General features: G+C 46.5%; 45 protein-coding genes and 1 rRNA gene. 16 read left to right on the top strand and 30 right to left on the bottom strand.

Annotated elements, in window-relative coordinates:
- Positions 1–197, bottom strand: a 16S ribosomal RNA gene (locus tag MH144_RS25465); the annotation flags it as partial.
- A gap of 480 nt (positions 198–677) precedes the next feature.
- Positions 678–1,154: a hypothetical protein gene (locus MH144_RS25460; protein ID WP_239305098.1), complete on the bottom strand. Its 477-nt coding sequence runs from the start codon at positions 1,152–1,154 to the stop codon at positions 678–680.
- A 105-nt stretch (positions 1,155–1,259) separates the two neighbouring features.
- Here MH144_RS25460 and MH144_RS25455 point away from each other — a divergent pair, with 105 nt between their 5' ends.
- Positions 1,260–1,583: a hypothetical protein gene (locus MH144_RS25455; protein ID WP_239305097.1), complete on the top strand. Its 324-nt coding sequence runs from the start codon at positions 1,260–1,262 to the stop codon at positions 1,581–1,583.
- 74 nt (positions 1,584–1,657) lie between these two features.
- On the opposite strand, the gene MH144_RS25450 is transcribed toward MH144_RS25455, so the two are convergent.
- From MH144_RS25450 to MH144_RS25420, 7 genes are read right to left on the bottom strand one after another with little or no spacing between them, the layout of a single operon-like run.
- Entirely contained in the window at positions 1,658–2,269 is a 612-nt protein-coding gene (locus MH144_RS25450; RefSeq protein WP_343226118.1) for an SMI1/KNR4 family protein, read from the bottom strand.
- Entirely contained in the window at positions 2,266–2,706 is a 441-nt protein-coding gene (locus MH144_RS25445; protein ID WP_343226117.1) for a hypothetical protein, read from the bottom strand. The genes MH144_RS25450 and MH144_RS25445 overlap by 4 nt, the downstream gene beginning before the upstream one ends.
- A 48-nt stretch (positions 2,707–2,754) precedes the next feature.
- Positions 2,755–4,056: a hypothetical protein gene (locus tag MH144_RS25440; protein ID WP_239305095.1), complete on the bottom strand. Its 1,302-nt coding sequence runs from the start codon at positions 4,054–4,056 to the stop codon at positions 2,755–2,757.
- A gap of 21 nt (positions 4,057–4,077) precedes the next feature.
- Positions 4,078–4,812, bottom strand: coding sequence for an SMI1/KNR4 family protein (locus MH144_RS25435; protein WP_239305094.1), 735 nt, complete (start codon positions 4,810–4,812; stop codon positions 4,078–4,080).
- Between the two features lie 55 nt (positions 4,813–4,867).
- On the bottom strand, positions 4,868–5,425 hold the full coding sequence (locus MH144_RS25430; protein WP_239305093.1) for a hypothetical protein: 558 nt from the start codon (positions 5,423–5,425) through the stop codon (positions 4,868–4,870).
- Positions 5,422–6,075: a hypothetical protein gene (locus MH144_RS25425; protein ID WP_239305092.1), complete on the bottom strand. Its 654-nt coding sequence runs from the start codon at positions 6,073–6,075 to the stop codon at positions 5,422–5,424. Before MH144_RS25425 ends, MH144_RS25430 begins: the two co-directional genes overlap by 4 nt.
- Positions 6,076–6,109: 34 nt before the next feature.
- Complete coding sequence (locus MH144_RS25420) at positions 6,110–6,718, bottom strand: hypothetical protein (protein WP_239305091.1); 609 nt, start codon at positions 6,716–6,718, stop codon at positions 6,110–6,112.
- 281 nt (positions 6,719–6,999) lie between these two features.
- Here MH144_RS25420 and MH144_RS25415 point away from each other — a divergent pair, with 281 nt between their 5' ends.
- From MH144_RS25415 to MH144_RS25405, 3 genes are all read left to right on the top strand, one after another.
- Complete coding sequence (locus MH144_RS25415) at positions 7,000–7,989, top strand: multicopper oxidase domain-containing protein (protein ID WP_239305090.1); 990 nt, start codon at positions 7,000–7,002, stop codon at positions 7,987–7,989.
- A gap of 57 nt (positions 7,990–8,046) precedes the next feature.
- Positions 8,047–8,730, top strand: a complete 684-nt coding sequence (locus MH144_RS25410) for a Crp/Fnr family transcriptional regulator (RefSeq protein WP_239305089.1) — start codon at positions 8,047–8,049, stop codon at positions 8,728–8,730.
- 129 nt (positions 8,731–8,859) lie between these two features.
- Positions 8,860–9,285: a YlbF/YmcA family competence regulator gene (locus MH144_RS25405; protein WP_239305088.1), complete on the top strand. Its 426-nt coding sequence runs from the start codon at positions 8,860–8,862 to the stop codon at positions 9,283–9,285.
- Between the two features lie 114 nt (positions 9,286–9,399).
- On the opposite strand, the gene MH144_RS25400 is transcribed toward MH144_RS25405, so the two are convergent.
- Positions 9,400–10,131, bottom strand: coding sequence for a ZIP family metal transporter (locus tag MH144_RS25400; RefSeq protein ID WP_239305105.1), 732 nt, complete (start codon positions 10,129–10,131; stop codon positions 9,400–9,402).
- A gap of 192 nt (positions 10,132–10,323) precedes the next feature.
- Positions 10,324–11,046 carry a YwiC-like family protein gene (locus MH144_RS25395; protein ID WP_239305087.1) on the bottom strand — a complete coding sequence of 241 codons (723 nt, stop codon included), beginning with the start codon at positions 11,044–11,046 and terminating at the stop codon, positions 10,324–10,326.
- Between the two features lie 49 nt (positions 11,047–11,095).
- Between MH144_RS25395 and MH144_RS25390 the strand changes: the two genes are divergently transcribed.
- From MH144_RS25390 to MH144_RS25370, 5 genes are all read left to right on the top strand, one after another.
- A complete protein-coding gene (locus MH144_RS25390) occupies positions 11,096–11,797 on the top strand; it encodes a Crp/Fnr family transcriptional regulator (protein WP_239305086.1) in 702 nt (233 codons plus the stop codon).
- 389 nt (positions 11,798–12,186) lie between these two features.
- The gene (locus MH144_RS25385) at positions 12,187–12,420 is read left to right on the top strand and encodes a DUF2249 domain-containing protein (RefSeq protein ID WP_239305085.1); all 234 of its coding nucleotides are present in this window, start codon (positions 12,187–12,189) and stop codon (positions 12,418–12,420) included.
- Between the two features lie 48 nt (positions 12,421–12,468).
- On the top strand, positions 12,469–13,056 hold the full coding sequence (locus tag MH144_RS25380; RefSeq protein WP_239305084.1) for a DUF2249 domain-containing protein: 588 nt from the start codon (positions 12,469–12,471) through the stop codon (positions 13,054–13,056).
- 14 nt (positions 13,057–13,070) lie between these two features.
- Positions 13,071–14,303, top strand: coding sequence for a cbb3-type cytochrome c oxidase subunit I (locus MH144_RS25375; protein ID WP_239305083.1), 1,233 nt, complete (start codon positions 13,071–13,073; stop codon positions 14,301–14,303).
- 25 nt (positions 14,304–14,328) lie between these two features.
- On the top strand, positions 14,329–14,637 hold the full coding sequence (locus tag MH144_RS25370; protein WP_239305082.1) for a metal-sulfur cluster assembly factor: 309 nt from the start codon (positions 14,329–14,331) through the stop codon (positions 14,635–14,637).
- A 152-nt stretch (positions 14,638–14,789) separates the two neighbouring features.
- On the opposite strand, the gene MH144_RS31120 is transcribed toward MH144_RS25370, so the two are convergent.
- From MH144_RS31120 to MH144_RS25345, 6 genes are all read right to left on the bottom strand, one after another.
- Positions 14,790–14,981: a hypothetical protein gene (locus MH144_RS31120; protein ID WP_481857395.1), complete on the bottom strand. Its 192-nt coding sequence runs from the start codon at positions 14,979–14,981 to the stop codon at positions 14,790–14,792.
- Positions 14,966–15,133, bottom strand: coding sequence for a hypothetical protein (locus MH144_RS25365; protein WP_239305081.1), 168 nt, complete (start codon positions 15,131–15,133; stop codon positions 14,966–14,968). The genes MH144_RS31120 and MH144_RS25365 overlap by 16 nt, the downstream gene beginning before the upstream one ends.
- A 102-nt stretch (positions 15,134–15,235) precedes the next feature.
- A complete protein-coding gene (locus MH144_RS25360; RefSeq protein ID WP_239305080.1) occupies positions 15,236–16,261 on the bottom strand; it encodes a diacylglycerol kinase catalytic domain-containing protein in 1,026 nt (341 codons plus the stop codon).
- Positions 16,258–17,298, bottom strand: a complete 1,041-nt coding sequence (locus MH144_RS25355; protein ID WP_239305079.1) for an SPFH domain-containing protein — start codon at positions 17,296–17,298, stop codon at positions 16,258–16,260. The genes MH144_RS25360 and MH144_RS25355 overlap by 4 nt, the downstream gene beginning before the upstream one ends.
- 157 nt (positions 17,299–17,455) lie before the next feature.
- Positions 17,456–21,787: a glycosyl hydrolase 53 family protein gene (locus MH144_RS25350; protein ID WP_239305078.1), complete on the bottom strand. Its 4,332-nt coding sequence runs from the start codon at positions 21,785–21,787 to the stop codon at positions 17,456–17,458.
- A 338-nt stretch (positions 21,788–22,125) separates the two neighbouring features.
- Complete coding sequence (locus MH144_RS25345; RefSeq protein ID WP_239305077.1) at positions 22,126–22,839, bottom strand: YceI family protein; 714 nt, start codon at positions 22,837–22,839, stop codon at positions 22,126–22,128.
- A gap of 188 nt (positions 22,840–23,027) precedes the next feature.
- Between MH144_RS25345 and MH144_RS25340 the strand changes: the two genes are divergently transcribed.
- Positions 23,028–23,714 carry a response regulator transcription factor gene (locus MH144_RS25340; protein ID WP_127540420.1) on the top strand — a complete coding sequence of 229 codons (687 nt, stop codon included), beginning with the start codon at positions 23,028–23,030 and terminating at the stop codon, positions 23,712–23,714.
- Positions 23,699–25,162 (top strand): HAMP domain-containing sensor histidine kinase, encoded by a 1,464-nt coding sequence (locus MH144_RS25335; RefSeq protein ID WP_239305076.1) that lies wholly within the window; start codon positions 23,699–23,701, stop codon positions 25,160–25,162. The genes MH144_RS25340 and MH144_RS25335 overlap by 16 nt, the downstream gene beginning before the upstream one ends.
- A 118-nt stretch (positions 25,163–25,280) precedes the next feature.
- Here MH144_RS25335 and MH144_RS25330 read toward each other — a convergent pair whose 3' ends face one another.
- Positions 25,281–26,093 carry an AAA family ATPase gene (locus MH144_RS25330; RefSeq protein WP_239305075.1) on the bottom strand — a complete coding sequence of 271 codons (813 nt, stop codon included), beginning with the start codon at positions 26,091–26,093 and terminating at the stop codon, positions 25,281–25,283.
- Between the two features lie 448 nt (positions 26,094–26,541).
- Here MH144_RS25330 and MH144_RS25325 point away from each other — a divergent pair, with 448 nt between their 5' ends.
- Together MH144_RS25325 and MH144_RS25320 are read left to right on the top strand one after the other, a co-directional pair.
- Positions 26,542–26,694 carry a DUF1540 domain-containing protein gene (locus MH144_RS25325; protein ID WP_239305074.1) on the top strand — a complete coding sequence of 51 codons (153 nt, stop codon included), beginning with the start codon at positions 26,542–26,544 and terminating at the stop codon, positions 26,692–26,694.
- A 203-nt stretch (positions 26,695–26,897) separates the two neighbouring features.
- Positions 26,898–28,355: a 4-hydroxyphenylacetate 3-hydroxylase family protein gene (locus MH144_RS25320; RefSeq protein ID WP_239305073.1), complete on the top strand. Its 1,458-nt coding sequence runs from the start codon at positions 26,898–26,900 to the stop codon at positions 28,353–28,355.
- Positions 28,356–28,381: 26 nt separating this feature from the next.
- Here MH144_RS25320 and MH144_RS25315 read toward each other — a convergent pair whose 3' ends face one another.
- Genes MH144_RS25315 through MH144_RS25305 form a run of 3 tightly spaced genes read right to left on the bottom strand, consistent with a single transcriptional unit; the run spans position 28,382 to position 30,259 of the window.
- The gene (locus MH144_RS25315; RefSeq protein ID WP_239305072.1) at positions 28,382–28,945 is read right to left on the bottom strand and encodes a nitroreductase family protein; all 564 of its coding nucleotides are present in this window, start codon (positions 28,943–28,945) and stop codon (positions 28,382–28,384) included.
- A 52-nt stretch (positions 28,946–28,997) separates the two neighbouring features.
- The gene (locus MH144_RS25310; RefSeq protein WP_239305071.1) at positions 28,998–29,801 is read right to left on the bottom strand and encodes a hypothetical protein; all 804 of its coding nucleotides are present in this window, start codon (positions 29,799–29,801) and stop codon (positions 28,998–29,000) included.
- Positions 29,802–29,806: 5 nt separating this feature from the next.
- Positions 29,807–30,259: a flavodoxin gene (locus MH144_RS25305; protein ID WP_095292679.1), complete on the bottom strand. Its 453-nt coding sequence runs from the start codon at positions 30,257–30,259 to the stop codon at positions 29,807–29,809.
- Positions 30,260–30,510: 251 nt separating this feature from the next.
- Between MH144_RS25305 and MH144_RS25300 the strand changes: the two genes are divergently transcribed.
- The 3 genes from MH144_RS25300 (at position 30,511) to MH144_RS25290 (ending at position 32,608) form a co-directional block, all read left to right on the top strand.
- The gene (locus tag MH144_RS25300; protein ID WP_095292682.1) at positions 30,511–31,374 is read left to right on the top strand and encodes a class I SAM-dependent methyltransferase; all 864 of its coding nucleotides are present in this window, start codon (positions 30,511–30,513) and stop codon (positions 31,372–31,374) included.
- On the top strand, positions 31,374–32,099 hold the full coding sequence (locus tag MH144_RS25295) for an RluA family pseudouridine synthase (protein ID WP_239305070.1): 726 nt from the start codon (positions 31,374–31,376) through the stop codon (positions 32,097–32,099). The genes MH144_RS25300 and MH144_RS25295 overlap by 1 nt, the downstream gene beginning before the upstream one ends.
- A gap of 164 nt (positions 32,100–32,263) precedes the next feature.
- A complete protein-coding gene (locus MH144_RS25290; protein WP_239305069.1) occupies positions 32,264–32,608 on the top strand; it encodes an MGMT family protein in 345 nt (114 codons plus the stop codon).
- Between the two features lie 127 nt (positions 32,609–32,735).
- Here the strand turns inward: MH144_RS25290 and MH144_RS25285 are convergent, their stop codons facing one another.
- From MH144_RS25285 to MH144_RS25245, 9 genes are all read right to left on the bottom strand, one after another.
- Positions 32,736–34,247: a DHA2 family efflux MFS transporter permease subunit gene (locus MH144_RS25285; RefSeq protein WP_239305068.1), complete on the bottom strand. Its 1,512-nt coding sequence runs from the start codon at positions 34,245–34,247 to the stop codon at positions 32,736–32,738.
- Positions 34,244–34,690, bottom strand: coding sequence for a MarR family winged helix-turn-helix transcriptional regulator (locus tag MH144_RS25280; protein WP_239305067.1), 447 nt, complete (start codon positions 34,688–34,690; stop codon positions 34,244–34,246). The genes MH144_RS25285 and MH144_RS25280 overlap by 4 nt, the downstream gene beginning before the upstream one ends.
- Before the next feature lie 269 nt (positions 34,691–34,959).
- Complete coding sequence (locus MH144_RS25275) at positions 34,960–35,400, bottom strand: MarR family winged helix-turn-helix transcriptional regulator (RefSeq protein WP_239305066.1); 441 nt, start codon at positions 35,398–35,400, stop codon at positions 34,960–34,962.
- 228 nt (positions 35,401–35,628) lie between these two features.
- A complete protein-coding gene (gene gyrA, locus MH144_RS25270; RefSeq protein ID WP_239305065.1) occupies positions 35,629–38,091 on the bottom strand; it encodes a DNA gyrase subunit A in 2,463 nt (820 codons plus the stop codon).
- A 12-nt stretch (positions 38,092–38,103) separates the two neighbouring features.
- Positions 38,104–40,083: a DNA topoisomerase IV subunit B gene (gene parE, locus MH144_RS25265; RefSeq protein ID WP_239305064.1), complete on the bottom strand. Its 1,980-nt coding sequence runs from the start codon at positions 40,081–40,083 to the stop codon at positions 38,104–38,106.
- Between the two features lie 76 nt (positions 40,084–40,159).
- Positions 40,160–41,149 (bottom strand): ABC transporter permease, encoded by a 990-nt coding sequence (locus tag MH144_RS25260; protein WP_239305063.1) that lies wholly within the window; start codon positions 41,147–41,149, stop codon positions 40,160–40,162.
- Positions 41,142–42,107, bottom strand: coding sequence for an ABC transporter ATP-binding protein (locus MH144_RS25255; RefSeq protein ID WP_239305062.1), 966 nt, complete (start codon positions 42,105–42,107; stop codon positions 41,142–41,144). Before MH144_RS25255 ends, MH144_RS25260 begins: the two co-directional genes overlap by 8 nt.
- The gene (locus tag MH144_RS25250) at positions 42,107–42,973 is read right to left on the bottom strand and encodes a GDSL-type esterase/lipase family protein (protein WP_239305061.1); all 867 of its coding nucleotides are present in this window, start codon (positions 42,971–42,973) and stop codon (positions 42,107–42,109) included. Before MH144_RS25250 ends, MH144_RS25255 begins: the two co-directional genes overlap by 1 nt.
- 234 nt (positions 42,974–43,207) lie before the next feature.
- Entirely contained in the window at positions 43,208–44,002 is a 795-nt protein-coding gene (locus MH144_RS25245) for a CAP domain-containing protein (protein ID WP_239305060.1), read from the bottom strand.
- Between the last annotated feature and the right edge of the window lie 148 nt (positions 44,003–44,150).

The raw sequence follows: 44,150 nt of genomic DNA, 5'->3' as shown, positions 1-44,150 counted from the left end.
GGCGAAGAAAGCAAGTATTCGGTATTAGCTACCGTTTCCGGTAGTTGTCCCAAGCTTGAGGGCAGGTTGCCTACGTGTTACTCACCCGTCCGCCGCTAACCATCAGAGAAGCAAGCTTCTCTTCAAGTCCGCTCGACTTGCATGTATTAGGCATGCCGCCAGCGTTCGTCCTGAGCCAGGATCAAACTCTCCAACAAAGATGTTGCAGAGCAACATCGTCCTGCATGACAATCGGTCCAACTCGGCTGAGTGGATGAATGTCTTGCAGCCAGTATTGAAAAGAGCGATTAGCTCATTTTGAATCTGACGAGATTAAAAATCTCAATTGTGTTCCAGTTTTCATACAGCCAAATGGCATGTACCAAAAACCTTCACGTTCATCCTGCAAGCAGGATGATTACTCACTCGTTGTTCAGTTTTCAAAGATCAAACTTCGTTTCCGACTCTATCAAAGCCGGAATTAGAATATACCATATATCATTATATCTTGTAAAGTTTTTTCTCGAAATATTTTTCGAGAGTTTTCCGTGCCTTTTGCGGCCGGAAGAATAATATATCATTTTGTTAGCAAGCTCGCTAGTTGTAAATTAATCCAATAGTTAAAGTAAGTTGAACTGCAAAGTTTTGCACTTTTTTAAAATTCGAATCTGCAGTTGGCTGTAGTCTCTAGCTAACCATTAGGAAGGAAAACTTTCTAGAACAAACATCAACCCAGGAATACGTTTCATAAGATCTCTCGCTTCTTGTTCTGTAATCCGCATTCCACATCCATCTTCATGTGCTTCCGTAAACAAATAGTCGCTTCCGTTTTCTCTCAGAAAGCACAGGTCTTCTGGCAAAGAAGGATACAGCCAATCGAGGAAACCATCAGCCTCTTCCTTCAGGATCTGTCCAGAGGCTGGCGTGCATTCATATATGTAATAGATTCCTTCTGCGTAAAATGCTTTTGTCTTCATCATCATTTCTTCCGTGGTACAACGCTCAATCATATACGGCTTCAATCTCTGGAAAACTCTGGCGACTTCCATAGGAGTGTCCCCTCTGCCGTGTCTTCTGTCCACAAGGAAAAAGCGACTCGTCTTATCGATCAATTCGTCAATTAAATGTCTGTATGCATCGCCACTTGGAGCCGTATGAAAAGATATTATTCTCATGCCAATTCCCCTTATGTTCAATATCTTTGACTATTTCAACAGTGTCATGTGATTGCATTATGGCATAGGCTGATATCATCTATTCGATAACAGGAGGCTGATCACATGGCATACGGACCTGGTGCAACTTCATCTCCGTCCTCTGCGGGATATCCTTATCCATATTACCCACCAACTCCGCCACCCCCTTATCCCTATCCTTATCCGTACCCCTATCCATACCCGCCATTTTACCCGCTGCCCTTGCCCATTCCCTTTGGCGGTCCTTGGTGGCATGGCGGGTATCCGGGAGGCGGTTACCCAGGCGGACATCACGGACCATTCCCTGGGGGCGGCTATCCCGGTGGTCCACATGGCGGAGGTCCTGGTGGTCATCCAGGTGGAGGTCCCGGAGGTTTTCACGGTCATCGCTTTTTCCAGCAGGGATAACATTTGGAATCGTGCAGGAGCTGCTACAGGCAGTTCCTGCAATTTATGATTGATTTTACGATTTCACTAGTTATCTAGTACTCAATCTCATCCATAATCTCCAGATTACGATTGGAGTCTTTCAGCAGGTTAGTGAACGTGTCTGTAATATAATAAACAAAGTCCGGATCATGTACATAAATAATAATTTGGCCATAACTCCCTTGGTCTGCCGGGTCAAAGTCCAGCATCAAATACAAGGAACCCCCGGCCATCGTCGCAAAGGGAATCCACGGTTTATGAAATAAATAAGGCTTGATCTCGGGATCAAGTTTGCTGATCTCCTCTGCGGAATAATACTCACTTAGCTCCTCATCACGCTCACAGAAATATTGCTTGGTTTCTTGAATCTCATCAAGAGACATCATGTAAAACGGGGTACATTCCTCTCCCTCGGCATTGCCGGGATACAGGACATGAAATGCATAACCGCTTCCATCTTTAGATTTGTAGAATTCGCGAAAATCTTCGGGTAGCCGGACATCCATCTCGGTTTCAAAAGCCGCCAAACGATCCTCGGAAGCTCCACTTTTCTCTTGATACTCGTTGTATAGCTGCCTAATCTCTTCATCCTTCACTTTAACATCCAATAATTCATTCAAATGATTCATCAGTTCATGCATTCTTTCGTGCATATCCGATTTCACAAGCTTCTCCCCTTCTCACCTTTTTCTGCCTGTTCCCGCAAATATTCGTTATATCCACAGAACGCTTCTTCTTCGCCACCATCTTCGATCAGAATCATTACGGCGTAAGATAGCAGGTTCAGCCATTCTTCCATTAAGGCAATCTGTTCATTCGAAAGGAGTTTGTTCCTGCGCAGCATGCCATCAGGCAATATTGCCCATGCACGCCCCAAATGGATGATACTCCATAAACAGGACATCACTTCCCGGTTTAGTGCTGGTTGCTTAAGTTCTGGTGCCAACGTGCGAACAATTTCCATTAACTCGTGAAAGTTTCCTTCTATTAATTGCCCGCGAAAAGGGCGTAGGCTTCCCAGAAAGCCGGTCTCCATCTTGGGATGATCCAGATCGCCATGAACAAAGGCATGACATTTCAACAAAAGGACAGCTTCTTCCATCCTCAACAGGCGTTCCCCATTTCTGTTTGCTTGTTATACGCCCCTACTCTACCAACGTAAAGGTTGCTCTCCACGCCACACAACAAAGCGCTCTATTTCACGAAGTGATCCCGTTCCAATACTATAGTCATCCATCTGGTCAGCATACAGATCAATAATATGGACCATGCCTCCAAACGTACCTACTGCAAGTCTGGATTGATCAGGCGAGATCGCCAGTGAATAGATCGTGCTGCCGACAAAATGTCTCCAAACTTCCTGACCCTTTTTATCTATACATTTGAGGTAGCCATAAGCATCACCAAGAACCATGCCTTCAGGTATTTCTACCGAAGCATAGACACGAGCAATTCCATCCATTATCGGCCAATCTTCTCTGGATTCTTTGCCTTCCACTTCACTCAATTCCACCTGCATCGTAACTCCATTGTAAAAATGGCATGCATTAAACCAGACCTTCCGGCTATCTCTGGTAAATAACGCATGATGCGGATAGCTGGATTCCGGATAGAGCGAATACGTATGATGACGTTCACGATCCAGAAGCATATGGTCACTGACCTGACTGCCGAACGCAATCCATCGACCATCTTGTGATACCGCAGCGTGACCCATGGAAATTTGTGTATCCTCTAATTCATGCTCCTCCACCTCTGCAAGATCAGGATGAATTGAAGATACCTTGCCATGTTCCACCAGATAAATTCCGTAAGTGGACAAAATAATGAGTGCCTGACCTTCATTGAATGGAATAAGGCCTTCAAGTGTGCGCTCCGGGTATTCACAGTCTGCAAGAGATTCAATTCGAGGCAGGGCCTGATGAATCGCTGATTGAATATCTTCCCAACGGAACGTTGCCACTTCTTTTCCTTCCAGATGACGATCCGGATGTGTTATCACGCGAATCCCTTCACCGCCTGCCAGAGCATACTGTGCCCCATCCGGGGACTGACCTGCAAATTGATATTGCGGAAAAGAACGTACGTGTTCTGAATCTGCAGTATACACACATCCTTGATCCGTATGAAAACCACTGTTTAGTACCCATGTATGGTTATCCAGGTATCCGGCTATGCGCACGGCCTGCATGGAAGACTGGAATGTTTCACTGAAAGGCCATGTCGCTGCAGGCAATTCCGTGCGTAGTCGCTGCACATCATTCTGCTCATTGGCCTTCTTCACCATGTCCCATACTTCCACACTAAACTCTGCTCTTCCGTCGTCCGTCAGTTCCGTTTCATCCGGCTCTTCTCCTGCCATACTTCTGCGTACAAAATCATTTACACTCTGGGCATAACGCTTCCCTTCATTTCTCCACTTCTGTGCAATCTGTTCTTTTAACCAACCCATTCATGATTCCTCCACTCCGTCTCAATTCATGATTTTACAGCTATGTGTGAGCAAAAATTGTTCGATGTCATAATCCGTCGTACCCCGGCTCCCGTCCGTTTCCTCATAGAAAAGCGCAATTTCACTGCCGTATGCATAATTAAAACGCAGGTATCCACCGATGGAAGCCATAAACAGCTTACAGGTATATTCATTTTCAATCACAACATCCCACTTGAACTGCATTTGGCATAACTTGGACAAATCGTGCAGGGAGACCCTTTCCACATTATCTTGCAAGTGGTAAAAGATATGATGCCTCAGTTCATTCCATGGTTCATAATACCTTAGCGTGACTGGGGCATTTTGACGGTAGTATCCACAATAGATCTTATCCAGCATATCTCCAAATTCCGATTCGTTGTGTTTCCATAACGTAATCTGTTCATCGTGGCGAGGGAGCCATAATAGCCCGTCAATGTCAGGATGAATGGCCAGAAAATCACCATCCACAGAACTCCCTATGCTAATGCACTCTTTCAATTGATCTTGACTGACAGGCGTATCTTCGGTATGCATCCAAAAATCATACTCTGCAAAAGGCTTCAATACCTCCTGATCGGGCCTCTGGATATTCATCCACCCCGAATAAGTCCCCTCCCCATACTGTTCTAGCCACTGGCGATAGGATGCAGGCAATGATACGGAATACTGCTGCTCAAAATGTCCAAGCTCTTCCGCTGATACCGGTTTAAGCGTATGACTTACCACGTACATGAACGACATCTCCTATCTTCAGATCAGATCCCTGTCTTGTAATTCTAATGAACAATCAGGCAAGCTCCTCCTGAACAATTTCCGTTGCTATGCCTTTACGATTCACGATACGAATGGAGAATGCATCATATCCATCCCGTTTAACCTGGTCAAAATCCATACGTTCGCCCGTGATCAATTCGTAGGTTCCTTCTTCATCCACATCTTCTCCAAATTCCTCATCCCAAGGAACGTTATAAAAGGCGGACAAGTGAACTTCAAATGTATCTTCTCCTTCAACGTCCAGATAAGGACGCAGCGACCTTTTGCTCAGCTCTTCCTCAGGATAAGTTTCACACAGCATTGCATCATAGCCATGTTTGGCAGCATCAATAAGCAGGTAACGCTCTCCAGTCACCGTGTGCTCAGCGTATACGATTAACGGTGTCGAATCCTGCCAGGTTATCAGATCATCTTCCATCAAGTCACCATAATAAAAGATATGGAACTTGTCATGACCGTCGCTCGTCTGCAGCTTGCCTTTCCACTCGACTTCCTGGTTCTCGCCATCCGTTACTTTCTTAATAATTCCTTCCAGATATACAGGTCCATTATGTACGCCAAACAAATTCATAATCTCGCCTCCGCTTTATTCATTCGTATCCATACGATTTTCTGTTCTTCATCCACTGTCAGGTTAACATCCACATTCAGCTTATCGCGAAATAGGGCTGTAATGTTCAAGTATGGGTCACGTACTGGTTCACTACCTCCATTATGGGAACGGGTCATCCCTTGGTGAATAATGGATTGTACCAGATTCCCATCGCCTTTGCCCGTAGATTCATAAGTATAAATCTCCTGTCCTTCTTTATTGAGAAAATGAAGGAAGGTGGTGTAATCCTTGGCATTGGAATATTCCATTTCCGATTTCACATACGTGGTTTCAAGGCTATGGTAGTCCACCTTCCCTGCCAAATAGGGATTCTCATTGTCGGGTGAAATGTCATACTCCTGATAAGCCAATTGAAAAAGGTAGTTAATATCGCTCATATCTACCCGGTAATACAACTGGCGATGATCTCCGCTCTTATCCATGGCAGCGAAACTGTTGATCAGCGGCCATGCATCATACGGTTTTCCATCCACATCGATCGCGAGCGCATAGTCTGATAAAACTTTTTCTTTTTGGAACACACCGAACGCCTGCAAAATAAAAAAGGCCGGGATCATCAGGATCCCTAAAATAATAGCCAACGTAAGCAGCTTGCCGCGCAATTTCATTACTTTCCTCCTTCAAACATGTACAGCATCAGCCTTAGCCCGTCTTGTGCTGAAGCTTGGTGAGCGTACGCACCATTTGATCCCTGTTTTTTGCTTCCTTCATATATACAGGTAGATAGTGTGATGCCGTTTTGAACGGCACATTTCCACGTCGTACCCGCAGATCAGCGGAAACATACGAAATCAGATAACTTAAATGCGCCCGATTAACAGCCCATACCAACTTGCCTCGAACATGGTCCAGGAAATATAACTCCATCCCAAAAACGGGGTCTCTCCCGTCCCGGGTGTCCATAATATATCTTCTGCAAACTGGCTTACTGTGCAGCTCAGCTAAATTGACTGCACCGCAGTAGGGACAATGAATGTGCGTTGATTTATGTGAAACTTTTTTCTCGTCTGCCACTTCAACATTGAACCAGCGTTCGCAGAGAGCACAGTTACCCTTGGCATGATATTGATACACTTGTTTCTCCACCCCATGCGCATAACATGCCGAGCATTTCCACGTTATTTCATCCTGACGTTCTTCAATATACGCATGACCACCGCAGGCTTGGCATGTAACATCCACACGCTCACCTCGGCGGAGTACCCAATAAAAATTATATTTATAGGCTCCTTCGTCCACAAATCGCTTCATTATTATATCGACTCCTTTCTTGACTGAAATTAATTCGGCTTTCATCAGCATGGCAGTACACAGAAATTTCAACCCTCAATATTTCCCATACAGCGCTACCTAAAATTATAAGTAACTCCATCGCGTAGTACAAGAAACGTGTCAATGTCTGCGGAAATTTTGAATATCGAGCCTTTGGGGAATGTGTCTCACGTCACACCTGTCCCCACTGAACTGTCGTACACTAGATATGGCTGCAGCAAGGTTTGTGAATGATATCACTTGAATAAGGTTGTGTTCCCATGTTCTCCTGGATGAGTCTCATCAAATTGTCTTTCGCATTGGCATTAAGTACGGCCGTCCTATCCCATTGCAATGCTGCAGAAAAAGATAAACCGGATCATCACGACACTGCTCCTGTGGAGTCAATCAGTCATCAACCTGTTGACCCCATCATCCGTAGAGAAGGCACAAACGTGTACATCGAGATGACAGCCCAAGTGACCGATATCGAGATCTCCGCAGGTGTCGTCTACAATGCCTGGACTTTTAACGGCACTGTACCTGGACCCGTTCTGCGCGTAATCGAGGGTGACACACTGATTTTCACTTTGAAAAATAAGGATTCTGCCTTGCCACATTCCATGGATTTCCATGCCGTACACGCTTCACCAAGCAGCAAATTCGTTGACGTTATGCCAGGTGAGGAGGGTACGTTCACTTATAACACATCGTCGCCCGGAGTCTTCATGTATCATTGCGGAACCAGTCCGGTACTTGCCCATATTGCAAACGGTATGTATGGCATGATTATTGTTGAACCGAAGGCAGGCTACCCTACTGACGGACAGATTGATCGGGAATATACACTCGTACAAAGTGAATGGTACAAAGAGCATAGCTACGATGCTTTTATGAATGATGAGCCGGATTATGTTGTCTTTAATGGCAACGACTATGGTCTGGTCAACTCCCCCTTGCTCGCTAAAACGGGTGATACGGTTCGAATATATGTCAGCAATGCAGGGCCGAACGAAGTTTCGTCCTTCCATGTGGTAGGGACCATTATGGACCGGGTTTACACGGATGGAAATCCCCGCAATATCCAATATGGATTACAGACCGTTATGCTTCCTGCGAGCGGAGGGGCAGTCGTTGAGTTTACCGTAACGGAAGAGGGAAATTATCCCATTGTAACCCATCAGTTTAACCATGTATCCAAGGGTGCTTCAGCTGTTTTGCGAGTTACCTCTGATGGCAAGGATCACGGTGGTACAGCGATGCAGCATTAAGTCCGTCTCCGTGCTTACACAATAAAAAATTTGAACCCTGCGAGGTGAATTTTGATCATGCTATGTAGTTCTCAGGGCAAGACTCCCTGCCATGTCAAAGTCCCCCTTTTTCAACACCTTGGACCTGAAGCATCATCCCTGCTCGTTTCCCTGCTGCAATCGCAGGTCTTTCATAAAGGGGAAATGGTCGTGAAGGAAGGAGAAGGTTCAGCTAAGTTATACATGGTTCATCAGGGAAGTGTGAAATTATCCAAATACACCGAGAACGGCAAGGAGCATATTGTCCGTTTCCTGTTTCCTGGTGATTTCTTCGGGCATGACGCTCTGTTACATCAAAAACCGTATGGATTTCATGCAGAAGCATTGGAAACATCAACTTTATGCACTCTTCATAGGCAGGATTTTGACCAATTGATAGAACATGATCCGAAGCTTTCTTATCATTTTCTTCTAGCTGTTTCCGCTCTTCTTGAACAATCTGAAGAATGGAATACTGCCCTCAGTTCCATGAACCCTGAACAACGAATCGCTAAGCTATTATTGAATTTTCATGTGCGAAATATAGAGACAGATGGAATCAAGCTTCCTGTTTTCAAAAAGGATATGGCACTTCTGGTAGGCATTACGCCCGAAACCTTGAGCCGCAAACTGGCCATTATGCAGTCAGAAGGTCTGCTTCAGGTAGCTGGCAATGTCATTCACCTTCTTCAACTGGAAGAGCTTCAGCAACGAATCCAATAACTCCGTATAGAGAATCCTGACAGGAAACGTTACATATCTCACATAAGATGTGAGTATCGTCACAGTGCACTATGGGGATCAGGTATACAGTGATACGTAAGAGAAACCACTCTACAGGAGGTTAACAAGATGAGTACAATCGTAAAAATGGACAAACAGGCGATCATGCTTAAAATGGAGGAATTATGCTCCGTGTTATTACAGGATGAAGGTTACCGTGAGATGCGGGAGATGATTGATCAATTTGCCGCAGATGAGCAGGCTACAGCGCAATATGAGCAGTTTATGGAGAAGCATCAGGCTCTGGAGGAAAAAGAACGTCAAAATATTGAATTGCTGACATCTGAAATGCAGGTGTACGAACAAGAAGAACACGCCCTCTACAATCATCCGCTTATTCGCAGATTCATGTATGCACAGCGTGAATTTAGCCAGATGCATCAGCAGATCAGCCAGTATTTCACCAAGTCCGTTGAGTTAAACCGACTGCCCAAACCGGGCGAAGTATATAAGGAAGCATGTGGTTGTGGAGGGAACTGTTCAAGCAATCACTAGTCAATGGTCACTGGGGAACAATGTATATGCATTGGTAAGCAAAAGAGTATCCTTACCTCAAAATTACTTGAGCGGATACTCTTTTTTTGCTATGTTGCTTTTTTCGCGGAGATCTTACAGATCAAGCAGTAAGGATACAAGAAGCCCCATGGAAGCAATGAAACCTACGACAGGACCACCTTCCTCAAAAGCTTCAGGCATCATGGTAGAACAGATCATGGCTATAATACCACCGCCTGCAAATGCCCCAATGGCCGCAGCCATCTCATCCGGAAGCTGTTTGAGAAAAAGATATCCGCACAAGGCTGCAAGTGCAGAAATCAATAGTACACCAAGCCACATCCATATGATTCTGGACTTGGTGTAATGATTGCCTCGCAAACCCACCGTGCTGGACAAACCCTCCGGGATGTTGCTGACGAATATGGAAACGATGAGAACCACACTCACGCCCTTTCCGGCCAGCAAGCTAGCACCAAGCATGATGGATTCAGGAATGGCATCCATCACTGTCCCTGCAAAAATGCCGAGCCCGCTTTGGCTGCTGCCTCCTGGTTTCGAATGTGCTGAACGTTTACGTCCGGCACCGCCCTTACTGGAAATAAGCAGGTCGAACAAGGTGTACACTACAGCACCCGCCGTAAACCCTATGGCTGTCGGGACAATTCCGCCATCATTCAATGCATCTCCAATCAGCTCAAATGAAGCTGCCCCAATTAATGTCCCGGTACCGAAGGCCATAATCCAGCCAATCACTCGTTTGGGAATCTTGAGAAACAGTGCAGCAAGTGCACCAATAATTACTGCTGAAGCGGAGATGCCTCCCCACATGAATGCAGTCCACATTCGGGTCATCCCCTCTCATGTCTATATCACATCTATCCTTTCATTAACCTGGCTTGCTACCGCAAAAACATCGGGTAGCACTGCTGCAAGATACAACATATCTTGTCTGATCGTCTGTATTCCTCATCACATCCCATGCGATCTATGTCACTCGTTCATTTCTAATATCGCGTTATGATAAAATGATGCTGACTAAAAGAGAATAAACCACATCAGGAATTGCACGGCTCCAGCAATCTCAATCATACCCACTTTCATCGGACGCAAAGTGCGACCAGCATATACAAATGCTCGCACAGTTGAATAGATATACGCTAAGCTCATCCATGGATATCCGGCGATGACGGGAATGATGAGCAGGATGATATGCAGCAGACGGGTCATTGTTACCCAGCGTTTGTTGTTTCGCTCCCGGAAGACTGATTTCACAAAGAACGTACTTCCTGTAAAATGTAAAAAGGAAAACAACAGCACGATCGCCATCCGGTAATCCCATACTCCCGATCCAATGAGATATGCTGCTGCACCTCCAAGCGAGAACATCAACATCGCGCATAGATCATTCGTGAGCGAACGCTCAGCCTTGTGTCTGACATGCCAGATATTAACGAGCAATAATAGGACAAGAACCGGGGCAAATGCCAGTATGGAAGGATGCCCGATTAACGGGGGTACCAGACATACCACTGCAGCCATTCCATATATCACTGCCCATGTGTACAGACGGCGATGATCCGCTTTTCTTTTAAGAGATTGCAGCAAGGGGTAAGCCGCCAGGTATAGTCCAAGCCACGCCATGAATAGTGGCAGATGCAGCCACTGTGGTCCGCTGGCCATTACGCCTGCCGCAAAAGGTACACTTACCATGGCCCAACCGCCATGTTCATGAGGTATAACAATTTTATGTACTGTCACTTCACCATGGACCTCCTAATTGATATGGATATAGAAAGGAAGAATCATAATGCGCAGGGAAAACAAAGATACAGCAGCAGAGTTTCTTCAACAGTTCCCCATTTTTCAGGATCTAAGTCCTGAGGAATTGAAGCAGGTTGAGGATATCGCCATTTCCAGAAGCATTCATAAAAAAACGGTTGTTTTTGCCGAAGGCAGCGAAAAGGAAGCTGTATTCTTTATCCGAACCGGCATCGTAAAAGCATATAAAACGGATGAGAACGGGCACGAGCAGATCGTTTCCTTCCTGAAAACGGGAGATATGTTCCCACATACGGGGTTCTTTAATACCCATCCTTATCCCGCTACAGCAGAAGCCATTACTCCAGCTGAACTGATTGCCATTCCGGTCAGATTGTTTGAACGTCTTATGCTAAATACGCCATCCATTGCGATCAAAATAATGCGGGTACTCGGCGATAAGATCCGCGAACTGCAGGATAAACTGCAAGTGCTCTCCGGCCAGGATGTCCGGAACCGCGTGCTGTCCTTCCTGCTGATGTTGGCAGAGCAGCACGGTCAGCCTTCCGGTCACAAAATCATTATCAACCTGCCCATGACGCACCAGGAATTCGCCAATTCCATTGGCACGACCAGGGAGACCGCCAATCGTTTGTTGAATCAGCTCACCAAGGAAAATCTGCTCGAAGTCGATCGGAGACAGATTATCATCCATGATCTGCAAGCTTTGAAGCATCAACGCGACACTTGAGCGATATTACGGAAGCTACCCTTCGTAGACCAAGTCTTAAATTGAAGATAGAAGGAACATAGAATGCTAACAGCTGATTACGAATGAGAAGACCTTAACACGAGTAGCATGTTGTTAAGGTCTTTTTGTTGTATCAACCTTGTCATCTTGTCGCTAAATATAAGGATGTCTTTGTAACGTAACTGTGCAAAATATCACAATGAGTGAAACATAATGCACATGACCTATTTCTAAAACTCCCGCAATCCGGGTTCCAGGTAGGAATCCGTAAAAAATGAGGCAAGATTATGACAAAACAAAATGTGTGAGCACGCTCACACAGGGAACCGTACATATTTTTTATACTCAGTTTGCAACATCACACTAAACCGATCCAGGAGGAACAACCTATGAACACATATGCAGCAACAATTAACGCAACCGAGTATCCATCGCATCTGAAACATAAAATCATCTTCGAGACGTTTGAACAATTGCCGCAAAATGAGGCCATGCTGCTTATCAATGACCATGATCCGGTGCCTTTGCGCTTCCAATTTCAGTCCACTCATCCAGACAGTTTCACCTGGGAATATATCGAACAGGGTCCGTCTGTCTTCCAGGTCAAAATCAGTAAATTGTAAACTGGTGGACCAAACAGAGCACGAACTTACAGAATGGATGTGAGCCATATGTCTTCAACGGATAACCGAATTATTGAACTCGATGTCCGGCCGCATTTAAGCAAAAAACTTGAGCCGTTCCAACTCATCATGAACACCGTCAAGGGGCTGGACCCCATGGATGTGTTTGTGCTCCACGCGCCTTTCAAGCCGACACCCCTGCTCGGCATACTAAAAATGAGAGGCTATTCCCATTCATCGGAACGAGTCAATGCTGAGCACTGGCGTACCACGTTCGTTCACCGGAAAAATAAAACGTGGTCCAAGGAAGGTACGTTTCATACTGCAAAAGACCTGAACCAGGAAGAAACTCCTACGGGCTGCACCGGAGAGCCTGACTCAACTGAATTTATTTACAGCTCTGATGAGACGCCCCTGTCCCCAACCATCACATTGGATAACCGGGGATTGGAGCCGCCACAGCCAATGATGAGAACCCTCGCCGCACTGAAGCGCTGTGAGCCTGGGCAGATGGTTCTCATTCATAATGACCGTGTTCCTGTCTTTTTGATGGAAGAACTGAATAATCTCGGATGCTCTTACACCGTAGAGGATCAGGCGGATGGTACAGCCAAGCTTAGAATTGTAAAAGGATAAAGGAGGGAAGCGCCATGTCCAGGCTGCCATTTTGGTTTATCGTTACAGGCATCCTCGGATTTATCGCGTACCATGCGTTTTCCCTTCTGTCCCTGACAGGCTGGCTTGGTGACGAGTTACGAGGGCCGGAAGGATGGTTCCATGCCCATCTGTTTGTCTTGGGATGGGCGACCATGCTGGCCATGGGGGCTGTATATCAACTGATTCATGTGATTTTGCAATCGGATATTTACAGTACGAGGCTCGGTTACATCCATTACGTGATGTTTAGCATTGGCGTCACTGGCATGCTGTATGGATTCATTCAGGCAGATGTACGCTGGCTTGCAGGTTTTGCTACCTGTGCCCTGATTGGAATTCTGTTGTTCGGATGGAATATGGGGGTCACGTTATTTCGAGCATCGCAATGGAATCCGATTACGGTAAGTACGGCTTGTGCTTGTCTTTATTTGGTTCTTACCGGTCTGACGGGTATGTTGATGGGCTTGAATTTTGCATTCGGCCAATGGAACGGGCTGCATGAACGAATATTCGGGGCTCATATCTGGATGGGGACGATCGGCTGGTTCGGCATGTTAATTACAGGATTCAGCTACAAAATGCTGCCCATGTTCTATCTTTCGCATCATTATCCCGTTCGGCTTCAAAAGATAGTCCTGTTGTTGTGGAATGCAGCTGTCATTACAGGCGTTGTGGCATTTCTAGCTGATATGAAACGAGGCTTGCTCTGGCTCGCACTCCTGCTGCTAACAACAGGTATGCTTGTGTACGTCTACCATTTGGAACAAATACAGGAGAAACGTCACAAAAACAATCCCGGCCCAGGCATACGCTGGTCAGTCTATGTAAGCCGTGCACTGGCAGCATTAATGGTCGCTCTGTTAATCTATGCATCACAAGGACCTGAACTGCTGCTTCATCCGCGGGTAGTCCTTCTGGCAGGCTGGGTCTATCTTGGTGGATGGGTCTCATTAACCATTCTGGGTTATGCTTCGAAGATTGTCCCCTTCTTATGGTGGACACACAAATATGGCAAGCAAGCCGGAAAACCAGGAACACCTCTTATGGCTGGTATGTTAAATCAGCGTCATGTGAGCTGGGGTTTGATTGCCATGGCTACTTCCAGCCTTCTACTTGTCAGTGGGGTATTGATCAATCTGGCAGAGGTGATGATGGTCGGTGGTACTCTTTTATCGATTTTCTCCATGGCTTATATCTTCATGATCGCAAGGGTGTTCCAACATTAAGAAACAGAAATGGAGCGTGGAACATATGGAACAGACGCAACAGATCAATCCACTGTTTGAGTATCTTAAGGAAGTATACGACCCGGAGCTAGGCGTTAACATTGTTGACCTTGGGCTCGTATATGAAGTGCAGGAGGAGCCGGAACGAGTCTCGGTCCGCATGACCTTGACCACACCAGGCTGCCCGCTGCATGATACGATCCTCGGTGCTGTGAAATGGGTACTGCTGGAGCATACAGACCATAAAGATGTAGATGTACAGTTGGTATGGGAACCTCAGTGGTCTCCCGATATGATGTCGAATGAAGCCAAGGAAATGCTCGGATATTTTTAAATGGGTAATCCAACTGGCTCCTGATAAACATATCGACACGATAAAAAACGTACTACAACTCTGCATTCAAGAGAGTGTAGTACGTTTTTTTGCTTGGTATGCGTTTTGATAATTTTTATGGAAATCTACAGTTTGAGTGACTCCGAACCATTTTATATGTCACGGGCGTACGATTCATCAGGCACTTTGTTTAATACAACAAACAACCGGGCTTCATGGTTTCCCGTGTTATGGAAAGCAAATGTGTCTTCTCCACTACAGCAGATTACATCTTCCTTTTGTACTTTCTGTTCGACTCCATCCAATATAATTGTTCCTTCTCCTTCAATCATAAGAACCAGCACATCCGATCCAAGATGTTTATGGACAGGGAGTTGTTGTCCTGGCAGGAAATGCAGCGCAAACGTGACCCCACACCATTATGCTGAAACAGAATGCGTTTGGTAAAACGCTCGGTCTGAAAGTCTTTGACGGTTTGCAAAGAAATCTTGCTCATGATGATTCCTCCTTCTGTAATCTTGAGATGAATTCATCATAGAACAGCAAAGCGGGATTTTCCTTGATTGAGATCAAGAAACCCCGAAGTGGAAATAATCAATCAGACGACGAGACGTCCCCGCTTCTCTGCAAGACCAATGGTAGCTTCCACTCCGGAATTGAATTCGAGAAAGTCCTGTTCCACCCCATCGCTAAATATGACCCCCTCCTCGGGCATTTGTGATACGATCCGCAGAGGCTGTTTCGGGTGAACCTGACCAAACACCAGGTTAACTGCTGTTGTCCGGCTCGGGAACGGTTCACGAACTGTAAAGTACAAATAGGGTGCATCCCACCCAAAGTTTTCCATTTGATGTCCTTGGCTAACGGGGCGTTCCGCGTTAACATCATCATTGATGTGCATATGCTTCCAAGCTTCGGACCCCACAATGCCGGCTGCTCCAGCCATCACACTCTTAAACCATCCTGTCGATCCGAGTCCTGTGGAAACAATAATACCGCTCGATGACTGCTGTTCTACCGAGGAACCCAAACGGACTTCATACCGGGCTGAGACATGGGTCTTCCGTCCGATGAACAAATCATTAACCCCGTACAGAAACTGTCCATCATTAAGTTCCACTTTTGCCAAAGTCACTTCTTTCAAGGAACGCTGCTTGCGCATGACATCTGGGATTATCATCTTCAGATCCTCCACCGTAAAAGGAAGGAGTACTCCATCCCATCGCATGGGATCGGGATTCACACCGATGAGCGGCTGTTCTGTCACATATTTGAGCGTATTCGCCACCAGTCCATCCTGCCCTACAACCACAACAATGTCCTGTTCTCCGAATATAAAATTAGGCACATGTTCCCGGTCTATGGTCTGCACCCGGCCAAGCTGACCCAGCTGAAGCTGGGCCTGCTGCACAGAATGTCGATAACGCCGATCCTCCTCAATATAATCGCTGAAATCGGCACCAAGACGTTCAATGTAAAACTGGGCCTGCTGCACCGTGTTATAACGCACCACCAGTTCTTCTAATCTTGTTCTGCGTTTGACCAGAATCAGCTTGGCATCACCAAGGTGGGTTTGGTCAACATGTTGAGAACGTGAAGATTTACTTGCGTGTCTCCGTCTCATCGTGCATGGCCTCCCTTCTCTCTTCCTGGTGTCGACATTAATCCTTGCAGCAGATCAGGCGAAATGTTGAGCTGACCAATTTTTCCCGCATTCTCCGCCAATTCCTGAAATGCCAGCGCGATCAGTTTATCCGAGTTCATTCCCATATTGGCCATTGCTTGAAGTACATTCGGTTCAACATCCTGCAAAGATCTCATAACGGCAGCAATTTCATAGGCTTTCGCATCTGCTTCGGCATTTTGGTTGGCAATGGTCAATTCAATGAGCTGCTGTTTCCGTTCCTCCATGGCCGTATTGAATTGAAGCTGCTCCTGCTCCATTTCATTTTCTTTTTGTTTGACCGAACGCTCCGCCTGTAATTGTGTCTCCCTGATCTGCTGCTTTTTCGTTTCCACAGCTATTTCCGTATTGAGCTCGTTCTCCTTCACTCGTCTCTCCTGCTCAATGGAGGCATTGCGGCGCACATATAATGCCTCATCCGCCTGACGTAAAATCTCTTCCCGTGCCTGTGCCTCAAGCGCCCGCATCGTTTCCTTATTGGGCAGAATGGCCAGAATGGATAGGCTCATCAGCTCAACACCCAGTTTCTCAAGCTCCTCACTTTGCACGACTTCACGTTTCATGCTGCTTGCAAGCCGTTCGCTGGATTGAATGGCCTCTTTCAATGGCATCCGCTCCAAGTGCTTCTTGGTTAATACTTTGGCCGTTGTAATCACACGTTGATCAAGCTTGCCAGGATCATCAGAGATATATTTGTTTTTGCGTAAGTTGTACGTGTAATTCAAGCTTTGCGTTATTTTCAGGTAGTCCACGATGCGATAGCTCAATTGGCCCTGAACCGTCACCGTTTGATAGTCCGCCGTAATTTCTTCGAACATAAAAGGAACATCCACAGACGATACGGGTAGTACAACAACCGACGTTGTTGGCTCGTAGTAATAAAAGGACAATCCTACACCCTCACGCTGCACCTTGCCATTTTTAATTTTCATTACATATTCACTGGGTTGAAACTTCACGAATCGGAATCCAAACATCGCTCATTCCCCATTTCTCAATATTGTCATTATGATATTATCGAAATGATAACAAATGAAATCGATAATGTCAATATGACATTAATGATTTCCGAAAAAATAGACCCGTCTCTTGGCCGTAGCATCAAGACAGGTCTGTATTTCATTGCTTACTATTTCAATATAGTAGTTCCAGCATTCTGGCGACGACAACAGCACCTTGTGCACGGTTAGCCGTCTGTTTCGGAGCGAAGTTTCCATCGCCCATGCCCTTCAATAATCCTAACCGCTGCATGGATGACACGGCTTGCTTCGCATAACTTGCGATCTCTTCGTTATCCCTGAACTCTGCACCTGTGGATACATCCAAACCAGACGTTTCATCCTGCTTCACAGCTTGCATGACACGTTGCAGTATGACCGCCATTTCTTCACGGGTAACCCGTTCATGCACTCCAAAAGATCCGTCAGGGCGTCCCTGAATAATATTCATCTGCAAACCAAGACGAATCGAATCCGTATACCATTGTCCTTCGGATACATCACTTAGCAAATATCCGGTTGTGTTCGGAGCTTGAGAGTTACCAATTACCTGCATAACCATATGCAAGAACTGGGCTCTGGTCAGATCACCCAGTGGATCGAATCGGTTCTCCGCCATCCCGGAGACAATTCCTTTACCATACAAACTCTTCACTTCATTCTCTGCCCATGCATGTGCTTGTATATCCGAGAGAGGCACATGCACCTCTACTATAACGAATGGACCGGATTGAAGCGGCTTGAACGTCATGACCTGTGCAGACTCATCATATGCGGAATACATGACTGTTTTCATCTGACTATCTGGCACTAAGGATTGCACTACGAGAACTGTATCCTCTGCCTCCGGTTTATCTATACCCGAAAATACAATCTCAATGCCTCGATCCGTCCAAGGCAAAACTTCACCATCCACCAACAGTTTGACGTCGATCATGGAATGATTAGCGATCGCTGCTTTTTGCTGTTCGGATAGATTCGTAGTGGAGCCCTTCGATATCATCACATCCAGTGTTTTGGCAGTCGCAGCATCGATATCCAGAAGTGATTTCATCGGTATGCGTACCGAAGTCTGGTCCACTTTCAGCTCCAGTGACTGTACCGCCTGCGTCTCAACCCATGCTGCGAGTGAACTCACAGGCAATTGGAACGTGACAGTTTGGTATGGCTCAGCGATGTCCGCAATCAAACGCAGCTGTTGGCTACCTGCTTCCCTCTCTTTAACCAATTGAAGCAGCTGCTGTTCGTTCAGTTGAACAGAATACTGATCTTTCCCGGTCAAAACCCCTTTGAATTGGTTGGAACCTACTTCTATCTGATGTTCTGTTTCAGGTGCAGGTACATTCACCGCTGGACTTCCCGGTGAGGATGGTTGTGACGGTTGGGCTGGTTGCGATGGTCCAGGGGTTAACTCCTGCCGGACCAACTGACGCATGGCCTCTTTTAATGCAGTGTCAGCTTGACGGATATTCTCAACTGAGGCTTCGATATCATCCATCGATTCCTTGGCAGCAGCCAGCGCCTCCGCCAACTTGCCCCAGCTCGCAGCTGTATATTGGCTCTGCTGAAGCTTCGAAGCTGAATCCACGGTTACCTGGAGATCAGACTTGTCCGCAGGGAACGTTCCATATGCCTCAAAATCCAAAAATCCTACCCATGTCGAACCGGCCGTAATAGTAACTCGAATGTAACGTGCCTGAGTGTTTTCCGGCAGTATGTGTCTTGGACTGGTGGATACAACGACATCACTTGTGGTATCCACCACCGTAACATAATTTTCATTGTCTTCAGAGACTTCGATTCTGTATTTGATGCCTCCACTCCACATGGACATTTCTAACTTACGGATATTGGCAACCGCACCGAGATCCACTTGCCACCAGCTGCCTATACTTTGATCCGTTCCCCATGAAGTGTTCGGGTTGCTGTCTATCGCTCCATCGGGTGAATTGTTCTGTCCACCGCCCGTTCCTGCACTTGAAGAAGCTGTTGCTGTCTTGCCTGTTGTCAAGGCTTCCAGCAGTACGAGGTCATGCCCGGCTTGTTGAAGCTTTTCCAATGCTTGATTGACTTCAGACTGGATAGCATCGGGTTTGTCTCTTACCACAATGGCTGCCTGTAGTGCCGTCTGCAGAAGGCTCCAGCTTCGGTAAGTATAGGATGATTCACTCTGCTGCTGAGTCTCTTCGATCAGCTGTACCAGCAGAGTCTTGTCTACATCGGACAATCCCTGAATGGCTTTCTCCAAACTTATCACTGCCTGATCCACTTCGGTCTGGGTTCCTCTAGGGTCAGCAAGTACTTGTTTAGCCTTGGCGAGTGCTTTACTAAAAACGGTCCATGTTGCGGCAGACCAATCTGCTTCATGATATGATTCTGCTTCTGCAATTTTGCCTTCAAGCGTCTTCTGATCAGCTGGGATAACTTCAAGCTGCTGCATAACGGCTTCGAGTGCTGCTGCAGCCTCATCGGTCTCCTGTTGTGTCAGGCCCCCTGGAGTATAGGCTTTGTGATACACTTCTTCCGCTGACTGAATGGCCGGTGCCAGGGTTATCCAGCTAGACGGCGTATAATCAGAAGCCACCATTTCACTCCCATGTTTAATGGCTGCCCATAATTGCTGGCGGTCTGCTGGCAGGGAATCCATCCCTCGCTTGTACACATTCAATGATTCCAAGGCACGACCTTCGAACGAGTAGCCGCCATTGGCAGGATATTCATCATAGTCGAACATGGCATGGTTCTCCCATGCATCTCCCTCTGAAGCAATCCAACCCACGTTGGCGGCAATCCATGCGGGCTCCCAGTAGAAAAAACCCGCTCCGCGGCCATCAGGAACTTCTGCAATCATATCCATAATGCCGGCAATGGCATCATGCTGACCTTGCACCGTAGCCGGGAACGTTGCGCCTCCCACATGCAGCGCCTCTGGACTTCCAATAATGTTACCGTGGGCATCTCCATTTTTGTAGGAAAACGGATATGAAGTCTCGGCAATGATCACTTCTTTTTTATATTTGTTAGAGACTGTATTCATCGTCTGCCGTACGTCTGCGAAGGTTCCATGCCAGAACGGATAGTAGGATAGACCAATAATGTCATACTTCAGTCCGCGCTTCTCCACTTCTCCAAAGTACCAATCAAACAGCTCCGGTTTGCCGCCTTCCGCCAGATGAATCATGATCTGAACCTGATCTCCGCCATCGACAGCGCGCACCCCATCTATGCCACTCTTCAGCAAGGCAACATTCTCATCAAAATTCACATTGCTGTTCAGGCCATTCAGAACACCGCTGTTAATTTCGTTCCCGATCTGAACCATGTCCGGCATGGCACCAGATGATTTCATCTCAGCTACGACCTCAGAAGTATAATCGAATACTGCTTGTTTCAATTCTTCAAAGGACAAGCCCTCCCATGCCTTTGGCCGAAGCTGCTGACCTGGGTGAGCCCACTCATCGGAATAATGGAAATCAAGCAGGATCTTCATTCCCTTTTCCTTGACACGTTTGGCCAGTCGGATTACATCTGCTTCATCATTATATCCACCCGACTTCTGTGGATCATTCCACAGTCGGAGACGAACATAATTCACACCACGGTCTTTTAAAATGTCGAGCAGATCCCTTTCCGTCCCATTACTGTCCAGATATTTACCACCATTATCTTCAATTGCCGTTAAGGTTGAGATGTCTACCCCACGTACAAAATCATTCCGGTATCCCCCAACCTGAATATCAGCCACAGGTTGGGTAGACGCTCCATAAACATCACCCGTAACAGTGAAGCTTCCAGCAGAAGAATACTGGATCGGATCTATCGCGTTCCATGACACGGGAACATCTGCCGTCTTTCCATTTGGATAATGAGCCTGCACTTCAGCAGGCATTACGGGTGCAACACCTGTTAAGGTGGAAATAGTAATTGGGGAATACGATGTAATGAGTTCTGGCGTAAGTCCCTCTTCTTGCCCCCAAACTTTCAGTTCTGCAATGCCTGGCCACCAATCCGGTCCAGCATAATATGGAATTGTTACCTTCACATACCTCACGTCATTAGCCTGAAAACTCACCTTTGCGATGTCTTCTGCTATTTCGTTCGCTTGTTGATCCGCAGCCGTTGTCCATAGAGTGCCATCTGCTGACACTTCAACATGGTACTTTACCACCTGCCCTTTATCTTTCCATGTCACTTCAGCTCCCGATACCTGATACGCTCCTCCCAGATCGACCATTAACCAATGAGGCTGACCCGCTTCATTCCTGCTGTCTGCACTCCATTTGGTATCGGTGTTGCCGTCCACGGCATTTTCCTTGTTTCCATTGTATTGCAGATCCTCTGCACTCACGGTAACCTGTTTATTCAATGCAACGTTTACCCCTGCTGCCCCAGCCGGGCGTACCCAGAAGCCAAACTCACAGAACAGCATGAGTAAAACCAGGCAGCCGCTTATGTATTTCTTGTTCACTCTTCATCTCCCCTTTTTTCGATCCAACTGAAGATAATTGAATCAATGATGAAATATATATTATTGTAAGCGCTTCACAACGATCCGGAACACGGTATTTTCCAAAGGAAACAGCAGTTATTTCAAACAGTTTAAGGTCCTAGCTTTTAGCTGAACCATTAAGTCTGTCCGCACCTCCTATGTTAAAACTACGCCTAAACGCAAAAAAACCTGCCCCTTTGCCTACGGCATCTGGGACAGGTTTAGCTATTTATATTATTCCATCCGATGGGACCTGTTCAACAGTGATCCTAATTTGAATCAGGCTCTGTGCCTGATCCTTTTCATGGACAAATTGCTTATTTATCAAGCTTCAGTTCCAGTTGGACCTGAATATCATTTTCCGTGGATAACACAACAGAGTGAGGATTCTCCATACCGAAGTCTTCGAAAGTTACCGTCGTCGTGGCAGACAGCAATACCTGACCATTTTCATATGCGGCCTTTGCATCAAAAGTGACCTCTTTTTCGATGCCTTTAACCGTAAGGGTACCGTTCATTTTAAAATCCACTGTTTGTCCTGCAGTCCATTCCGCTGGCAAGCCTTCAAAGGAAGTTGCCGTAAATGTCGCTTGCGGATGTGTGCTAACATCGAAGAAATCAGCTTCTTTCACGTGACCATCCCGCTGACCGTTACCCGAATCAATTCCGCTCATCTCAATCTGGCCTTCCGCTTTCATCTGGGAAGCATCGTCCACATTAATCGCCCAGGTTCCACTTACCTGCTCGTCCACAAAATTGACGGTCTCCTGTGATGTCGTTACCGAGAAATACACCTTCGAGCCTTCGCTAATGGTCCAATCCCCGTTTAATTGCTCTGCGCTGGCTGCTTCGTTTGCAACCGCCGTACCTGTGCCTGCATCCGTTGTGGATGCTGCGGTGCTTGCCGGAAGCACCTGCTCGATATCCACGTTGTTACCCATATAACTGTTAGCGAAATAGTAACCTCCGCCCCCAAGAATTGCGATTGCAGCGACGCCGCTTATCACCCATGTTTTTGTCTTTTTGTTCATCTCTATCTCCTCCAATTGGTCATTGTATATGTTGGTTGTTGCAAGAATCTTATCAACCCAATGTGTCAGGATGACGTCAAAAAGGATGAAAGCCTCATTTTTTTCTGAAAACATTTGCCTAATTGGCTTTAAGCCCCGGCTCATGTAAAATCAGTACACAAGCTTATGTCGTGAAAGGAGACACCTTTTTGAAATCCATACTTATCGTCGAGGATGAGCAAGCAATTGCACGTGTGCTGGCTGCTTATCTGAGAAAAGCAGGTTTTGATGTCCGTCATGCCGCAGATGGACCTACTGCTCTCACTTTATTTGATTCTGACGTACCCGCCCTGGTTCTGCTTGATGTCATGCTGCCAGGAATGGATGGTTGGGATCTACTGCGGGTGATTCGTGAAAAAAGCCCTTGCCCTGTCATTATGCTAACGGCACTGGACGACATTCAGGACCGTCTCAACGGGTTGAACGCCGGTGCTGATGATTATATGAGCAAACCTTTCGTGCCGGAGGAAGTGGTTGCAAGAGTTAACGCCGTACTTCGTCGCAATCCGCATTGGACAGCGGAAGGGGAAGGTAAACGTTATTTCGGCAATCTGGTCATTGATCTGGCAGCCAAACAAGTATTGCTGAATGGTGCAGAAGTTGCATTAACGCCTCGTGACCTGTCGCTGCTGATGTTCCTATCTGAATATCCGAATCGAACGTTCACCCGAGAGCATCTCATTGAACAGGTATGGGGCATGGACTATGACGGAAGTGACCGGGCTGTGGATCTTTCCATTAAACGGTTGCGTCAGGCCCTCTCCCACTGGCTTCCAGAAACAGGAGAAATTCGGACGTTAAGAGGAATGGGGTATCAATTTTGGATCGCAAACTAAGCCGTAAAACGCCTAAACGAAAAACATCCATCCTCTCCTATTGGACGCTTCAATACTTTCTAATCCTCTGCATCGGTTTCATCATTATTGTTGCGGGGGCACTTTACTGGATCAGAACCACTTCCCTTGAGAAAGGTCTAAAAACCGCTGAGCTTCTGGGGCTTGAAATTGCGGAGAAGGTATCTGGAACAGAGAACAGACTGCTCATCCCTCCTGATCTGGATAGATTGGTGGACAAGCGTACCAAGCTTTTTAATACCGATAATCATTTTTGCATCATGATTCTCGACAACAACAACCAATTGATCTATTCCAAACCGAAAATGACGCAGCAGGAAGTCTACACCAGACTTTCGGATGACCTGATGGAGCCACGAAACCATAAATTTGCGGGTGTAACCGTCAATGTAGTGGATGCCAATCAGACGCTGGGCAAAGTATGGGTGATGCAATCCAAAAAAGCCATTACGTATAGTTCAGACACCCTGCTGATCGTTGGACTGCTGTTTGCCGCCCTAATCCTATGTGGCTGGTTTACAATCTATCTGCTGTCTCGCAAACTGTCCAAACCCATTCGCCAGGTCGCACATGCTGCAGAGCAGATTCGATCCGGTAATTATGATGTAAACCTGAATCTGGACACCAGGGAGCAGGAAATGAACGAACTCGTCAATTCCTTTCGCGAAATGTCCCTGCGATTACAGCAGCTGGAGGAATGGCGTAATCTCTCACTGGCAGGCGTTACCCATGAGCTGAAAACCCCGGTTACCTCCATCAAAGGACTGGTTATGGCCGTTCGAGATGATATCGTCAGCCCGCAGGAAGGCAAGGAGTTTCTTGATATCGCGTTAAAAGAATCCGAACGTATGGAACGCATGGTCGCTGACCTTCTGGACTACAACGCCATGAGTGCAGGCAGTGTTGCCGTACGCCATGAGCGCGTCGATCTGAATCTGCTGGTTGGGGAGATTATTTACCAGTGGAAAATCGCTTACGAGGATCAAGCGCCGGAGGTTGCAATGCATGTACCTGCGGGGGCACTGTATACGATCGGTGATGCATTGCGAATTCAGCAAATTATCGTCAATCTGCTTAATAATGGTTTGCAAGCCACAGCTTCGGGGCAACCCACGCTGTTTGACATTCACCTGCGAGCTGAAGAACACTATCTCTTTGTGGACGTGCAGGACAACGGAACAGGCATTGCCGAGGAAGATCAATCCAAAATATTTGAACGTTTCTACCGCGGCGAGCTCAAGAAGCGTCGGTCTCGGGGATTGGGACTTGGGCTCACCTACAGCCGCCTTCTTGCTCAAGCACAAGGTGGAGATCTCACGCTCACCTCAAGCAGCCCAAAAGGAAGTCAGTTTACTCTAAAACTGCCACGCTGGAAGGCACCTGATGTGACATCTTTGGAAAAAGCGTACCGTTCACCAGTAAATGCTTAGAACATATTAAACAGCAGAACAGCCCGGCCTGGTTTCCTGAATGGATTCCTGGCAGGGCTGTTTCGTTTTATCATTTTAATTTGATTGATCGGAAAGTGACGTTTCGGCTCAGCTTCTTCTATGTGGATAACAAACGCGGCATATACTCGTCATATGCATCAGTTATCAATTGTTCATGCAATGGACTGTCCGTAATAATCGCTTTACGTTTAGCTTTGAGCACAATCTGCTCTACATCGGCGTAACTGCACCCTTTTAATTGTTTGCACATATATGTTTTCAGGTCTGGCTGATGCTCAAATTGTCCAACCAGTTTGTTGATATATAGCTGCCTGCTCTCTTCATCCGGCATGCCATACGTTATTTTGGTATCAAATCGACGCCATACCGCATGATCCAGTTGGGTTTCCAAGTTGGTGGCTGCTACCAGTACGCTATCGCCTTCGAATTCATCCAGACACTGCAACAAGGTGTTAACCACCCTGGCCATTTCTTTCACTTCATCATTGCTCTCCCGGGTGCGGCCAATCGCATCGAACTCATCCAGAAACAAGACACAGGGATTCATCCGTGCATACTCAAAAAGTTTGCGTACATTTGTAGCCGTCTCTCCCAAATGGCTATGAATAATCGCATCCAGACGTACCAGAACCAGCGGGAGATTAAGCCGGGAGGCCAGGTAGGATGCCGTTAAGGTCTTCCCGGTGCCGGGAGGACCAAACATAACCAATTTGTTCGGCATGGGAACATCATGTTCCTCGAAGCGTTCCTTCATGCCGAGGATGGTCAGGAATTCTTCGATGACACGCTCGTTCTCCTGTGAGAATACAATGTGCTTCACTTTGCGTGCGCACTCTTTCGGTGAATAAAAAGCGGCCATATCAATTCCCTTGGCACGGGGAATACGATTTATATGATTCGTTTTGCTCATGTGCTGATAACTCTCCTTCGTTCATGCCAGGAGAGTAAACTGCGAATCTCCAAGCCTTAAGTAATTTATTGTTTGAGAAACTCAATTAAGAGTACACGATCAACTAAGATTTATATTCGTCACTTTAAACGTCTTGAATGAACATAGTTTGTTGTGAGTTTCTTATTGAATTTCTATTTAATCGTAATTATTACTATTTAATAATAGCATACGACCGCCTTTTTGCAAAGTCTGCCTTCCTCGCTCGCGCAAAATGGTTAGTTAAGATACTGCACATGTTGCATGCTTTGCCCAAATTTGCTATTCTAAAAGTGCATCGTTGTGTATAACGCAAATAAGCCCTCTTATTAAGAGGACAAAATGTTCCGAACTTCAAGCGGCAACTTGAAAAGTCGAACTTATCTCTATACCAACGAATGTAATCTAACTCAAAGTGAGGTTATTAATCATGGCAAAAGACGTATTGTGTGAAGTGAATTCCTGTGTTCACTGGGCTGAAGAGAACAAATGTAATGCTGATTCGATCTATATCGTGAGCCACAGTTCTAAAGAAGCAAGCAAGTCTGCTGAAACAGACTGCAAAACCTTTGAAGTAAAATAACAACTTTATCATTGTTTTAAGTTAAAGGAGCCCTGGCCGGTTCCTTTTTCTTTTTGTATTGTAACAAGAATGATAATTATTATCAAGCCCTTTCACCAAATTCGTAATTCCTCTGTCAGGATGCACATAAAGGAGGCTGCCCACGTAAACTACGAGAGCAGTCAATCTGCCCATGAACGATTAGATCCAAGAGGTGAATAACGATGCCTGTTAAAAGTGGCAAGCAGTACATTGAACGAATCAATGCCCAGACTGTCCCATGCTGGTACAAGGGAGAACTCGTTACGGGTAAAAGATCAGAACATCTTGCTTTCAAAGGTCTTATGGAGACGCAAGCTCAACTCTACGACATGCAGTCTGATCCGCAGCTTGCAGACAAAATGACCTATGCATCACCCGTGGACGGCAAACCTGTGGGGCTATCGTTTCTACCACCTACTACAGTTGATGATCTGCGAAGACGTCGTGAAGCGATGAGTATCTGGTCGGGCACTCATCATGGGTTTCTAGGTCGGTCACCCGATTATATGAACACGGCCATCATGTCATTCTACACTGCAGCAGATCTCCTTAACGAGTTATCTCCGCAGTACGCAGAAAATCTGAGGAACTATTATGCCTTCTGTCGTGACAACGACATCACGCTCTCTCATGCCTTCATACAACCATATGCCAGCAAAGTATCCGGACAGATCGACGCTACGGAAGATGCAATCGCAGCCAAGGTGGTTGAACGTACTGAAGATGGTCTTATCATTACCGGGGCATTCATGATGGCTACACAGGGTGCTACTTGTGACGAAATTTTGGTATACCCTTCTCCATCACCTGCTCCATTTGATGGTGAAAATCCATTTGCCTTCGCCTTTGCCGTGCCTAATGATCTGCCTGGGATCACCCTCGTTTGCCGGGATACCTACGCATCTGAATCACGCTTTAATTTTCCGCTCAGCTCCAGATACGAAGAGATGGATAACATCGTCATCTTTGATCATGTGCTGGTACCCCATGATCGGATTTTCTTTGCCGGAAGTGAAGAAATGTCCACGCGTTTATTTAGCGGAAGCAACTTCCACATTCACGCGGGACATCAAGTTTTATGCCGATATATTGCCAAAACCGAATTCATCCTGGGAACCCTTCAGTTGCTCATCGATACACTTGACCTTGCCTCCGAAGCACACGTCGTTGAAAAAACGGCACGTGTATTAGCCGGACTTGAGTCTCTTAAGGCCTTAGCCATCGCAGCTGAAGCCGGAGCCGTTCCAGATGGTAGAGGTTTTATACTGCCTGCACCACAGCCATTGATGGCTGCCAATATTCTGTATCCGAAGCTGTACCCCGAGATGATTGAAATCATCCAACTAATGGCTTCAAGCGGGATGATTATGGTGCCTCAGGAGGAAGAATTCAGATCGGGTGCCGCCGCTCATTTGGATATCTATCTGAAAGGCACCGATATGGCTTCACAGCAGCGTACTTCTCTTTTCCGTTTAATCTGGGAGCTCGGAGCGGGTTCATTCGGCGGCAGACAGACACAATTCGAACGTTTTTTCTTCGGTAACTCCATTACCGTATCCAACCGATTGTACTCTACCTATTCTAGCGTAGACACGTACCGTCAGCTTGTTAGTAATTTTCTGGCAGACAGACATCATTAATTTCTGCTCGCCTAAGAGGCAGCGTTTTAAACCAGATGGTTGTAGACTGTCATCAGTTCAGAGGCTGGTCTGCTTAGATCCACATCTCTTAATGCAGGCTGGTCTCCGTAACCGATATGAAAGACTCCCAAAACCTGCTCCTCACTGGTTAAACCCATCAGATTCATAAAAACGGGGTGCTGCTGATAATCATTCATTTTCCAAACGGCATGCAGTCCCTGTTCTGCTGCCAGCATGGAGAATCGCCTGCTCCAGGCTTTTGCCGGCAGCAGATGATCCTCTTGACTGCCCGTTGGTGCAACGACAATCAAATGTGCTGGGATGGCTTCTGTATATTGATATGTGGCCCAGTCACCATATCGGTCTGCCAAGTGAGGAGGATAGCTCTGCCTGACCGCTTCCAGATAGAGCTGGCGCCCTTCTCCAGCAAAAAGCATAAATCGCCAGGGTTTAGAGCTCATCACGTACAAAGAAGGATCTGCCTCATCAAGCAATCGTCCAATCACCGACTGTGGTACCGGAAGCGGGCTGAATTCGCAACTTCCTGCACGCTTCTTGCCACTCCCCAATTGATTCACACCGGTTAACATTGTATCGCTCCTCCCTTATCTTCACTTTTTGTCAGACACTCTTCTTGCAGATTTACATGAGCCAGTTTTTCTTGGGTTCCACTTCACTTCTTCTTCGGTCCACTTCCTCATGTATCCGGGCTTTGTCACGAGAGGTGAAATGTTCCGTTTCCGAATCTTTCGCTTGCGGGATACTGTCACGAACAAGCCTGATATAATCCATTGAACGAATCAGGGATTGATGTCCCGGAATGAATCGAATTTTACGACCTTCGACCAAACAGTAAACTTCAATCATGCCAGGCAACTTCCCGAAGGCTTCCCAACAAAACACACTAGCCATATGCTGAAAAGCTTCAACTACGTTCGGATCGTGAACGACCATGAATTTCTGAACCAACAGAGAGTTCCACCCTTCCGGTTGCCAAGCCGCCTGGAAAATCATCGACAAGTGCATGGAAAGTGCAGGAATTTCGGTTTTCCACTGTTCGAACAGGATCATGGGATGCTTCAAATCATCGTTCATGGCGATTGCCAGTGAGAGTTCATCAATGACTTTATTTTTCACATCCCAGTAATGAAGAATGGAGTCGAAACCTGATGCCTTTTTCGGCCACCACTTTTCCAGCAAATATTGTACCGGAACCTCCTTGCGCACATCCGGGTCCATACTATAAAAAGCATTGACCGCATGACTGACCGCATACTGGACGCGGTGTCGCCATTGCAGCGAGGAACGCTGTGCAGCCTCCGATTCTGGGCGAATGAACCAATGCGGGCTGCGAAGCATCTCCTCCAATTTATAATCCTCAAGCAGACGATCCGGATTGTCCGTACCTCTCGGCTGAACGGCTGCCTGAACATTATGTTTCAACATGGTTCCTAGGACACCTGTAATCCGGCAGCAGCGAAACGTTTACCGAATTCACGGCATGTATCCTTCTCCTGCTCCATCGGACTGTACTCAATCTTCAGCATCTCTGGAGATACCTCCGCCCCGCGCTCCTGCAGTTTCGCAGCTGCAAGATCCACTGCTCCGCAAAATTGTTCATAAGATGTGTCACCACTGCCGAAGACAGCCGCTCGTTTGCCGCTCAGGTCCAGTTCATCCAGCTCTTCGTAAAAATCAAGGAATTCATCCGGCAGTTCCCCGTCCCCCCATGTGTATACCCCAATCAGGAAACCATCATATTCAAGCACGTCTGCTGCGTTGCAATCCATGACATCCTTGAGGACTGCCTCATGCCCTCCCTGTGTAATTCCTTCTACAATCAGTTCTGCAATTTCTTCCGTATTTCCAGTCATGCTCGCATAAGCCACCAACAATTTAGCCATCTATTTTTCCCTCACTTTAATTTAGTCATTTAGATCATGCAGTTAATAAGGATATCTGAATTATCAAAATCATATGTGATAATGATTATCATTGTCAAATTAAATTTTAATCCATTCATCATTTTCAGTATATGGTTACACAGCAAATTCAAAACAACAAAAGGACCCTTCTGCCCACCCCAACTGGCGTACAGGCCCTTTTTTGTTGTACAATAGTATCCAAATGACTTTTGAAGGATGGATAAACGACTATGTACGTAGCATCGAACTGGAAGGACTATGAAGTAATCGATACAGGAGGCGGCGAGAAACTCGAGCGTTGGGGCGATGTCATCTTGCGCAGACCCGACCCACAGATTATCTGGCCTCTTGAAAAAGAAACCAATGAATGGCGCCAGGTGCACGGTCATTATCACCGCAGCTCTTCCGGCGGCGGTAGCTGGGATATGAAAAAGCCAATTCCTGAACGCTGGACTATTGGATACGAAAACCTTAAATTTCACATCAAACCGACCAGCTTCAAGCATACAGGCCTGTTCCCCGAACAAGCTGCCAACTGGAGCTGGATGATGGATAAAATCTCTAATGCAGGGCGGCCCATCTCTGTACTTAACCTGTTTGCCTACACAGGTGGTGCAACGGTTGCTGCAGCTTATGCCGGTGCTTCGGTAGTCCACGTGGATGCAGCCAAAGGCATGGTACAGTGGGCCAAGGAGAACGTTCAACTTTCCGGTCTTGCAGACCGTCCTGTTCGTTTTATTACAGATGATGTATTCAAATTCGTACAACGGGAACAGCGTCGTGGTAACCGTTACGACGCCATTATCATGGATCCTCCGTCCTACGGCCGGGGACCTAATGGAGAGACGTGGAAGCTGGAAGAGAACCTCTACCCCTTCTTGAAATCTTGTATGAGTATTTTGTCGGATAACCCTCTATTCATGCTGGTTAATTCCTACACCACTGGCATCTCATCCACAGTTCTGCGCAACATGCTGACGATGACGATGTCAGCTCAATACGGAGGCAGCATTACTGCAGGTGAGATCGGTCTGCCGATTACACGCAGTGGTCTGGACCTGCCTTGCGGCATTCTGGGCCGCTGGGAGTCATAATGTCTGATCACATACAGCCATCGGGGGATATCCCTGTATTATACGAAGATAATCACCTGTTAGGCATTACGAAACCTGTTAATGTACCTACCCAGGAGGATGCGTCGGGAGACCCCGATCTGCTCACGCTCCTGAAGCAGGATCTGAAGGAACGATACAATAAACCCGGCAATGTATATCTCGGTCTGGTTCACAGGCTGGATCGTCCTGTTGGAGGAGCGATGATTTTCGCCAAAACCTCCAAGGCCGCTTCCAGATTGTCTGAAACTGTCCGTGGACGGCATTTCCGCAAAATATACGCGGCCGTTGTCCATGGTAAACTACCTGCGCAGCAGGGTACGTTGAGGCATACTTTGCTGAAAGATGCACGAACCAACACGGTAACAGCTGTACCAAAAGGCACCCCCGGCGGCAAAGACGCTGTTCTGGATTACCGGGTTATCGGTCAAACGGATCGATACAGTCTCGTACACATCGAACTCCACACCGGCAGATCACACCAGATTCGAGTTCAAATGAAAGAATCAGGCTGTCCCTTGTTTGGAGATCAGAAGTACGGTGCAGGTGTGAACAAGCCCGGACAGCAGATTGCTCTCTGGTCTGCCATCGCGGCTTTTCCGCACCCGGTAACCAAGGAAGAGATTACATTAAGATCGCTGCCTCCCCGAGAGTTCCCATGGGCGGAATGGCCATCTAGCGTGTATGAGGATGCGTTTAAAGAATAATAGGCAAACCGTGTATCCGAATCTACATTCTGGGTACACGGTTTTTTTAACAATTTACATCTTGACTGAAATGACAGGTTTTATGAACATTCACTTGAAGACGAAGCTCTGTTTATAGTACAGAACCAATACTCCTGAGACGAAGAAGGGAAGTTTGCATTCAGATGACACCGTTTACTAAACAAGTCGTAGCCATTATCGCATCCATACCGGAAGGCAAAGTTATGACCTATGGCCAAATAGCCGCTCATGCGGGCAGCCCCCGTGCTGCAAGACAGGTTGTACGCATTCTTCATTCCATGAGCCGAAAGGAGCGACTTCCCTGGCACCGTGTCGTTAATGCCAAAGGAGAAATTGCCATTCCGGATGAACACTCCCGCATGATGCAGGAGACTGAGCTCATCAGCGAAGGTGTTGAATTTCAGCTGAATGGAACCATTAACCTGAAGCAATTTGGTTATGATCCAGGTCCTGTATTTCTTAACGGTTTATCGGATAACCAGGAATAATTATTTATTCACCTTCTACAATACAAAAAGAGCCCCAGCAGTTCAATCTGCTGGGGCTCTATCTCATTCAGTCGCTTAGTAAACAAGCGTGGTTCGTATGATTAATAAACGATGATACCTGTATTATTTAAGCTGTTGCATTCACTTTTTGTTGCTGTTCAACCGGTGTCGGTTCAATTGCCGGCTTCGTTTTACGGATAAAGAACGCCAGAAGCATCGCGGCAACGGTCATCCAGGTAGCTACCGTAAATGCATAGTTTACCCCGTAGATGGTTGCATCAGCCGTAGCACCGAGCATAGCAGCTTGATCTTCAGGATTAATCTGTCCCAAGGCAAGGGTATCTGCCAGGTGGGATTTCAATTTACTGCTCATGATCGTAACCAGAATGGCTGTACCGATCGCACCCGCAACTGTACGAAGTGTATTGGACATTGCTGTACCGTGTGCATTCAGACGCTGTGGCAGTTGGTTCAAGCCGGCAGTCTGAATCGGCATCATCAACATCGACATACCGAACATACGTGCAGTATAGATAAACATCATGTAGCCATACGTTGTATCAATCGACAATCGACTAAGTCCCCATGTCGTAATTGCTGTAATCGCAAGACCTGCAACAGACAGCCAGCGAGCACCAACTTTGTCAAAGATACGACCTGTGATTGGAGACATAATCCCCATTAGGATCGCACCCGGCATCATAAGCAAACCTGATTCAATTGGTGAGAAGCCGCGAATATTTTGCAAGAAAATCGGAAGCAAAATCATGCCGGCAAACATCGCCATTGTTACAAGCATATTAATAATGGTAGTTAATGTGTACATGTTGTATTTGAAAATACGGAACTCCAGCAGCGGATGATCGGTTGTCAGTTGACGAACAACGAACAGGATCAGCGATATGGCGCCTACGACCAGACAGCTGATAACAATGGCGCTTCCCCATCCATCTGTACCTGCATCACTGAAGCCGTACAACAAGCTACCAAATCCAAGTGTGGAGAGAACAACGCCTGGATAATCGAGTTTCGGTTTGGATTGACGAGTTACATTTTTGACAAATGCTATACCAATAGCTGTTGCAATCACGGAGAATGGCAAGATGATGTAGAATAGCAGTCTCCAAGAATAATGTTCAACGACATAACCGGACAATGTTGGTCCGATCGCCGGAGCAAGGATCATGGCGATCCCCATGGTACCCATGGCCTGACCGCGTTTCTCGATCGGGAAAATGGTCAGGAATACGACAGTCATCAGAGGCATCAGAATACCTGCGCCTGCCGCTTGAATTACACGACCCACCATCAGGACGGAGAAATTCGGACTGATTCCGCAGACCAGCGTTCCTAATGTAAATAACGTCATTGCCGTAATAAATATCTGACGCGTTGAGAATCTGGCAATGAGATAAGCCGTGACCGGAATCAGCACGCCATTGACGAGCATGTATCCTGTTGTCAGCCACTGGGCTGTATTGGCCCCGATACCGAGGTCTTCCATGATTTTAGGAAGAGCAACGTTCATCAGGGTTTGGTTCAAGAAGGCTACAAATGCACCAATTAGCAGCGCGGCTACAATCGGCCCCTTCTTAATGTTGTCCATCGCAGAGGATGGAGCTGCAGCGGTAGTACTCATGGGTTGTTCATCTCTCTTCCTTCTAACTTTTCAATCATTTGAGTATGGATTCTTAGCAGGTGCTCAAGATCTTCTTTTGGAATATCCAATATGGGAGATACTCTCTCCATCCACAACTGGTGTGTTTCCTGCTGTGCCTTATCTCCCTTATCCGTAATTTGCAGCATGACGGATCGGCGATCAGAATGGGAACGTGTCCGGACGATATACTCACCCTTAACCAGACGTTCAACCACAGCACTCATGGAACTGCTGCCCATATGGCACAGTTCAGCCACTTCGTTGATGCCGATAGAAGGACGCTCCTTCAAAATGGATAACACCATAAATTGAATTGAAGTTAACTCGATCTGCTTGTTTTCATTCCAGAATGCCCGAAACAGCATTTGATTCACTTGCCGGAACGAATTGATAATGTAGAATACTTCATACGTGTCAGTCATTAATTCACCCTTTTTACTTTTGGAATATAATATTTCGCACACGAAATATCAGGGGAACAATTATTTATTATAACAAAAATAATGACATAGTCAACTCTTTACATATAAATTTTTAAAAATTATTCTGAGTCTTATGAAGCAGACAAATCTATTCACTCTAGCCAAAATAAAATACCATAGTACTCCTGCGTTTATCAGCAAGAGTGCTATGGTATACCATTACCTTAAAATCATATAATCATGAATTATCATCTATCCCTCATCATTCATTAAGATGTGGAAGACAACACATGCTCTTTTGTTTTGGGTGCTGTCATCTTACCCAGTAGATAGACAAGCAACTGTTGGTTATGCATTGAAATATTGCTGAGTACGGAATTCATGAAATCATTTCGTATGGCAACACCACGTTCTGTCTCCATTCGGCCCTTGTCAGATAAGGATACCCATACGATTCTTCGATCGTTATCATCCCGATCTCTACGAATCAAATTGTTTTTTTCCATACGATCAAGCAGCATGGTTACCGCCGCAGGTGTTGTAGCCAAAAAAGGAATCAGATCGGATGGCTTCATTTTCTGATGATCCTCAAGAACCTCCAGTACAGCCAGTTGTGCCTCTGTTAAAGAGGGGGCCAGTTCCTGATCCATATGCACCTTATAGTCCTTGGTGAGCCTTGACCAGCACTTGGCAAAATCGGAATTATACATCTTGAATCGCTCCTCTCTGCAACCCGGTTTTTCACTTCACTAGCTTAACTTTTCGCGCTAAAAACCCGCATTCCTGCTGCATTTTTTCAATTTCCCAGCGATCGACCGTAATCGACGAAGGTTGTTAAACTTCGCATGGACAGCCTCTTTTAATCCGAGTTTGAACAACAAAAAAAGACTCTTTGCACGACAGGGTCAACTGCTGTGCAAAAAGTCTTTTTTACTCATTTACGATGTTGATGCTGACTGATTTTCATCGAAATTCATGAGAAGTTCCACGATTTCATCCTGTTTATCCACATGAACCAGCAGCTTGCCAATATGTTTGCGTTCCGTAATCGGTACACCTTCAGAAGAAATCGGATACGCCTGCCCTTCTTTGGTCATTACCGTTACGTTTCGCTGTTCCCTGCAATAGAAAGCCCCGGCTATGCGGCTTCCGTTCGGTTTCACACGCTTGCCTTCTTTGAATTCGAATGTGGCAATACCTTTGCCTCCACGACTTTGCAATGCGTAGTCCAGGAGCAGTGAACGTTTGCCATAGCCCAAGTCGGACAGCACGGCAATCTCGCCCTCATCACCTTCCACCCATAGGGCAGAAACGACTTCATCTGTCTCTTTTAACTGAATACCACGAACCCCTCCGGATACACGTCCCATTGGATTGACCTCATCCTCACGGAAACGGATCGCCATCGCTTCCTTGGTTATCAGCATAATATCCTTGCCGCCTGTGCTCAGATGTACTGATAATACCTCATCGTCCTTACCCACTTTGCAAGCAGCTACAGCGCCGGAACGTTTGGTGGCGTACTCTTTCAGTTCGGTACGCTTCACCTGTCCCTTACGTGTAACGAAGACGAGACTGTGACCCTCTTCTTCGAAGGACTTGACTGTGAGCACACTCGCGATACGATCATCCTTGGCTAACGGGATGACATTGACAATGGCTGTTCCGGGGTCTTTCCACTTGAATTCCGGCACCTGGTGAACAGGCAGCAAAAAGTACTGGCCTTTTTGCGTAAACACGAGCAGGTTTTCAAGGGTATTGACTTCAAGCACCTGTGAAATATAGTCGCCTTCTTTTACACCGCTTCCGTTGCGTTCGCCGCCTGAACGAGTAAAGGACTGCATTCCCGTACGTTTCACATAGCCCTCTTTGGATAACGTAACAAATACATCTTCCGCGTTGACGAGGACTTCCAGATTAACCTTAAGCTCTTCCACTTCGCCCTGGATGGCCGAACGACGATCGATCCCGTATTTCTCCCGGATCTCCATCAATTCTTTGCGGATAACACCAATTAGCTTGCGATCGCTATCCAGAATGGAGCGTAACTGTGCGATCTTTTTCATCAGGTCGCCAAGCTCCTTCTCGAGGGATGTGATCTCCAGATTGGTCAATCGATACAGTTGAAGTGTCAAGATGGAATCCGCCTGGCGCTCCGAGAATCCGAACATCCACATCAGATTATTTTGTGCGTCCTGACGATTTTTGGATGCCTTGATTGCTGCGATGACTTCGTCAAGAATGTTCAGCGCTTTGACCAGACCTTCCAGCACGTGTGCACGGTCTTCCGCTTTCTCCAGCTCATACTTGGTCCGGAATGTCACAACTTCGCGCTGATGGGCAATATAGGCTTCCAGGATGGATTTCAATCCAAGCTGTTGAGGAGCCTTGTTCACGATGGCAACCATGTTGAAATTGTAGGTTACCTGAAGATCGGTTTTTTTCAGTAAATAAGCCAGGATGCCTTGCGCATCCGCTTCTTTTTTCAATTCAACCACGATACGCAGACCGTCACGTCCACTCTCATCGCGAACTTCGGCAATACCTTCTACTTTTTTCTCAAGTCGAATATTCTCCATGGAAGTAACCAACCTGGATTTAACAACCTGATATGGGATCTCGGTAATGACAATCTGCTGCTTGCCACCACGCATATTCTCGATATCCGTTTTGGAGCGAATGTAAATTCTTCCTTTGCCTGTCCGATAAGCATCCAGAATACCTTCGCCACCCATGATTAATCCGCCTGTAGGGAAATCCGGGCCTTTCATGAACATCATGATTTCGTCCAGCTCAATCGAAGGTTTTTCCATGACCGCGATGCAGGCATCAATGACTTCACGCAAGTTATGCGTTGGTATCTCGGTTGCAAAGCCGGAAGAAATTCCGCTTACGCCATTGACCAGAAGGTTCGGATAACGGGATGGCAGCACAACCGGCTCTTTGGCTGTATTATCAAAATTGTCCTTAAACAGAACGGTCCGTTTCTCGATATCTCGCAGCATCTCCAACGCGATCGGTGACAACCGTGCCTCTGTATACCGCATCGCCGCAGCCGGGTCATCATCCTGTGATCCCCAGTTACCATGACCGTCTACGAGCACATGGCCCATTTTCCAAGGTTGTGCCATCCGCACCATACCATCATAGATGGATGAGTCACCATGGGGATGATAGTTACCCATCACATCCCCGACGGTTTTTGCGGATTTGCGATAAGGCTTTTCAGGCGTATTTCCGGAATCGTACATAGCGTATAGAATACGACGCTGTACGGGTTTTAACCCATCCCGAACATCGGGAATGGCCCGATCCTGAATAATATATTTGGAGTAGCGACCGAACCGGTCACCAACGACCTCTTCGAGAAAGGCCGGCAAAAATTGTTCTGATAGACTCATTCCAAGCACCTTCTATTCTTCGTACTCTGTAAAGTCGACATTCTCTACAATCCAGCGTTTACGCGGATCGACCTTATCACCCATAAGTGTTGACACACGGCGCTCGGCTTTGGCAGCATCTACAATCTCCACCTTGAGCAGCGTCCGTGTCTCCGGATTCATCGTCGTTTCCCACAGCTGATCCGGATTCATCTCACCCAGACCTTTATACCGTTGAAGTTCGACGTTGTTTCCAAACTCCTTCATGTAATTCGCCAGCTCATCATCCGTCCAAGCGTAGCGAACACTTGCCATTTTGCCAGACTTGCGGGTGAGCTTATACAATGGCGGCTGTGCAATAAATACTTTACCTTCATCAATCAAAGGTTTCATATAACGGTAAAAGAAAGTCAGCAGCAGCACCTGAATATGTGCACCATCCGTATCCGCATCGGTCATGATTATGATTTTGGAATAATTGCTGTCTTCAACGGCAAATTCAGTCCCAATACCCGCTCCGATCGCAGCCGTTATCGCACGATATTCCTCGTTCTTGAGGATATCGGCCAGCTTTGATTTTTCCGGGTTCAGCGGTTTCCCCTTCAGAGGCAGTATGGCCTGAATCTTCGAATCGCGTCCCTGTTTGGCAGAGCCTCCTGCCGAATCACCTTCAACAATAAACAGCTCGTTTCGGGTAAAATCCTTAGATTGTGCCGGAGTCAGCTTGCCATTCAGGTTGGAACTTTCGCTGCGCTTTTTGCCTGTACGCATCTCGTCACGGGCCTTGCGTGCAGCTTCTCTTGCCTTGGAGGCCTGAACCGCTTTGCGAATCAATGTCTGAGCCACCTGCGGGTTTTCTTCCAAAAACCGCTGCATGTTCTCCGAAACGACCGAATCGACCGCACTTCGAGCGGAAGCGCTACCGAGTTGATCTTTCGTTTGTCCAACGAATTCGACTTCAGACATTTTTACGCTGATGACAGCCATCATGCCTTCGCGCAGGTCATTACCCTCCAGATTTTTATCCTTTTCCTTAATCATGTTGGTACGTCTTGCATAGTCGTTCATCACACGGGTATACGCCGTCTTGAATCCGGTCTCATGTGTACCGCCGCCCCTTGTTGGGATCGAGTTAACAAATGAAGCCAGCGTTTCGGTATACCCTGCGTTATACTGGATGGCCACTTCCACCTCGATGTCGTCCTTCTCCGCATAGAAGTGAATGACATCATGCAGCACGTCTTTATTTTCGTTCAAATACGCAACAAACTGGCTTGCTCCGCCTTCATACATGTACTCATCCTGATTGCCTGATCGTTCGTCTTTAAGAACAATTTTCAGGCCCGAGTTCAGAAAGGCAATTTCCTGAAGCCGTTCTGCCAGTGTGTCATAATTGAATTGAATGCCATTTTGGAAGACACGTATATCGGGTTTAAACGTTACTTTAGTCCCTGTCCGATTGGTATTTCCGAGTACTTCGAGTCCCGTTACCGGCTCTCCGACATGTTCGATACCCTTTTTGTCCTGCCAATATTCAAAACGTTGACGATGAATCTTGCCATCACGGAAGATTTCGACTTCAAGCCACTCCGACAAGGCATTCGTAACCGAAGCACCTACGCCGTGCAGTCCGCCTGATTTCTTATATCCTGATCCACCGAACTTTCCGCCTGCGTGCAAAATCGTAAACACGACCTGGGGAGTAGGAATCCCTGTTTTATGTATACCTGTTGGAATTCCCCTTCCGTTATCCTGAACCGTAATAGAACCGTCCTTATGCAGCGTGATATCGATTTTGGAGCAGAATTTGGCGAGATGCTCGTCGACAGCGTTGTCCACAATTTCCCATACCAAATGATGCAGACCTGAAGTACTGGTGCTGCCGATGTACATCCCGGGCCGTTTCCGAACCGCTACCAGTCCTTCAAGTACTTGAATGTCGTCCGCGTCGTAGCCTGAAGACCCCTGTCCTCCGCCTGTCGAACCTGCCGACATATCGATTTGCTCGACCATTCATGCTCCCCCTTCTTAACTTGCAACTGAAAAAAAACCTAAAATGCAAACAGATGTTTTCTTATCCTTGTCCATTTTAATTCAAGATATCCCGTTTCGTAAAGACAAGGAATGACACAATGAGTGAGGCAATGCCCCAAACACTAAGCACAATAAGGGAAAAACCCAAATTCATTCCTTCAATCGGTGGCAATCCGCCGGACAAATAATCCGGAAGTTCCAGATTCACCATGAACAGGTATTTGGCTGACTGCCAAGAGGCAGCCATATTCGTGAGAATAGTTCCTGCAATAAGCGCAGCCATCATAATAACAATACTTGCTGCCGTGCTGCGTACAAGTACGGAAACCATGAAAGCCAGAATGGCCACAATGACGCTCACAAACCATATCAATCCTGCCTGCATGAGAAGATACAGCCATTGATCCACGGCGTGTACGGCAGACAGATCCACATCGGTACCCACAACCTTGAATCCGGTAAAGATCGGCATGCCGAAACCTTTATATCCGAATACTGCACCTGATATAACGTAACAGATAATATACGCAGATACGACGATTATAGACACAAACATAATAAGAGTGACCAGTTTACTGAACAGTACCTTCCAGCGTTTGACCGGACGAGTCAGCAACATCTTGATGGTACCTGTTGTGCGCTCACCCGACACCAGATCCGAGGCAATGGCCATAATAAGCAGCGGAATAAACAAGCCAACTGCATTATTCATGAATTCCCGCGTAAAAGTTACGCCATTGGGCTCCTCCGGATTCACGTCATTTTCCAGATAATATTGCATCTGCTGGATATAAACCGTGCGGTACTTTTTGTATTCCTCAGGCACCCGGTCACTGCCCAGTGAATTTTGATTATCCGTGATTGCCTGCTGAAGTTCAAGTCTCCAGTCGCCACCAAACTTATCGCGGTTATTTTCCGCAGATTTCATCTGGGCATACGTAAACATCGGAACCAGAACCGCAAGTACAATAAATATAATATAAAGACGTTTTTTCTTCACCATCTTGATCGTTTCGTTTCGGATGAGCGGCATGATATTACTCAATGGATTCACCTTCTGTCATCTTTAAGAATAATTGTTCCAGTGTTGGCTGAACCCGCTGCACACCTTCAACCTGAATTCCTGCCTGAACCATCTGATTCACAAGACCCGCGATGCGATCCTCGTGCATTTCAGCCACAACCGCATTGGGTCCAAGCCCTGCGATAATGGTATCATCCATCACCTCAGCAGGGCGATCCACTAACGCAATCCCTGCTTCAAGCAGCATTCTTCTGCCCTCCTCCAGAGGTGAAACATGCCAAATGGCAAATTTGGAGTGATCTTCAATTAATTCATCTACGCCTCCAACGGCAAGAACGCGGCCTGCACTAATAATCGCAACCCTGTCACACAGAAGCTGAATTTCACTCAGCAGGTGACTGCTGACAAATACGGCCATACCTTCGCTTGCAAGTTGTTTGATAAACACACGAAGCTCCTTAATCCCTTTGGGATCAAGTCCGTTGGTGGGTTCATCCAGAATCAGCAGACGCGGACGTCCAAGCAAGGCTTGGGCAATACCCAACCGTTGACGCATGCCTAACGAATACGTTCTCACTTTATCATGAATTCGCTGATCCAGACGAACAATGTCTACCACTTCCTGGATACGGGCATGATCAACGCCAGGCTGCATCCGGGCAAAGTGCTCCAGGTTCTCCCAGCCTGTCAGGTAGGTATACACCTCCGGATTTTCCACGATGGAACCGACATATTGCAGAGCACGCTCAGGATCGCGATTCACATCGTAACCACAGACTTTAATTTTACCTTCTGTCGGTTTGATCAGATCAACGAGCATCCGAATGGTTGTTGTTTTCCCCGCTCCGTTCGGGCCGAGAAAACCAAAAATTTCTCCGGGCTTCACTTCAAAGGTTACATCTTTGATAATCCATTTGCGTCCTATCTTTTTCTTAAGATGCTGCACAGACAGGACATAATCGCTCTGTGGCTCTGCCATTAGTTCGTGCTCCCTTCTGCCGGTGTTTCAGCCTGATATTCCTGCGCGATCCGAACCGCAATCTCCTCGTATCCTGCACCATTGGGGTGGAAGTGATCGGAAGAGAGATACTCGCCCAGATGATTTTCAAACAGATCAAAGATTGGTACAAGCGTCATCTTATCCTCTTGGTTCAATATTTGGAGCGCAGCATCATTCCATGCAGCTACAACCGCATTGCCGGGAACCTCCAGCTCCTTCACATCCCCAAACGGGTTGTATAAACCTATGTACGCAATCTGTGCGTCCGGATTAATCTCCTTAACTTTTTTCAAAATTTCCTGGAGACGCTTGGACGTTTCAGGCAATGCTGCAGCCAGTTTTTCGGCGGTTGGCGGATCTTCACCCTGCAATACCTGACCACCCTGAAAGAGATCGTTAGCTCCAATGGACAATAAAATAAAGTTGGATTGCTGGAGTACATACCGTACACCTTGTTCATCCAGTTTACTTAGTAATGCATCCGTTCTCAGGCCATTAACTCCCAGATTGTTCAGAACCTGAACATCATGTCCCTGCTCTTTCAAAATATTACCTGCACGCCTTACAAAGCCCAGTCCTTCGTCATCCCCCGTGCCTCTAGCCAGAGAATCACCAATAACGGCCATTCGAATTTTACCATCTTCAACTGGAGCTGCAGGTTTGCTGGCCTCATCGGCCGGAGTGTTTGCAGACTGCCCCGTCCCTAATTGTGGATCGCCCTCAGGAAAGATGACATCTTTTATGGCATAACCAAAACCGAATAATAGCAGAAGCGTTGCCAAGACGGACACCGTACTGATTGTTCTCCAGATCCATGGCGCTGAATCAAGGGTTTTTCTTTTCATTTATCACATCTCCGCTCATGTACACCTGGTTGGGTGCTTAGAATTTAAAATGGTTTTACATTAAGATGACGCTTTTTCTAAATAACATAAATGTTCTGTCGTTAATTTGCAAATTTTGCCGCTCTATTCTTTTTTAAAATTTGTAAACGGAAAAAGGCTATGCCTCACACAGATTTCGCTGTGCTGACATAACCTTTTTTCGATTTAAATCTGAAAGTTATTCATTCGAATGACTTATTTGCCGATAAACTCTTGAGCCCAGTAACCGTTGTAGTATCCAACACCGATTTGAGTGAAGTTTTTGCTCAGGATATTCGCACGGTGTCCTTCACTGTTCATCCACGCAGTAACTACTTCCTGAGGCGTTTTTTGACCTTTGGCGATGTTCTCACCAGCATAGCTGTAAGTTACTCCAAATTGTTTCATCATATCAAAAGGAGAACCATACGTTGGTGATTGGTGATCAAAATAGTTGTTGTTGCTCATATCTTTTGCTTTGGCTAGAGCAACTTTATCAAGAAGTGCATCGGATGCCAGTGCGTTCAGACCTGCTTTAGCACGCTCAGCATTCACAAGTTTTACTACCTGTGCTGCGAAATCAGATTGAGTTGACTCATTACCACTGTTGCTTGTGTTATTACCTGTGTTACCAGTGTTGTTCGCATTACCAGTATTGCCGCTGTTCTCGGGCTTTTTCGATGGCGTAGCAGCCGGTTTCTCTTCTTGCGTTGGTTGAGACGGTTTTGTTGTTGTTTCTGGTTTCGCAGCTTCTGGCTTCGTTGTTTCTGGCTTCGTTGTTTCTGGCTGTGCTGCTGGTTGTTTAACTACCTGACCATTCGATACCGTAATTCCGTTATCCTTCATCCACTTTTCAAGCAATGTTTTCAGACTAGTTGCATCCGTGAGTTTAATTGTAGCTTTATATGTGGACACCTCTGCCGCGGAAGCAGAAGCAGGGAGCATAATTCCTACGGCCAGTACAGCTGTCAGACTTCCAGCGACGACGGTTTTCAACAAGTTCTTTTTCAAATTCATTCATCTCCTCGAAATTTAATTAGTTACAACTTTGTAATGACTACTCTAGCAGTATACCAATTCATACGAGTGATGTGAACCTATAAATTATGGAAAAGTTACTTTTTTGTAATCTTCATTTGTGTTTCAAAATCATCAAACA

Source organism: Paenibacillus sp. ACRRY, assembly GCF_022346995.1.
GTDB lineage: Bacteria > Bacillota > Bacilli > Paenibacillales > Paenibacillaceae > Paenibacillus.
The sequence above is the reverse complement of the archived record's forward strand: the minus strand, read 5'-3'. Positions and strand labels throughout refer to the sequence as shown.

Bases quoted from the DNA above. Each gene is read 5' to 3' on its own strand.
- MH144_RS25460 (WP_239305098.1), bottom strand. From the start codon at position 1,154: ATGAGAATAATATCTTTTCATACGGCTCCAAGTGGCGATGCATACAGA.
- MH144_RS25455 (WP_239305097.1), top strand. From the start codon at position 1,260: ATGGCATACGGACCTGGTGCAACTTCATCTCCGTCCTCTGCGGGATAT.
- MH144_RS25445 (WP_343226117.1), bottom strand. From the start codon at position 2,706: ATGGAAGAAGCTGTCCTTTTGTTGAAATGTCATGCCTTTGTTCATGGC.
- MH144_RS25440 (WP_239305095.1), bottom strand. From the start codon at position 4,056: ATGGGTTGGTTAAAAGAACAGATTGCACAGAAGTGGAGAAATGAAGGG.
- MH144_RS25435 (WP_239305094.1), bottom strand. From the start codon at position 4,812: ATGTACGTGGTAAGTCATACGCTTAAACCGGTATCAGCGGAAGAGCTT.
- MH144_RS25430 (WP_239305093.1), bottom strand. From the start codon at position 5,425: ATGAATTTGTTTGGCGTACATAATGGACCTGTATATCTGGAAGGAATT.
- MH144_RS25425 (WP_239305092.1), bottom strand. From the start codon at position 6,075: ATGAAATTGCGCGGCAAGCTGCTTACGTTGGCTATTATTTTAGGGATC.
- MH144_RS25420 (WP_239305091.1), bottom strand. From the start codon at position 6,718: ATGAAGCGATTTGTGGACGAAGGAGCCTATAAATATAATTTTTATTGG.
- MH144_RS25415 (WP_239305090.1), top strand. From the start codon at position 7,000: ATGTTCTCCTGGATGAGTCTCATCAAATTGTCTTTCGCATTGGCATTA.
- MH144_RS25410 (WP_239305089.1), top strand. From the start codon at position 8,047: ATGCTATGTAGTTCTCAGGGCAAGACTCCCTGCCATGTCAAAGTCCCC.
- MH144_RS25405 (WP_239305088.1), top strand. From the start codon at position 8,860: ATGAGTACAATCGTAAAAATGGACAAACAGGCGATCATGCTTAAAATG.
- MH144_RS25400 (WP_239305105.1), bottom strand. From the start codon at position 10,131: ATGTGGACTGCATTCATGTGGGGAGGCATCTCCGCTTCAGCAGTAATT.
- MH144_RS25390 (WP_239305086.1), top strand. From the start codon at position 11,096: ATGCGCAGGGAAAACAAAGATACAGCAGCAGAGTTTCTTCAACAGTTC.
- MH144_RS25385 (WP_239305085.1), top strand. From the start codon at position 12,187: ATGAACACATATGCAGCAACAATTAACGCAACCGAGTATCCATCGCAT.
- MH144_RS25380 (WP_239305084.1), top strand. From the start codon at position 12,469: ATGTCTTCAACGGATAACCGAATTATTGAACTCGATGTCCGGCCGCAT.
- MH144_RS25375 (WP_239305083.1), top strand. From the start codon at position 13,071: ATGTCCAGGCTGCCATTTTGGTTTATCGTTACAGGCATCCTCGGATTT.
- MH144_RS25370 (WP_239305082.1), top strand. From the start codon at position 14,329: ATGGAACAGACGCAACAGATCAATCCACTGTTTGAGTATCTTAAGGAA.
- MH144_RS25365 (WP_239305081.1), bottom strand. From the start codon at position 15,133: ATGAGCAAGATTTCTTTGCAAACCGTCAAAGACTTTCAGACCGAGCGT.
- MH144_RS25360 (WP_239305080.1), bottom strand. From the start codon at position 16,261: ATGAGACGGAGACACGCAAGTAAATCTTCACGTTCTCAACATGTTGAC.
- MH144_RS25355 (WP_239305079.1), bottom strand. From the start codon at position 17,298: ATGTTTGGATTCCGATTCGTGAAGTTTCAACCCAGTGAATATGTAATG.
- MH144_RS25345 (WP_239305077.1), bottom strand. From the start codon at position 22,839: ATGAACAAAAAGACAAAAACATGGGTGATAAGCGGCGTCGCTGCAATC.
- MH144_RS25330 (WP_239305075.1), bottom strand. From the start codon at position 26,093: ATGAGCAAAACGAATCATATAAATCGTATTCCCCGTGCCAAGGGAATT.
- MH144_RS25325 (WP_239305074.1), top strand. From the start codon at position 26,542: ATGGCAAAAGACGTATTGTGTGAAGTGAATTCCTGTGTTCACTGGGCT.
- MH144_RS25320 (WP_239305073.1), top strand. From the start codon at position 26,898: ATGCCTGTTAAAAGTGGCAAGCAGTACATTGAACGAATCAATGCCCAG.
- MH144_RS25315 (WP_239305072.1), bottom strand. From the start codon at position 28,945: ATGTTAACCGGTGTGAATCAATTGGGGAGTGGCAAGAAGCGTGCAGGA.
- MH144_RS25310 (WP_239305071.1), bottom strand. From the start codon at position 29,801: ATGTTGAAACATAATGTTCAGGCAGCCGTTCAGCCGAGAGGTACGGAC.
- MH144_RS25305 (WP_095292679.1), bottom strand. From the start codon at position 30,259: ATGGCTAAATTGTTGGTGGCTTATGCGAGCATGACTGGAAATACGGAA.
- MH144_RS25300 (WP_095292682.1), top strand. From the start codon at position 30,511: ATGTACGTAGCATCGAACTGGAAGGACTATGAAGTAATCGATACAGGA.
- MH144_RS25295 (WP_239305070.1), top strand. From the start codon at position 31,374: ATGTCTGATCACATACAGCCATCGGGGGATATCCCTGTATTATACGAA.
- MH144_RS25290 (WP_239305069.1), top strand. From the start codon at position 32,264: ATGACACCGTTTACTAAACAAGTCGTAGCCATTATCGCATCCATACCG.
- MH144_RS25285 (WP_239305068.1), bottom strand. From the start codon at position 34,247: ATGAGTACTACCGCTGCAGCTCCATCCTCTGCGATGGACAACATTAAG.
- MH144_RS25280 (WP_239305067.1), bottom strand. From the start codon at position 34,690: ATGACTGACACGTATGAAGTATTCTACATTATCAATTCGTTCCGGCAA.
- MH144_RS25275 (WP_239305066.1), bottom strand. From the start codon at position 35,400: ATGTATAATTCCGATTTTGCCAAGTGCTGGTCAAGGCTCACCAAGGAC.
- gyrA (WP_239305065.1), bottom strand. From the start codon at position 38,091: ATGAGTCTATCAGAACAATTTTTGCCGGCCTTTCTCGAAGAGGTCGTT.
- parE (WP_239305064.1), bottom strand. From the start codon at position 40,083: ATGGTCGAGCAAATCGATATGTCGGCAGGTTCGACAGGCGGAGGACAG.
- MH144_RS25255 (WP_239305062.1), bottom strand. From the start codon at position 42,107: ATGGCAGAGCCACAGAGCGATTATGTCCTGTCTGTGCAGCATCTTAAG.
- MH144_RS25250 (WP_239305061.1), bottom strand. From the start codon at position 42,973: ATGAAAAGAAAAACCCTTGATTCAGCGCCATGGATCTGGAGAACAATC.